This window comes from Pseudomonas sp. KCJK9058 (assembly GCF_046230975.1).
GTDB classification, from domain to species: domain Bacteria; phylum Pseudomonadota; class Gammaproteobacteria; order Pseudomonadales; family Pseudomonadaceae; genus Aquipseudomonas; species Aquipseudomonas alloputida.
In genome coordinates this window covers 55,923-111,677 of sequence record NZ_JBJJLR010000006.1, presented here as the reverse complement: position 1 = coordinate 111,677, position 55,755 = coordinate 55,923, and the positions used below count along the sequence as shown (strand labels likewise).

The 55,755-nt window shown below is 62.9% G+C and carries 53 protein-coding genes (2 of these 53 running past the window's edge); 26 read left to right on the top strand and 27 right to left on the bottom strand.

The window, feature by feature from the left end:
* A protein-coding gene (locus tag ACK59Z_RS06150) for a sigma-54-dependent transcriptional regulator (protein WP_012051576.1) crosses the window boundary here: on the bottom strand, positions 1–441 show its 5' portion. Its footprint begins 1,119 nt before the window's first position; 441 of the gene's 1,560 nt are visible here — the first part of the coding sequence; it begins with the start codon at positions 439–441; its stop codon lies off the left edge, out of view.
* A 257-nt stretch (positions 442–698) separates the two neighbouring features.
* Between ACK59Z_RS06150 and phhA the strand changes: the two genes are divergently transcribed.
* From phhA to ACK59Z_RS06125, 5 genes are all read left to right on the top strand, one after another.
* The gene (phhA, locus tag ACK59Z_RS06145) at positions 699–1,487 is read left to right on the top strand and encodes a phenylalanine 4-monooxygenase (RefSeq protein ID WP_003254528.1); all 789 of its coding nucleotides are present in this window, start codon (positions 699–701) and stop codon (positions 1,485–1,487) included.
* Between the two features lie 39 nt (positions 1,488–1,526).
* Positions 1,527–1,883, top strand: a complete 357-nt coding sequence (locus ACK59Z_RS06140) for a 4a-hydroxytetrahydrobiopterin dehydratase (protein ID WP_003254532.1) — start codon at positions 1,527–1,529, stop codon at positions 1,881–1,883.
* A gap of 189 nt (positions 1,884–2,072) precedes the next feature.
* Complete coding sequence (locus ACK59Z_RS06135) at positions 2,073–2,201, top strand: hypothetical protein (RefSeq protein ID WP_003254533.1); 129 nt, start codon at positions 2,073–2,075, stop codon at positions 2,199–2,201.
* 157 nt (positions 2,202–2,358) lie between these two features.
* The gene (locus tag ACK59Z_RS06130; RefSeq protein ID WP_409292628.1) at positions 2,359–6,558 is read left to right on the top strand and encodes a deaminase domain-containing protein; all 4,200 of its coding nucleotides are present in this window, start codon (positions 2,359–2,361) and stop codon (positions 6,556–6,558) included.
* A gap of 90 nt (positions 6,559–6,648) precedes the next feature.
* The gene (locus tag ACK59Z_RS06125) at positions 6,649–7,851 is read left to right on the top strand and encodes an MFS transporter (RefSeq protein ID WP_108192213.1); all 1,203 of its coding nucleotides are present in this window, start codon (positions 6,649–6,651) and stop codon (positions 7,849–7,851) included.
* 132 nt (positions 7,852–7,983) lie between these two features.
* Here the strand turns inward: ACK59Z_RS06125 and ACK59Z_RS06120 are convergent, their stop codons facing one another.
* Positions 7,984–11,004 (bottom strand): FAD-binding and (Fe-S)-binding domain-containing protein, encoded by a 3,021-nt coding sequence (locus tag ACK59Z_RS06120; protein ID WP_108192212.1) that lies wholly within the window; start codon positions 11,002–11,004, stop codon positions 7,984–7,986.
* A 152-nt stretch (positions 11,005–11,156) separates the two neighbouring features.
* Here ACK59Z_RS06120 and ACK59Z_RS06115 point away from each other — a divergent pair, with 152 nt between their 5' ends.
* Complete coding sequence (locus ACK59Z_RS06115; RefSeq protein ID WP_003254537.1) at positions 11,157–12,041, top strand: LysR substrate-binding domain-containing protein; 885 nt, start codon at positions 11,157–11,159, stop codon at positions 12,039–12,041.
* A gap of 554 nt (positions 12,042–12,595) precedes the next feature.
* Here ACK59Z_RS06115 and ACK59Z_RS06110 read toward each other — a convergent pair.
* From ACK59Z_RS06110 to ACK59Z_RS06085, 6 genes are all read right to left on the bottom strand, one after another.
* Positions 12,596–14,014: an amino acid permease gene (locus ACK59Z_RS06110; RefSeq protein ID WP_178085909.1), complete on the bottom strand. Its 1,419-nt coding sequence runs from the start codon at positions 14,012–14,014 to the stop codon at positions 12,596–12,598.
* 638 nt (positions 14,015–14,652) lie between these two features.
* Positions 14,653–15,720 (bottom strand): 23S rRNA pseudouridine(2605) synthase RluB, encoded by a 1,068-nt coding sequence (gene rluB, locus ACK59Z_RS06105; protein WP_003254539.1) that lies wholly within the window; start codon positions 15,718–15,720, stop codon positions 14,653–14,655.
* A 187-nt stretch (positions 15,721–15,907) separates the two neighbouring features.
* On the bottom strand, positions 15,908–16,675 hold the full coding sequence (gene scpB / locus ACK59Z_RS06100; RefSeq protein WP_003254540.1) for an SMC-Scp complex subunit ScpB: 768 nt from the start codon (positions 16,673–16,675) through the stop codon (positions 15,908–15,910).
* Positions 16,662–17,402 carry a segregation and condensation protein A gene (locus ACK59Z_RS06095; protein WP_409292638.1) on the bottom strand — a complete coding sequence of 247 codons (741 nt, stop codon included), beginning with the start codon at positions 17,400–17,402 and terminating at the stop codon, positions 16,662–16,664. The genes scpB and ACK59Z_RS06095 overlap by 14 nt, the downstream gene beginning before the upstream one ends.
* Before the next feature lie 110 nt (positions 17,403–17,512).
* Positions 17,513–18,142, bottom strand: a complete 630-nt coding sequence (locus tag ACK59Z_RS06090; protein WP_003254544.1) for an L-threonylcarbamoyladenylate synthase — start codon at positions 18,140–18,142, stop codon at positions 17,513–17,515.
* A 13-nt stretch (positions 18,143–18,155) separates the two neighbouring features.
* Positions 18,156–19,016 carry a PHP domain-containing protein gene (locus ACK59Z_RS06085; RefSeq protein WP_003254545.1) on the bottom strand — a complete coding sequence of 287 codons (861 nt, stop codon included), beginning with the start codon at positions 19,014–19,016 and terminating at the stop codon, positions 18,156–18,158.
* Between the two features lie 67 nt (positions 19,017–19,083).
* On the opposite strand from ACK59Z_RS06085, the gene ACK59Z_RS06080 reads away from it, so the two are divergent.
* From ACK59Z_RS06080 to ACK59Z_RS06060, 5 genes are all read left to right on the top strand, one after another.
* Positions 19,084–19,677 carry a septation protein A gene (locus tag ACK59Z_RS06080; protein WP_003254547.1) on the top strand — a complete coding sequence of 198 codons (594 nt, stop codon included), beginning with the start codon at positions 19,084–19,086 and terminating at the stop codon, positions 19,675–19,677.
* Position 19,678: 1 nt separating this feature from the next.
* Positions 19,679–19,978 (top strand): YciI family protein, encoded by a 300-nt coding sequence (locus ACK59Z_RS06075; protein ID WP_003254549.1) that lies wholly within the window; start codon positions 19,679–19,681, stop codon positions 19,976–19,978.
* Between the two features lie 629 nt (positions 19,979–20,607).
* Positions 20,608–21,285: a response regulator transcription factor gene (locus tag ACK59Z_RS06070; protein ID WP_003254551.1), complete on the top strand. Its 678-nt coding sequence runs from the start codon at positions 20,608–20,610 to the stop codon at positions 21,283–21,285.
* A gap of 160 nt (positions 21,286–21,445) precedes the next feature.
* Positions 21,446–21,862 (top strand): Spy/CpxP family protein refolding chaperone, encoded by a 417-nt coding sequence (locus tag ACK59Z_RS06065; protein ID WP_409292625.1) that lies wholly within the window; start codon positions 21,446–21,448, stop codon positions 21,860–21,862.
* A 58-nt stretch (positions 21,863–21,920) separates the two neighbouring features.
* Positions 21,921–23,261 (top strand): HAMP domain-containing sensor histidine kinase, encoded by a 1,341-nt coding sequence (locus ACK59Z_RS06060; RefSeq protein WP_108192211.1) that lies wholly within the window; start codon positions 21,921–21,923, stop codon positions 23,259–23,261.
* Positions 23,262–23,392: 131 nt separating this feature from the next.
* Here ACK59Z_RS06060 and ACK59Z_RS06055 read toward each other — a convergent pair whose 3' ends face one another.
* Positions 23,393–23,950 carry an NAD(P)H nitroreductase gene (locus tag ACK59Z_RS06055; RefSeq protein WP_003254557.1) on the bottom strand — a complete coding sequence of 186 codons (558 nt, stop codon included), beginning with the start codon at positions 23,948–23,950 and terminating at the stop codon, positions 23,393–23,395.
* A gap of 102 nt (positions 23,951–24,052) precedes the next feature.
* On the opposite strand from ACK59Z_RS06055, the gene ACK59Z_RS06050 reads away from it, so the two are divergent.
* Entirely contained in the window at positions 24,053–25,507 is a 1,455-nt protein-coding gene (locus ACK59Z_RS06050) for a TrkH family potassium uptake protein (RefSeq protein ID WP_004576878.1), read from the top strand.
* Here the strand turns inward: ACK59Z_RS06050 and ACK59Z_RS06045 are convergent.
* Positions 25,464–26,525: an AraC family transcriptional regulator gene (locus ACK59Z_RS06045; RefSeq protein WP_003254561.1), complete on the bottom strand. Its 1,062-nt coding sequence runs from the start codon at positions 26,523–26,525 to the stop codon at positions 25,464–25,466. The two genes, ACK59Z_RS06050 and ACK59Z_RS06045, sit on opposite strands and share 44 nt — an antisense overlap.
* Positions 26,526–26,678: 153 nt before the next feature.
* On the opposite strand from ACK59Z_RS06045, the gene ACK59Z_RS06040 reads away from it, so the two are divergent.
* Complete coding sequence (locus ACK59Z_RS06040; protein WP_003254563.1) at positions 26,679–26,990, top strand: DUF962 domain-containing protein; 312 nt, start codon at positions 26,679–26,681, stop codon at positions 26,988–26,990.
* A gap of 38 nt (positions 26,991–27,028) precedes the next feature.
* On the opposite strand, the gene ACK59Z_RS06035 is transcribed toward ACK59Z_RS06040, so the two are convergent.
* Complete coding sequence (locus ACK59Z_RS06035; protein ID WP_003254566.1) at positions 27,029–27,826, bottom strand: UDP-2,3-diacylglucosamine diphosphatase; 798 nt, start codon at positions 27,824–27,826, stop codon at positions 27,029–27,031.
* Positions 27,827–27,953: 127 nt separating this feature from the next.
* Between ACK59Z_RS06035 and ACK59Z_RS06030 the strand changes: the two genes are divergently transcribed.
* Together ACK59Z_RS06030 and ACK59Z_RS06025 are read left to right on the top strand one after the other, a co-directional pair.
* Positions 27,954–28,721: an AraC family transcriptional regulator gene (locus tag ACK59Z_RS06030; RefSeq protein WP_409292622.1), complete on the top strand. Its 768-nt coding sequence runs from the start codon at positions 27,954–27,956 to the stop codon at positions 28,719–28,721.
* Between the two features lie 219 nt (positions 28,722–28,940).
* Positions 28,941–29,831: a DMT family transporter gene (locus ACK59Z_RS06025; RefSeq protein WP_003254570.1), complete on the top strand. Its 891-nt coding sequence runs from the start codon at positions 28,941–28,943 to the stop codon at positions 29,829–29,831.
* Here ACK59Z_RS06025 and ACK59Z_RS06020 read toward each other — a convergent pair whose 3' ends face one another.
* A complete protein-coding gene (locus ACK59Z_RS06020; protein ID WP_012051562.1) occupies positions 29,832–30,113 on the bottom strand; it encodes a SelT/SelW/SelH family protein in 282 nt (93 codons plus the stop codon). It lies immediately after the preceding gene.
* Positions 30,114–30,180: 67 nt separating this feature from the next.
* Here ACK59Z_RS06020 and ACK59Z_RS06015 point away from each other — a divergent pair, with 67 nt between their 5' ends.
* Positions 30,181–32,367: a patatin-like phospholipase family protein gene (locus ACK59Z_RS06015; protein WP_108192210.1), complete on the top strand. Its 2,187-nt coding sequence runs from the start codon at positions 30,181–30,183 to the stop codon at positions 32,365–32,367.
* Between the two features lie 33 nt (positions 32,368–32,400).
* On the opposite strand, the gene ACK59Z_RS06010 is transcribed toward ACK59Z_RS06015, so the two are convergent.
* Together ACK59Z_RS06010 and recQ are read right to left on the bottom strand one after the other, a co-directional pair.
* On the bottom strand, positions 32,401–32,838 hold the full coding sequence (locus ACK59Z_RS06010; RefSeq protein ID WP_003254575.1) for a MarR family transcriptional regulator: 438 nt from the start codon (positions 32,836–32,838) through the stop codon (positions 32,401–32,403).
* 151 nt (positions 32,839–32,989) lie between these two features.
* On the bottom strand, positions 32,990–35,137 hold the full coding sequence (gene recQ, locus ACK59Z_RS06005) for a DNA helicase RecQ (RefSeq protein WP_064492110.1): 2,148 nt from the start codon (positions 35,135–35,137) through the stop codon (positions 32,990–32,992).
* A gap of 243 nt (positions 35,138–35,380) precedes the next feature.
* Between recQ and ACK59Z_RS06000 the strand changes: the two genes are divergently transcribed.
* The 3 genes from ACK59Z_RS06000 to ACK59Z_RS05990 all read left to right on the top strand — a co-directional run bounded on the left by ACK59Z_RS06000 (position 35,381) and on the right by ACK59Z_RS05990 (position 38,011).
* On the top strand, positions 35,381–35,968 hold the full coding sequence (locus tag ACK59Z_RS06000) for a YecA family protein (protein ID WP_003254577.1): 588 nt from the start codon (positions 35,381–35,383) through the stop codon (positions 35,966–35,968).
* A 7-nt stretch (positions 35,969–35,975) separates the two neighbouring features.
* Positions 35,976–36,341 (top strand): YbaN family protein, encoded by a 366-nt coding sequence (locus ACK59Z_RS05995; protein WP_003254578.1) that lies wholly within the window; start codon positions 35,976–35,978, stop codon positions 36,339–36,341.
* Between the two features lie 311 nt (positions 36,342–36,652).
* The gene (locus ACK59Z_RS05990) at positions 36,653–38,011 is read left to right on the top strand and encodes a TolC family outer membrane protein (protein WP_019750698.1); all 1,359 of its coding nucleotides are present in this window, start codon (positions 36,653–36,655) and stop codon (positions 38,009–38,011) included.
* 62 nt (positions 38,012–38,073) lie between these two features.
* Here the strand turns inward: ACK59Z_RS05990 and ACK59Z_RS05985 are convergent, their stop codons facing one another.
* The 3 genes from ACK59Z_RS05985 to ACK59Z_RS05975 all read right to left on the bottom strand — a co-directional run bounded on the left by ACK59Z_RS05985 (position 38,074) and on the right by ACK59Z_RS05975 (position 41,334).
* On the bottom strand, positions 38,074–38,673 hold the full coding sequence (locus ACK59Z_RS05985) for a tRNA-uridine aminocarboxypropyltransferase (protein ID WP_108192209.1): 600 nt from the start codon (positions 38,671–38,673) through the stop codon (positions 38,074–38,076).
* Positions 38,674–38,737: 64 nt separating this feature from the next.
* Positions 38,738–40,303: a PAS domain-containing methyl-accepting chemotaxis protein gene (locus tag ACK59Z_RS05980; protein ID WP_070096451.1), complete on the bottom strand. Its 1,566-nt coding sequence runs from the start codon at positions 40,301–40,303 to the stop codon at positions 38,738–38,740.
* A 137-nt stretch (positions 40,304–40,440) separates the two neighbouring features.
* Positions 40,441–41,334: a LysR family transcriptional regulator gene (locus ACK59Z_RS05975; protein ID WP_003254585.1), complete on the bottom strand. Its 894-nt coding sequence runs from the start codon at positions 41,332–41,334 to the stop codon at positions 40,441–40,443.
* Positions 41,335–41,558: 224 nt separating this feature from the next.
* Between ACK59Z_RS05975 and speB the strand changes: the two genes are divergently transcribed.
* Together speB and ACK59Z_RS05965 are read left to right on the top strand one after the other, a co-directional pair.
* Positions 41,559–42,509 carry an agmatinase gene (speB, locus tag ACK59Z_RS05970; protein WP_003254586.1) on the top strand — a complete coding sequence of 317 codons (951 nt, stop codon included), beginning with the start codon at positions 41,559–41,561 and terminating at the stop codon, positions 42,507–42,509.
* A 132-nt stretch (positions 42,510–42,641) separates the two neighbouring features.
* Positions 42,642–44,021, top strand: a complete 1,380-nt coding sequence (locus ACK59Z_RS05965; protein WP_020191244.1) for a sodium:solute symporter — start codon at positions 42,642–42,644, stop codon at positions 44,019–44,021.
* 127 nt (positions 44,022–44,148) lie between these two features.
* On the opposite strand, the gene ACK59Z_RS05960 is transcribed toward ACK59Z_RS05965, so the two are convergent.
* Both ACK59Z_RS05960 and ptrR read right to left on the bottom strand, forming a co-directional pair.
* Positions 44,149–44,277 carry a PA1414 family protein gene (locus tag ACK59Z_RS05960; protein WP_009683677.1) on the bottom strand — a complete coding sequence of 43 codons (129 nt, stop codon included), beginning with the start codon at positions 44,275–44,277 and terminating at the stop codon, positions 44,149–44,151.
* Between the two features lie 124 nt (positions 44,278–44,401).
* Complete coding sequence (gene ptrR, locus ACK59Z_RS05955) at positions 44,402–45,295, bottom strand: putrescine utilization regulator PtrR (RefSeq protein WP_409292618.1); 894 nt, start codon at positions 45,293–45,295, stop codon at positions 44,402–44,404.
* Positions 45,296–45,401: 106 nt separating this feature from the next.
* Here ptrR and ACK59Z_RS05950 point away from each other — a divergent pair, with 106 nt between their 5' ends.
* The gene (locus ACK59Z_RS05950) at positions 45,402–46,574 is read left to right on the top strand and encodes an MFS transporter (protein ID WP_409292617.1); all 1,173 of its coding nucleotides are present in this window, start codon (positions 45,402–45,404) and stop codon (positions 46,572–46,574) included.
* Positions 46,575–46,673: 99 nt separating this feature from the next.
* On the opposite strand, the gene ACK59Z_RS05945 is transcribed toward ACK59Z_RS05950, so the two are convergent.
* The 4 genes from ACK59Z_RS05945 to ACK59Z_RS05930 form a co-directional block, all read right to left on the bottom strand.
* A complete protein-coding gene (locus ACK59Z_RS05945; RefSeq protein ID WP_003254593.1) occupies positions 46,674–47,600 on the bottom strand; it encodes a DMT family transporter in 927 nt (308 codons plus the stop codon).
* Positions 47,601–47,705: 105 nt separating this feature from the next.
* The gene (locus ACK59Z_RS05940) at positions 47,706–48,101 is read right to left on the bottom strand and encodes a hypothetical protein (protein ID WP_003254595.1); all 396 of its coding nucleotides are present in this window, start codon (positions 48,099–48,101) and stop codon (positions 47,706–47,708) included.
* A gap of 76 nt (positions 48,102–48,177) precedes the next feature.
* Positions 48,178–48,432: a BrnA antitoxin family protein gene (locus ACK59Z_RS05935; RefSeq protein WP_004576871.1), complete on the bottom strand. Its 255-nt coding sequence runs from the start codon at positions 48,430–48,432 to the stop codon at positions 48,178–48,180.
* Complete coding sequence (locus ACK59Z_RS05930) at positions 48,410–48,688, bottom strand: BrnT family toxin (protein ID WP_010955211.1); 279 nt, start codon at positions 48,686–48,688, stop codon at positions 48,410–48,412. The genes ACK59Z_RS05935 and ACK59Z_RS05930 overlap by 23 nt, the downstream gene beginning before the upstream one ends.
* A 215-nt stretch (positions 48,689–48,903) precedes the next feature.
* Here ACK59Z_RS05930 and ACK59Z_RS05925 point away from each other — a divergent pair, with 215 nt between their 5' ends.
* Positions 48,904–49,176 (top strand): hypothetical protein, encoded by a 273-nt coding sequence (locus ACK59Z_RS05925; protein ID WP_003254599.1) that lies wholly within the window; start codon positions 48,904–48,906, stop codon positions 49,174–49,176.
* 71 nt (positions 49,177–49,247) lie between these two features.
* On the opposite strand, the gene ACK59Z_RS05920 is transcribed toward ACK59Z_RS05925, so the two are convergent.
* Positions 49,248–50,609 (bottom strand): DEAD/DEAH box helicase, encoded by a 1,362-nt coding sequence (locus tag ACK59Z_RS05920; protein WP_012051553.1) that lies wholly within the window; start codon positions 50,607–50,609, stop codon positions 49,248–49,250.
* 103 nt (positions 50,610–50,712) lie between these two features.
* Between ACK59Z_RS05920 and ACK59Z_RS05915 the strand changes: the two genes are divergently transcribed.
* Positions 50,713–52,014 carry a mechanosensitive ion channel family protein gene (locus ACK59Z_RS05915; RefSeq protein ID WP_017148155.1) on the top strand — a complete coding sequence of 434 codons (1,302 nt, stop codon included), beginning with the start codon at positions 50,713–50,715 and terminating at the stop codon, positions 52,012–52,014.
* A 42-nt stretch (positions 52,015–52,056) separates the two neighbouring features.
* Here the strand turns inward: ACK59Z_RS05915 and ACK59Z_RS05910 are convergent, their stop codons facing one another.
* The 3 genes from ACK59Z_RS05910 to ACK59Z_RS05900 form a co-directional block, all read right to left on the bottom strand.
* Positions 52,057–52,932, bottom strand: a complete 876-nt coding sequence (locus ACK59Z_RS05910) for a carboxylate/amino acid/amine transporter (protein WP_064614958.1) — start codon at positions 52,930–52,932, stop codon at positions 52,057–52,059.
* Positions 52,933–53,199: 267 nt separating this feature from the next.
* Positions 53,200–53,799 (bottom strand): FMN-dependent NADH-azoreductase, encoded by a 600-nt coding sequence (locus ACK59Z_RS05905; protein ID WP_003254608.1) that lies wholly within the window; start codon positions 53,797–53,799, stop codon positions 53,200–53,202.
* Between the two features lie 109 nt (positions 53,800–53,908).
* On the bottom strand, positions 53,909–54,223 hold the full coding sequence (locus ACK59Z_RS05900) for a hypothetical protein (protein ID WP_012051530.1): 315 nt from the start codon (positions 54,221–54,223) through the stop codon (positions 53,909–53,911).
* A gap of 48 nt (positions 54,224–54,271) precedes the next feature.
* Here ACK59Z_RS05900 and ACK59Z_RS05895 point away from each other — a divergent pair, with 48 nt between their 5' ends.
* Positions 54,272–55,195 (top strand): LysR family transcriptional regulator, encoded by a 924-nt coding sequence (locus tag ACK59Z_RS05895; protein ID WP_003254610.1) that lies wholly within the window; start codon positions 54,272–54,274, stop codon positions 55,193–55,195.
* Between the two features lie 13 nt (positions 55,196–55,208).
* A protein-coding gene (locus tag ACK59Z_RS05890) for an alpha/beta fold hydrolase (RefSeq protein ID WP_108192205.1) crosses the window boundary here: on the top strand, positions 55,209–55,755 show its 5' portion. 266 nt of this gene lie beyond the right edge of the window; the window shows 547 of its 813 coding nt (coding positions 1–547); its start codon is at positions 55,209–55,211; its stop codon lies beyond the right edge, outside the window.

Below are 55,755 nucleotides of genomic sequence, written 5' to 3'. Positions count from 1 at the left end.
GATGCGCGACTTGTTGGCCCGCACCAGCTCCGGTAGATCGAAGTCTTCTACGTAGCGCGCCAGCGGCATGCCCGGCACCTCATCAACCCGCACGCCAAGCAACTGCGCGGCGGCACGGTTGGCCGCAACGATGCTGCCGCCCATGTCGATCGACAGCACCGGGAAGTCCAGCGCCCCCAGCAACGCATTCAGCTCCATGTGCCGGCGTTCGCTGGGCATCAGGCCCACACGCTTTACGCCGAACACCCCGGCAATCGCCTCGAACTTCGGCCGCAGGGCCTGAAATTGCAGGTTGATCAGGTTCGGGCAGTGCAGGTAGATGGCGTTGCCATGATCACCGCCAACCTCACCGCGCAGCACGTTGATGCCGTACTCCACCAGCAGGTTGAGGATGTCGCGCAGGATGCCAATGCGGTTCTGGCAATGGACTTTGATACGCATGAGGGCTCTCGAAGCGCTGATGTTTTTCAACACCGCGCGGAAAAGTCGTAAAGATAAGCTGACAAAAACCGGGTTTCTATCAACCAGATGCCTCGAATTTTCCGACACTTGCCGCGTTTTGTAAAATTATCGTTACGAAAACCCACGTCAGCACCCTTCGCGGCCGAGGCCCACCCCCGTGCAAAACCGCTGGCGAAGGGATATTCCTTTAGGCATGTCCTGCACATAACAAGAAAAGCCCTCACCAGGAGAGCCTCATGAAACAGACGCAATACGTGGCACGCGAGCCCGATGCGCATGGTTTTATCGATTACCCGCAGCAAGAGCATGCGGTGTGGAACACCCTGATCACCCGCCAGCTGAAAGTGATCGAAGGCCGTGCGTGCCAGGAATACCTGGACGGCATCGACCAGCTGAAATTGCCGCATGACCGCATTCCGCAATTGGGCGAGATCAACAAGGTGCTGGGTGCCACCACCGGCTGGCAGGTTGCCCGGGTACCGGCGCTGATCCCCTTCCAGACCTTCTTCGAATTGCTGGCCAGCAAGCGCTTTCCGGTCGCCACCTTCATCCGCACCCCGGAAGAGCTGGACTACCTGCAAGAGCCGGATATTTTCCACGAGATCTTCGGCCACTGCCCGCTGCTGACCAATCCCTGGTTCGCCGAGTTCACCCACACCTACGGCAAGCTCGGCCTCGCCGCGACCAAGGAACAACGTGTGTACCTGGCGCGCTTGTACTGGATGACCATCGAGTTTGGCCTGATGGAAACCGCGCAAGGCCGCAAAATCTATGGTGGCGGCATCCTCTCGTCGCCGAAAGAGACCGTCTACAGTCTGTCTGACGAGCCTGAGCACCAAGCCTTCGACCCGATCGAGGCCATGCGTACGCCCTACCGCATCGACATTCTGCAACCGGTGTATTTCGTGCTGCCGAACATGAAGCGCCTGTTCGACCTGGCCCACGAGGACATCATGGGCATGGTCCATAAAGCCATGCAGCTGGGTCTGCACGCACCGAAGTTTCCACCCAAGGTCGCTGCCTGAGCGACCTTGCCGATAACAACTCGAACCGGAAAACACCTCATGAATGCCTTGAACCAAGCCCATTGCGAAGCCTGCCGCGCCGACGCACCGAAAGTCACCGACGAAGAGCTGGCCGAGCTGATCCGCGAAATCCCGGACTGGAACATCGAAGTACGTGACGGCCACATGGAGCTGGAGCGCGTGTTCCTGTTCAAGAACTTCAAGCACGCCCTGGCGTTCACCAATGCCGTGGGCGAAATTGCCGAAGCCGAAGGCCACCACCCAGGGCTGCTGACTGAATGGGGCAAGGTCACCGTGACCTGGTGGAGCCACTCGATCAAAGGCCTGCACCGCAACGACTTCATCATGTGCGCACGCACTGACAAGGTGGCGGAAACGGCTGAAGGCCGGAAGTAATCACCAGAAAGAAGGGGCCAGAGGCCCCTTTTTTCATGGGGCATATGTGCGCTGTTCGCCCGCAAAACCGACAAACGACCGGGAAAAAAACCAAACTGTCATCCAGACTTGTGTATCCTGCCCGAGCTTTTTGAAGCTACGAACGCGCCTGGCGCAGACTTTTCACTCACACTTGCGAGGAACGACGAGATGCATGAAATCCCGAATCTTCCCTTCCCAAGCCTGAACCCAGAAGAGCCATCCGTGACCGTTCACGCCGAACCGGCAGCTGCCGCCGAGCAGGATGGTGACGATCAATCCAGCGCTGACCAGGAATAACTGCGCATCCCCGACTGTGTGAAAACGGCTGACCTGCGGGCTACCCCCGTCATCACGTTTTCACACCGTCTAAAATCAACGTTGTAACAACCCACTACCACCTGCCCCGCCCCTGCCCTACACAGACTCGTGCCTCCAACCGCAAAGAGGCAGAGCCATGTCATCTATCACTGACGCCGCCGACCTACTCGCCCGGATAGACACCCTGGACGCCGAAAGCGTGCGCCTGCACAGCGACCTGTCCGGTCCAATGGACCTGGCCACATCGCTGCGCGAACATTTCAACCAGGCACTGGGCTTCACAGACCTGTTCCCCGTCGACCTGAGCGATCATGACCTGCACCAGCAGCTGACCGAAGCTTTCGCCCGTGAACCGGCGCATGAGCACTTCAACCGCACCCTGCGACGCCCCGCCGGCAGCCAAGTAGAGGCGAACCTGGTGGCGACCTTGCAGGCAAAACTGGCCCATATCGTGATCACGGCAACCGATGCCTCACTGATCGCCGGGTTGAACGAAGGCCTGCCCAATCCATGGCCCTATGCCAGTTGCAGCCTTGCCCAGGCACTCTGGGCTCGGCGGGTGTGCCTGACCCAGCGTGACTGCTTCGTAGCGGCCGCCCTGCTGCTGTACCCCAGTTTGCCAACTACCCCCCGGCCCCCACGATCGGCCTCCCGTCCACTGGTGCTGGACAACTACCTGGACCTCCACACACTGGCCAGACACCTGCTGAAGCCTCCAGCCGGTGTTCACCTTGCCGTCCACCTGTTCAACACCCTCGGTGCGACAGTCTATGCACAAGGCAGGCGTTACCGCCCGCCCACTGCCCGCGAACGAGCGTCGGGTGTAACACCTGATCAGCATGGAAAGGCGTTTCTCCCAGGCCCGGCATTGAATGTGCCAGCCGCTCAAGCGCTCGACGCCGTGCTGCATTCGTCCATGTTCACCCGATGGGCCGGCGAACTGGCCGCCTCGGCAGAATGGGATGCCAGCTCCGATCACTTGGCCTTGGCCGAACAAACCTTGATCGACGTGTTGTACCCACCCGATGACCGCCAGCCGGGGCTGATCATGGCTTTCGAGCTGTTCAGCCCGGACAATGCCACGCTCCCCGTCGAGGAAATCCGCCTTGACCTGATCAACAGTGTGCAAATCCGTCTCGCCTGCACCCCGGCGATTGCGCAACTGGCCGGTGAACTGCTGATGCGCCGCTTCGCGCCCGAACTACTGCTCAGTGGCTACCCGGCCGATTTCAGCTTCGAGCCCGACCTGCGCTGGGCCAGCATCCGCCAGGGAGCCCTGATACTCAGCGCCCGCCAGCAACCGATGACCTTCGACAACGCAGAACAGGTCATGCGCCAGGCCCTGCACGAGGATGACCCCGCTCCCGAAGAAGCACTGCGCCAGACGCTGGCGGTGTGGGCCCCCTTGCGCGGATCATTCGAACTCCCCCCGCCCTGGTCGCACCAGCAATGGCAATTGGCGTTGCATCGCTACCTGGCGGTCAGGGACGTTGAAAGCCTCAATGATCTCCCGGACCGCTTCGAGGAGGCGCGTCGGCAGTTGCTCCAGAGCCGGATAGCGCCCGAGTCGCGCAACGCGGATGGCCAAGTGCACCTGCTGATGTACCTTGACCATGGCGCAGGCTACCGAAGCAATCCCCGCCTGCCGGACGTGACCGCCTGGTATGAAGTGGCCTTCGGCGCTTGGGAACAGCGTGCCACCAACGTCTATCAAGCTATCCTGCACCGCTGCTTGAGCCACCTGCCGGAAGATATCAAGGACCGCCTGCGTGATGGCCCCTGGACCGCCTATGCCGTGACCTGGCCGATCTACGTGGGCCCCGATAACCGACCTGAGTACGGCTCCAGCCCCAGAGCGGACTGGCACATGCAGACGGCCACCCAGGGTTTCGTCGTACATGCCCCGGGCACAGAGGGCGATTGGCTTTACGAGCTGTTCCCCGAACGGCTGCACTGGCAAGCGCACTTCATTGCCCACACAGCGCCGACGCGCCTGGCCGAGCAATTGACGCTGCTCTACAGCGAATACAACCAATCACAACTGCCGTGGATCGCTGCCGACTTTCCCGCCTTGCGACCCGTGCTCATCGCCCCCACGCAAGATCGCCTCGATTCACTGGCCAGGCATTACGCCAGCGATATCGCCCTGGGCAATCGGGATGCTTTGCATGCACTGGGCAAAGGCGCTACCCCGCATGAGCAATTTCTGACCAGGCGCCAGTCCGTGAGCACTGGGCGCTACTTGCAACGGTTGTTTTCCAACCTGATACCGGGCTTGAGTTGCCTGAACCCAGAGGATGGCAGCGATGCACTGGCTTGTGTCCTGGACATCGCCGCGCTGAAAGGCGCGGCAGTCACGCTTGGTGGACGGGCCTTCAAACCATTGGCCAAGCTTCCCGGCGTGCTGGGCCAAAGCGCCAACACCGCACGCCTGAACGCCGCGCGCGCCGCCCGACGCTGGAGCAGCATCCCCGTCACGCCCGACTTCAGCGAGCGCCTTACTCCGCCCAAGCGCTGGCGCAGCGCGCCCGAACTGACGACGGTCGCCCCCGAATCCCGGGAACTCATGACGCAGCGAAGGGTACTGCCGGGCCAGACGCCCGATGCCCTGCTACTTGACCAGATACCTGGCAGCCATGGTCCGGTGCCACGCGAGCTACCCGAAACAGCCACACTGATCCCCCGCGACAATGCCACGGTCGATGCAATCATTCATGGCGCCGCCTATCGCCTTCAAACACCGAACACCTCGGGGCTGGTACGTCGGGTTGCCCATGAGCCGCTACTCGGCCAGCCACCCACCGAGGTGCGGCCGCCTTACACCGGCGGCGAAGCGCGAATGGCCCTGAGCTTCTCGCCCTTGCCCAATGACGCCGGCACACCCGTATTCGGACAACACGTCAGTCACGCCTTCCAAACCGTGCGGATCGAGCCGGTTCCGATTCGTTATCGCCCCCAGCACACACGCTTCGACATCTGGGCGCAGGTCATGGTGCGCGAGGGCAAGGTCGTCGTGCACGCCCCTAATCACCCCAAGCGATTGAAGCCCTTGCCCGTCGAAGAAACCCAGTTACGCCTTGGCGTCATCTCGCCTCCCGTGTACCACAGGCGCATCGTGGTCGATCCATCGCCTGAACTACGCTTTGGCTTGCCTGCGGACATGCCGATCGAGCAAGTCAGGCAAATTACCGACTACTGCCCTCCCGTGCGCCTGGGCGGGCTGGCGCGGACCATTCCCGACCGTCGCACCCTGCGCGGCGCATTGATCGACTGGCGCGGTGAGCAGTGGTTGATCGTCGAGGCCGATCTGGGAGTTTTTTATGGCGCCCCTCATCAGCCCTGGGCGTGGCAGACAAGGCTGCTGGATGCCCCGGCACTGCCAGCTTCGCTGCCACATCCGCCCAGAGGGCTGCGTCGCAGGTTCGAGAGAATCACCGACCACGAGGCCATCGAGCGGTACCTGGAAATCAGCGAAACCTACCGCATCGTCGCCGAGCGCCCCAACCTGCAGCGCGATGTCGATAACGTGGTCAGATTGCTGCGCGACTGGATAGAACAAGGGCGAACATGGCAACTCCGCCACCCCTCGCGATTCCTGCAGTTCATCGAAGCCATGGAGTCGCGCCTGCTCCCGGAATACGCGCGAAACATCCTCACGCAGAGCGCGGCCCAGGACGCTTTGGCGGGCCCTGCCAGTCGCGGCATCGCAGCATTGAACCGGGAGATAGTCCCGATCTGGAGGCAGTTCCACAGCACCAGCGCCGCAGACCGCCAACACATCCTTGGCGTACTGGACGATCTGCTACCTGCGCGCGGCGCCACTACCCCTTACACACCGGCAGCAGGTGCTCAGTCGCTCGACGACAACGCGATGGCCGCCTTGCGTCAGCACCTCTACCCAGTCAACCTGGCCTTTGCCAGCGTCACGCTGAAGGACCATAGCCGCGTGGTGTTCTTCGCCCTGTCAGGCAGCCCTGGCCGGCGCGCATTGCATATCATCCCGACGCCCCGCCTCACACCGGCAGTGGACTACGTCGATGCACGCCAGGTTAACCAGTTTTTCCCACCAGACCCGCGGTTTACCGAGCTGCCAATCCTGCGGCGCGCAGATTTCCTGTGGACGCGCGTCCATAAGCGACATCTCGATGCCGAACGACACATCGCCAGCGCGCTGAACCGCAGACTGCTTCACCGCCACACCGAGGTCGAGCGTATCGATGTCTTCACACTGCTCGACTCCTGTCGCTCCTGTGGCGGCTTCGTCCTGCCGCGCTTGCGGCTGGATTACCCGAAAGCCGAGTTCAGTGTGACCTGGATGCTCGATTACACCAACTGACTACAGCCTGACAGCTTCGCCCGCAAACACCCTTGCTGTGGTTAAGATGGCGGCACACACTGCCATCCTTACCGCAGCAACGGATCCCCAATGCCAGCACGCAGTCCCACATCCCTTGCCGTCACTGGGCAAGTCGTCTCCATCGTCCTGTTCACCTTCATCGGCTACCTGAACATCGGCATCCCCTTGGCCGTGTTGCCCGGCTATGTGCACAACGACCTGGGTTTCAGTGCCGTGGTCGCCGGCCTGGTGATCAGCGTGCAGTACCTCGCTACGCTGCTCAGCCGCCCTGGCGCCAGCCGCATCATCGACAACCACGGCAGCAAGAAGGCCGTCATGTACGGACTGGCCGGCTGCGGGCTCAGCGGGGTATTCATGCTGGCCTGCGCCTTCCTCACTCACCTACCTTGGCTGAGCCTGGCTTGCCTGCTGGTCGGTCGCCTGGTGCTGGGCAGCGCCGAAAGCCTGGTAGGCTCGGGTGCGATCGGCTGGGGCATTGGCCGGGTGGGTGCCGCAAACACGGCCAAGGTCATCTCCTGGAACGGCATCGCCAGCTACGGTGCGCTGGCTATCGGCGCCCCACTGGGTGTGCTGATGGTCAAAGGCCTCGGGCTGTGGAGCATGGGTGTGAGCATCATCCTGCTGTGCGTACTCGGTTTGCTGCTGGCCTGGCCCAAGCAAGCCGCACCCATCGTCAGCGGTGTACGCCTGCCGTTCCTGCGGGTGCTGGGCAAGGTATTTCCGCATGGCTCGGGGCTTGCCCTGGGCTCGATCGGCTTTGGCACCATCGCCACCTTCATCACCCTTTACTACGCAAGCCGTGGCTGGGCCAATGCGGCGCTGACCCTGAGCCTGTTCGGCGCCAGTTTCATCAGCGCACGGCTGCTCTTTGGCAACCTGATCAATCGCATCGGTGGCTTCAGGGTGGCGATCGCCTGCCTGTCGGTGGAAACGCTTGGGCTGTTGATGCTGTGGCTGGCACCCAACGCCGAACTGGCCTTGGCGGGGGCTGCACTGAGTGGGTTTGGTTTCTCGCTGGTGTTTCCGGCATTGGGCGTGGAGGCGGTGAACCAGGTGTCGGCAGCTAACCGCGGGGCAGCGGTGGGAGCGTATTCACTGTTCATCGACTTGTCACTGGGGGTGACCGGGCCATTGGTCGGTGCGGTGGCGGCGGGGTTCGGCTTCGCTTCGATGTTTCTGTTCGCGGCGGCTGCGGCAGCGTGTGGGTTGGTATTGAGCCTCTATTTGTACCGCCAGGGGCGTCGGGACAGGGTCCGTACAACAGCAGCCTGAAAGCCGGTGCCGGCCTCTTCGCGGCCCACCCCGCCCCTGCAGGGTTGACGCGCCAGCCTGGCGTGCACGATCCCCCCGTAGGAGCGGGTTCACCCGCGAAGGGCTGCAAAGCAGCCCCAAAAGGCCTCAAACTTAGCGCTGAGCGTACTGCAACACCACCTCAAGCGGGTGACGCATCTTCCGCTCGGTCATGCGCTTGACCTGGCTACGGCACGAATAACCGGTCGCCAGCGGCTCCCCGTCCTTGTCCAGCTTGGTCGCCCAGCTCTGCTCGAATATGGCTCGCGAGGTTTCCTGGTTGCGAGCTTCGTGCCCATAGGTACCGGACATACCGCAGCAACCCGTGGCCTCGGTCACCAGCTTCAGCCCCAGACGGGCGAACACCTGCTCCCACTGCCGGGTGCTGGCCGGCACGTTGGTCTTCTCGGTGCAGTGCGCCATCAGGCGGAAGCTGCCCGGTGCGGTAGGCGCCTGCTCGGGCAGCACATCCATCAACCATTCCTGCGGCAGCAGCACCTGCGGGCAACCCTCCAGGCCTGGCACCTTCTGGTACTCCTGGCGATACACCAGCGTCATCGCCGGGTCCAGCCCCACCAGCGGCACACCGCAATCGGCCAGGGCCTTGAGCTGCGTGGCGTTGCGGATCGCTGCCTTGGCAAACGCGCCAAGGAAACCCTGTACGTGCAACGGCTTGCCGTTGGCGCTGTACGGCGCCAGGAATACCCGGTGGCCCAGGCGGTGGGCAAGGTCGATGAAGGCCGACAGCAGCGGTGTTTCGAAGTAGCGGGTGAAGGCGTCCTGCACCAGCACGATGCTGCGCTCGCGCTGGGCCGGGGTCAGTTCGCGCAGGGCCGGCACCGTGGCCATGCCAACGCGGCAACGGGTCAGGGTAGCCTGGAAGTTGAAGCGGCTGATCAGCGGGCTGTCGACCATGCCCACCTTGTCGGCCAGCAGCTGGCTCACCCACTTCGAACCCATCACCGCGTTGTATAGCCCCGGTGCGTGCGCCAGGTAGGGGATGGTGAACTCGAGCGAGCCGATCAGGTAGTCACGCAGCGGGCGCTGGTAGCGACCGTGGTACAGCTCGAGGAAGCGCGAGCGGAAGTCCGGCACATTGACCTTGATCGGGCACTGCCCGGCGCACGACTTGCACGCCAGGCAGCCAGCCATGGCGTCGTACACTTCATGGGAGAAGTCTTCCTGGCCCTGGTTGCGCGCGCGGTTGTTGCGCAGACGCGCCGGCAGGCCCTTGAGCCACGACACCTTGTTGCGCGCCGCAGCCAGCACATCGATGTTCGCCTCGCCCTGCAGGCGCAGCCACTCGCGCATCAGCGAGGCGCGGCCCTTGGGCGAATGCTGGCGTTCGCGGGTAGCTTTCCACGACGGGCACATGGCGTCGTTGGGGTCATAGTTGTAACAGGCGCCATTGCCGTTGCAGTGCACGGCGCTGGGGAAGTCCTGCCATACGCGCTCGTCAATGGTACGGTCAAGGTCGCCGCGCAGGGTCACGCCATCGACCGGGGTCAGGCCCTCGGCGCTGCCCAGTGGCGTGCAGATCTTGCCCGGGTTGAGCTGGTTGTGCGGGTCAAAGGCGCCCTTCAGGCGCTGCAACGCCGGGTACAGCTCACCGAAGTACTCGGGCACGTATTCCGAGCGCAGGCCCTTGCCGTGCTCACCCCACAGCAGGCCGCCATAACGCTTGGTCAGCGCGGCAACGGCGTCGGAAATCGGCTTGACCAGCGCGGCCTGCGCCGGGTCCTTCATGTCCAGTGCCGGGCGCACATGCAGCACGCCGGCATCGACGTGGCCAAACATGCCGTAGGCCAGGCCGTAGCCATCGAGCAGTGCGCGGAAATCGGCGATGTAGTCGGCCAACTGCTCTGGCGGTACCGCGGTGTCCTCCACGAACGGCTGCGGGCGCACTTCGCCTTCGACGTTGCCCAGCAGGCCCACCGAACGCTTGCGCATGGTATAGACGCGGGTGACTGCCTCGGCGCCTTCGGCCAAAGTGTGGCCCAGGCGCTCGACGCTGGTGTCGCTTTGCAGGTGCTGGATGAACGCCTGCACCTTGGCGTTGACCTCGGCCGGCTCGTCGCCGCAGAACTCCACCAGGTTGATGCCCAGCGTGGGGCGCTCGGGGTCCGCCGGGAAATACTCGGCAACGCTGTGCCAAACGATGTCTTTCATCGCCAGCATCAGCACCTTGGAGTCGACCGTCTCGATCGACAGCGGCTTGTGCGCCATCAGCGCGTTGGCATCACGCAGCGCATCCATGAAGCTGGTGTAGCGTACGTTGACCAGCACCGCATATTTGGGAATCGGCAGCACGTTGAGCTTGGCTTCGACCACGTAGCCCAGCGAGCCCTCGGCGCCGCACAGCACGCTGTTGAGGTTGAAGCGGCCCTGCTCGTCGCGCAGGTGCGCCAGGTCGTAGCCGGTCAGGCAACGGTTGAGCTTGGGAAAGGTGGTTTCAATCAGTTCGGCCTGGGTTTCCTGAATTTCCCGGGCCATGCGGTACACCTCGCCGACCCGGCCCGGCGCGGCGCAGGCCTGCTCCAGCGCAGCATCGTCGATCGGCAGGCTGTGCAGGCGTTCGCCACCGAGCAGCACGCTGTGCAGCTCCAGCACGTGGTCGCGGGTTTTGCCGTAGGTGCAACTGCCCTGGCCACTGGCATCCGTGTTGATCATGCCGCCGACCGTGGCGCGGTTGGAGGTGGACAGCTCAGGGGCGAAGAACAGCCCGTGCGGCTTGAGCGCAGCATTGAGCTGGTCCTTGACCGTGCCGGCCTGTACCCGCACCCAGCGCTCTTGCACGTTGATTTCGAGAATGTTGTTCATGTGCCGCGACAGGTCGACGACGATACCGTCGGTCAGCGACTGGCCGTTGGTGCCGGTGCCACCACCGCGGGGGGTCAGCTTGACCTGCTGGAAGCGCGGTTCACCCATTAGCGTGGCGACCCGCGCCACATCGTCGGCATCCAGAGGGAACACCGCCGCCTGCGGCAAGCGCTGGTAGATCGAGTTGTCGGTGGCCAGTACCGTGCGGGTTGCGTAGTCGGCACTGATCTGGCCACGGAAGCCGCTGTTGCGCAGGGCTTCGAGGAATTCGGGGTAATTGGCGCTCGGTGCAACGGTGGACAGCTGGGCGATCATCGAAGGATGGCCTCTTGATATTGGCTAAATCACGGGATCCCTGTCGCCCCGGCATGGGTTGAGGCATGCAGGGATGACGTATAGGCCAATGTTCCTGTAGTTTCGCGTCAGGGGCAAACGGATAATCCTGCCGCTATCAATGACTTTTATGAATGAATTACCGCCACCTGACCCCATCCATGTCACTGCTGCTGGCTTTCGAGGCCGCCGCCCGGCATGAAAGCTACACCCGTGCCGCCGCCGAACTGTCGCTGACCCAAAGCGCGGTCAGCCGCCAGGTGCAAGCCTTGGAGCAGCAGTTGGGCCTGACCCTGTTCCGCCGCGAGGGGCGCCAGGTGCAGCTGACCGATGTCGGCCGCCTGTACCAGCGCGAGCTGAGCGAGGCACTGGGGCGCATCCGCAGCGCCACCTTGCAGGCACTGGCCTATCAGTCGGGGGTAGGCACCTTGCGCCTGGCTACCCTGCCAACCTTCGGCTCGAAATGGCTGTTGCCGAGGCTGCATGCGTTCTACAGCGCTCACCCAGGCATGCTGGTGCACATTCATTCACGCATTGAAACCATCAACTTCGACACCAGCGAAATCGATGCCGCCATCGGCGTGGCCAGCCACGACTTGCCGGGGCTTGTCTGCCATCGCCTGCATGCCGAGGAGCTGGTGGTGATCTTGCCGCCGGAGGCCGGCGTCGGCAGCCAAGGCTGGAGCCCGGCTCGGATCAGTGAAGAGGTGCTGCTGAATGTGGCCAACAACCCGCATGCGTGGGGCGAGTGGTTTTCCCATCATGGCTTGCCGCATCGGGCGATGCGGCTGGGGCCGAGTTTCGAGCTGACCTCGCACCTGATCCAGGCGGTACGTGCCGGGATCGGGATCGGGCTGGTGCCGCGCATATTGGTGGAGGAGGAACTGGCCAAGGGCGAGCTGTACAGCCCGGGTGTGGCGTTTGCCAGCCAGCGTAGTTATTACCTGATCTACCCGCCGAGGAATGAGGCACTGCCGTCGCTGCGGGCATTCAGGGGGTGGTTGCTGGAGCAGATCTGATTGTTGGCGGGATCACCTGACCTGAGGGCAACGCTGTACCTGTAGGAGCGGGTTCACCCGCGCAAGGGCCGGGCCTGCTGGCCAATCTTCACCTGCCGCTCACCGTTGCCGCCGCTACCGTATTCGCGGGTAAACCCGCTCCTACAAGGGTTGCGCAAGCCTCAGGCATACCAGGTCGTTGTAGGAGCGGGTTCACCCGCGAAAGGGCCGGGCCTGCTGGCCAATCTCACCTGCCGCTCACCGTTGCCGCCGCTACCGTATTCGCGGGTAAACCCGCTCCTACAAGGGTTACGCGAACCTCAGGCATACCAGGTCGTTGTAGGAGCGGGTTTACCCGCGAAAGGGCCGGGCCTGCTGGCCAATCTCCACCATCCTTTCACCGTGGCCGCCGCTACCGTATTCGCGGGTAAACCCGCGCCTACAAGGGTTACGCGAACCTCAGGCATACCAGGTCGTTGTAGGAGCGGGTTCACCCGCGAACAGGCCCGTACAGGCAACAAAAAACCCGAAGCCAGTCACCTGACTCCGGGTTTTCGCATACCGCTTATGGCGCCTTACTTGGCCACAGTCTCAACAGCACCGCCCGCATTCACCTGGCGACGCGACTTGACCATGTACACCGCCAACATCGCAAGCAGCCACACCGGGATCGCATACACCGACACCTGGATGCCCGGGATCATCAGCATGATGCCCAGAATCAGCACCACGAAAGCCAGCACCACATAGTTGCCGTACGGGTACCACAGCGCCTTGAACAGCGGCTTCTGGCCGGTACGGTCGAGGTGCTGACGGAACTTCAGGTGCGAGTAGCTGATCATCGCCCAGTTGATCACCAGGGTGGCCACGACCAGCGACATCAGCAGCTCCAGCGCGTTTTGCGGCATCAGGTAGTTCAGCAGCACGGCGACGAAGGTCACGGCAGCCGACACCAGGATCGAACGCACTGGCACGCCCCGCTTGTCGACCTTGGCCAGCGACGCCGGGGCATCGCCCTGCTCGGCCATACCCAACAGCATGCGGGCGTTGCAGTAGGTGCCACTGTTGTACACCGACAGCGCCGCAGTCAGCACCACGAAGTTCAGCAGGTTGGCAGCCACGTCACTGCCCAACAGCGAGAACACTTGCACGAACGGGCTGCTGCCGTAGCTGCCTCCCGAGGCGTCGATGCTGGCGACCAGGTTGTCCCACGGGGTCAGCGACAGCAGCACCACCAGGGCACCGACATAGAAGATCAGGATGCGGTAGATGACCTGGTTGATCGCTTTGGGGATCACGGTCTTTGGCTTGTCAGCCTCGGCGGCGGTGAAGCCGAGCATTTCCAGGCCACCAAAGGAAAACATGATGAAAGCCAAGGCCATTACCAGCCCGCTGACGCCGTTGGGGAAGAAACCGCCATGTGTCCACAGGTTGGCCACGGTGGCTTCAGGGCCGCCGCTGCCGCTGGTCAGCAGGTAGGCACCCAGGCCGATCATGCTGACGATGGCGACCACTTTGATGATGGCGAACCAGAATTCGGCTTCACCGAAGAACTTCACGTTCATCAGGTTGATGGCGTTGATCAGCACGAAGAAGGCTGCCGCCGTGACCCAGGTGGGGATCTCCGGCCACCAGTAGTGAACATACTTGCCGACCGCCGAAAGCTCCGACATACCCACCAGGATATACAGCACCCAGCAGTTCCAGCCCGACAGGAAGCCGGCGAAACCACCCCAGTAGGTGTGGGCGAAATGGCTGAACGAGCCGGCCACCGGCTCTTCGACGATCATTTCACCCAGCTGGCGCATGATCATGAAGGCGATGAAGCCGCAGATGGCGTAGCCAAGAATCATCGACGGGCCGGCGGATTTCATCACGCCAGCCGAGCCGAGGAACAGGCCGGTACCAATCGCACCGCCGAGGGCGATCAACTGGATATGGCGGTTCTTCAGGCCCCGCTTTAGCTCGCCTGAATGCATGTTTTGTCCACTCATGAACGAAGTCACCTGCATTGTTTTTATCTGTGACGGAATCGGACCCACCGCGCTCGTGGCGCAGCGGAATGGGCAAGGTGGTTACCTTGGGTTTCTTGACCTCAGGTGCCGCCGGAGCGGGTCAACCAGGCGTGATCAAGAGTGCGCGGTACGCAAGAGGGTCACAGGTAAAACGCGGCGCACTGTATACCCCTGCAAACGCGCAGGCGTCAACGCGTTGCATCGTTTCCTCGGGAAAAAACGCAGCGTTCCTGTGGTACAGGCCTTCAAAGGCGAAGTGATCGGCGTACATGGCGCCTCCATTTGTTGTTTTGTCAGCCCGGCTCTTTGGACGGGCTCCTGCACAAGGCAATGGCGGCTATAACACCGTGGGGACGGGGGTTTGGGCAAGCGTGGCTGGCGCCATGGCGACGGCTTTGGCACAGCGGCGCCGGCAAGGTTTATTTACACGATCGGGCTTGATCTGAAATGCGGACTGAAAACGGCCACATTCGTATAGATTTCTTTACAAGGCGGTTCAAGAACTTGCCAGTCGTCCGAAAAATTCTTTTTGTTCAATATCTTGGGCTTAGTCCACATTCGCGCAGGCATAAAAAAACCAGCCCGAAGGCTGGTTCCTTGATGACCACACTGGCTTATCAGCCACGCGGCTTGCCGCGACCACGGCCTGCCGGCTTGTCGCCATCAGGCTTGCCCGGACGCTTGCGCATCTCGCTCGGGCGCTCAGCCACCGTGCTGCCACGGGTGGGTTTACGCGGCGCTTCTTCACGCGGCTGACGCGCCGGGCGTTCGCCAGTAGCGGCACCTTCGTGGGCCGGGCGCAGGTTGCGCACGCGCTCGCCACGGCCCAGCGGGCGGGTCGACTTGCGCTGCAGGCGCTCCATCTTGTCCTTGGCCTTGAGCTTCATGGCTGGCAGCGCGACCGGCTGCAGGCCCACTTCGGCGGCGAGGATGTCGATTTCGCCCTGGGTCATTTCGCGCCAGCGGCCCATCGGCAGGTCCGAATTGAGGAACACCGGGCCGAAACGCACACGCTTCAGGCGGCTGACCACCATGCCCTGGGATTCCCACAGGCGACGCACCTCACGGTTACGACCTTCCATCACCACGCAGTGGTACCAGTGGTTGAAGCCTTCGCCACCCGGTGCCTTCTGGATATCGGTGAACTTGGCCGGGCCGTCTTCCAGCATTACGCCGGCTTTCAGGCGCTCGATCATCTCGTCGTCGACTTCACCGCGCACACGTACCGCGTACTCGCGGTCCATCTCGTAGGACGGGTGCATCAGGCGGTTGGCCAGCTCACCGTCGGTGGTGAACAGCAGCAAGCCAGTGGTGTTGATGTCGAGGCGGCCGATGTTGATCCAGCGGCCTTCTTTTGGCCGTGGCAAACGGTCGAACACGGTCGGGCGCCCTTCCGGGTCGTCACGGGTGCAGATTTCGCCGTCGGGCTTGTTGTACATGATCACCCGGCGGGTGGCCTCGGCGGCCTCCTCGCGCTTGATCAGCTTGCCGTCCACGGCGATGGCGTCGTGCAGGTCTACGCGCTGGCCAAGGGTGGCCTCGACGCCGTTGACCTTGATGCGACCCTGGCTGATCCAGGCCTCGACATCACGCCGCGAGCCCACGCCAATGCGCGCCAGCACTTTCTGCAGCTTTTCGCCGGATGGCGGGGTGATTTCGGTCTCTTTCAGGTCTTGCTCACTCATCTGGGCACCTCCCGGTGTAGGAATGAAAACAGGTTTCTGGCGACGAACGCGCCAAAAGGCCGCGCATCATACGCGGTTCATCAGGGGAACGCACTGGAGGGTAGAGGGTTTTGTGGGGCTGGGCATGATTTTCTGCCCAATGGGCTTTGTGCTGGCCGCTCCGCGGGCAGCACAGGCAGCAGATCAATCAGGGCTGCGCCTTGTTCTCTTCCTCCACCGAAGGCTCAGGCTCTTCTCCCCGCAAATCATCAAAATCGGTTTTCAAACCGTCTTCCATGGCATCCAGCTCCACCAACAGGCTACGGAAGCTGGTCTCCTCTCTCGGCTCACCAACCTCCTCTTCCCCAAGGCTGGCATCCGCCAACGCCTGCAGGTGCGCAGGCACCGGCGCATCATCCGGGTCAAGTTGCGGCGCTGGTTCCATTTCGCGCAGCTCGGCCAAGGCCGGCAGGTCCTCAAGGCTCTTGAGGTTGAAATGATCGAGAAACGCCTTGGTGGTGGCGAACATCGCCGGCCGGCCGGGCACTTCGCGGTAGCCGACCACGCGAATCCACTCGCGCTCCATCATGGTCTTGATGATATTGCTGTTCACCGCAACGCCCCGCACGTCCTCGATTTCACCACGGGTGATCGGCTGGCGGTAGGCAATCAGGGCCAGTGTCTCAAGCAGCGCTCGCGAGTAGCGCTGCGGGCGCTCTTCCCACAGGCGCCCGACCCAAGGGGCATAAACCTCGCGAATCTGCAGGCGATAGCCGCTGGCCACCTCCTTGAGCTCGAACGCACGCCCATTGCACGACTTGCCCAGCACCTCCAGGGCCTGCCTGAACACCTTGGGCTCGGGGCGCTCGGCTTCCTCGAACAGCTCGTACAGGCGCTCCAGGGATTGCGGCTTGCCCGAAGCGAGCAAGAAGGCTTCGATCAGCGACGCCAGGTCGCGGGGTTCATTCAGGTTCATTGGGTTCTTCAGCTGGCGCCGGGCGAAGCCGCACGTGAATGGCGGCGAAAGGTTCATTCTGCACCAGTTCGATCAGCGATTCCTTCACCAGTTCGAGAACGGCCATGAAGGTCACCACCACGCCCAGCTTGCCCTCCTCGGCAGCAAACAACGCGATGAACGGCACAAAGGCACCGCCCTTGAGACGCTCCAGCACCTGGCTCATGCGCTCGCGGGTGGACAAGGTCTCACGGGTGATCTGATGGCTTTCGAACAGGTCGTTGCGGCGCATCACCTCGGCCATGGACATCAGCAGCTCTTCCAGGCTGACCTGAGGCAACAGCTTGCGTACCTTGGCCTGCGGCGCTTCCAGGCGCGGCACCACCACCTCGCGCCCGACCCGTGGCAATTCGTCGATGCCCTCGGCGGCGGCCTTGAAGCGCTCGTACTCCTGCAGGCGGCGGATCAGCTCGGCGCGAGGGTCACCCTCCTCCTCCTCGACGTCGGCGGAACGCGGCAGCAGCATGCGTGACTTGATCTCGGCCAGCATGGCAGCCATCACCAGGTATTCGGCAGCCAGTTCAAGGCGCACGCTTTTCATCAGCTCCACATAGCCCATGTACTGCCGGGTGATCTCGGCCACAGGGATGTCGAGGATGTCGATATTCTGCTTGCGGATCAGGTACAGCAACAGGTCCAGCGGGCCTTCGAACGCTTCGAGGATGACTTCAAGGGCGTCCGGCGGGATGTACAGGTCCAGCGGCAGCTCGGTCAGGGCTTCGCCATAGACCAGCGCCAACTGCAGTTGCCGAGGCGCTTCGACCCGTTCGGCCGGCGCCTCAGGCGCTTCCAGCTGGCTCACGCGTTGACCAGGAACGGCGTGGGGTCGCCACAACCTTCGCGGATCAGTTCCGGCTCGTCGCCGGACAGGTCGATGATGGTCGACGCCTTGAGGTCGCCGAACCCGCCATCGATCACCAGGTCAACATGGTGTTCCAGCCGTTCACGGATCTCGTAAGGGTCGGTCATCGGCTCGCTGTCGCCCGGCAGGATCAGGCTGACGCTCATCAGTGGCTCGCCCAACTCGGCCAGCAAGGCCAGGGTGATGGCGTGGTCCGGTACACGCAGCCCGATGGTGCGACGCTTATCGTGCAACAGCAGACGCGGCACTTCACGCGTGCCGTTGAGGATGAAGGTGTAAGGCCCCGGTACATGCGCCTTCAGCATGCGGAAGGTGCCGGTGTCGACCTTGGCATACAACCCCAGTTGCGACATGTCGCAGCACATCAGGGTGAAGTTGTGCGTCTTGTCCAGCCCGCGCAGGCGCCGCACCCGCTCGATTGCCGACTTGTCGCCTATCTGGCAACCCAGCGCATAGGCCGAGTCCGTCGGATACACCACCACGCCCCCCTTGCGGATGATCTCGACGGCCTGTTTTATCAGGCGCGCCTGTGGGTTCTCCGGATGAATCTGGAAAAATTGGCTCACGTAATCGTCCTGTTCATAGCGCCAAAGGCTGTTCATGGCTGAATCGACGCCACAAAGGTGGCAGATCCTCGGGCAAAGGCCGATAGGCACCGATCTCGCCCCAGGTGCCGGGGCCGTGGAAGTCACTGCCAGCGCTTGCCAGCAGGCCGAACTCACGGGCAAGAATGGACATAGTGCCCACTTGCTCGGCAGGCATCATCCCGTTGACCACTTCAAGCGCCTGCCCTCCTGCCTGAATATAGTCGGCAATCAGCCGCCTGCGCTTGCTGCGGGTCAGGTCGTAGTGCATGGGATGCGCCAGGCTCACCCAGGCGTTGGACTGCCTCAGCGTGGCAACGGTTTCGTCGAGCGTCGGCCAGTGCTGCTTGACATCGCCCAGCTTGCCGGCGCCCAGCCACTTGCGAAACGCTTCACCACGGTCCTTGACGTGCCCGGCACGCACCAGATATTCGGCAAAATGCGGGCGCGCCGGGGCGTTGCCGCTGTCACCCAGCTCGTGCTGCACGGCGCGCGCGCCTTCAAGCGTGCCGGGCATGCCCTTGGCCGCCAGCCGTTTGTCGATTTCTTCGGCACGCAGCCAGCGGCCGCGGTGCAACGCTTGAATCGCCGCCAGCAATGGCGGTGCATCGAGCGGGAAATCATAGCCCAGCACGTGAATGGTCGCGCCGCCCCACGTGCAAGACAGCTCCACACCGCTGACCCAGCGCATACCCAGGTCAACGCAGGCCTGGCGCGCTTCGGGCAGGCCTTCGAGGGTGTCATGGTCGGTCAGCGCCAGCGCTTGCACCCCGTGTTCATGGGCCCGGGCAACCAGTACCGAAGGCGACAGGGCGCCGTCGGAGGCCGTGCTGTGACAGTGCAGATCAACATTCATGGAGGAGCGCTTTCGCTGGAATCGATGTTTGTTATTATGCCGTCACATCCCGATTCTGGCTGCCATTGTGAAACAATTCATCGATTTCATCCCGCTGCTGCTGTTCTTCATCGTCTACAAGCTCGACCCGCGCCCCATGGAAGTCGCCGGCCATCACTTCGAATTTGGCGGCATCTACAGCGCCACAGCCATGCTGATCATCAGCTCGCTGGTCGTGTACGGCGTATTGTTCCTGCGCCAGCGCAAGCTGGAAAAGGGCCAGTGGCTGACGCTGATCGCCTGCCTGGTGTTCGGTGGCCTGACCCTGACCTTTCACAGCGAGACCTTTCTCAAGTGGAAGGCTCCTGTCGTGAACTGGCTGTTCGCCCTGGGTTTTGCCGGCAGCCACTTCATCGGCGATCGGGTGCTGATCAAGCGCATCATGGGCCACGCCCTGACCCTGCCTGATGCCATCTGGACGCGCCTGAACCTGGCCTGGATCGCTTTCTTCCTGTTCTGCGGCGCGGCCAACCTGTTCGTCGCCTTCACCTTCCAGGACTTCTGGGTGGACTTCAAGGTGTTCGGCAGCCTGGGCATGACCGTTATCTTCCTGGTGGCGCAAGGCGTGTACCTGTCGCGCCACCTGCACGATGACCCTTCTACCTCCAAACCCAAGGATTGACATGCTCTACGCCATTATCGCCAGCGACGTCGCAAACTCCCTGGAAAAGCGCCTGGCTGCCCGCCCGGCGCACATCGAACGCCTGCAGCAGCTCAAGGCCGAAGGCCGCGTGGTGTTGGCCGGCCCGCACCCGGCCATCGACAGCAACGACCCGGGCGAAGCGGGTTTCAGCGGTAGCCTGATCGTTGCCGAATTCGAATCGCTGGCGGCGGCGCAGACCTGGGCCGATGCCGACCCGTACATCGCTGCCGGCGTGTACGACAAGGTTGTGGTCAAGCCGTTCAAGCAAGTGCTGCCTTGACCTGAGACGGCACGGCCTTCTTCGCTACACAAACCTTCGGATCTGTGCCATCGCCCGTAGGAGCGGGTTCACCCGCGAAGAGGCTGGGCCTGCGGGCCAATCTCCATCCGCCGTTCACCGTTGCCGCCGCTACCGTATTCGCGGGTAAACCCGCTCCTACACAGATTGGTGGTGGACACACGTCGGTGGTTGGACTCAGCCCTTTGTAGGAGCGGGTTCACCCGCGAAAGGGCAAGGCCTGCAGGCCAATCTCCATCCGCCGTTCACCATTGCCGCCGCTACCGTATTCGCGGGTAAACCCGCTCCTACACAGATTGGTGGTGGACACACGTCGGTGGTTGGACTCAGCCCTTTGTAGGAGCGGGTTCACCCGCGAAAGGGCCGGGCCTGCTGACCAATCTCCACACGCTGTTCACCGTTGCCGCCGCTACCGTATTCGCGGGTAAACCCGCTCCTACACAGATTGGTGGTGGACACATCTCGGTGGTTGGACACAGCCCGCTGTAGGAGCGGGTTCACCCGCGAAGAGGGCCACGCGGTACCAGCAGTTATACTCAGGCCATCAGTCTGCGGTATCTTTGCCACTGGCGGGCCGAATAACCGCCGTCAATGGTTGAATTGAGTGAGTCATGAGCGAGCTGTTACTGATTGATGATGACCAGGAACTGTGCGAGCTGCTCGGCAGCTGGCTGACCCAGGAAGGGTTTTCCGTGCGTGCCTGCCACGATGGGCAGAGCGCACGCCTGGCCCTGGCCGAGCATGCCCCTGCTGCTGTGGTACTGGATGTGATGTTGCCCGACGGCAGTGGCCTGGAGCTTCTCAAGCAGCTGCGCAGCGAGCATGCCGAGCTACCGGTGCTGATGCTGTCAGCCCGCGGCGAGCCGCTGGACCGCATTCTCGGCCTGGAACTGGGTGCCGACGATTACCTGGCCAAACCCTGCGACCCGCGCGAGCTCACTGCCCGCCTGCGCGCGGTGCTGCGCCGCAGCCACCCCACCGCCACAACCAGCCAGATGGAGCTGGGTGACCTGGTCTACAGCCCTGCGCGGGGCGTGGCCAGCATCGATGGCCGCGAAATGACCCTGACCCTGTCCGAAAGCCGTATTCTTGAAGCGCTGCTGCGCCAGCCCGGCGAGCCGCTGGACAAACAGGAGCTGGCGCAGATCGGCCTGGGCCGCAAGCTGACCCTGTACGACCGCAGCCTGGACATGCATGTCAGCAACCTGCGCAAGAAGATCGGCCCCCACGCCGATGGCCGGCCACGCATTGTGGCGTTGCGTAGCCGTGGCTATTACTACTGCCTGTAAAAACGCCGGGGCCGCTGCGCGCCCCATTGGCGGCACAAGGCGGGGCCTGCACGGGCCAATCATCTTTACTTTGCCTTTACCATCCCCTGACTGCGCTTGACGGTGATCTCCCTAGACTGTGCTCATCCGGTAATCACCGGCCTATGAAAGGAGAGACACCATGCGCAAGACCCTTATCGCCCTGATGTTCGCTGCCGCTTTGCCGACCGTAGCCATGGCCATGCCAGATGGCGGCCCGCGCCACGACGGCCCGCATCATCGCGGTGATGCGCCTTTCCACCAACTGGACCTGAGCCGCGATCAGCGCCAGCAGATCGGCAAGCTGATGGGCGAGCAAATGCAGCAGCGCCGCGACATTACCGAGCGCTACCTGTCCAAGCTGCCGGCCGCCGACCAGAAAGCCATGAAGGATGAACTGCAAGCCAACCGCGACAAGACCGACAGCGCAGTGCGCAAGTTGCTCACGGCTGACCAGCAGAAGAAGTTCGATGAACTGCAAAAAGAACGCGCCGCCAAGAAAGCCGAGTGGCAGGAGTTCCAGGCCTGGAAAGCTGAAAAAGGCGCCAAGGCCCATTAAGCTGTCCGCCCCGTGCCCGGCCCGCATCACTGCGGGCCGGGCTTTTCCCGTTTAGGAGGTGCACTTGCGTTCACTGTTCTGGCGCATCCTGGCCAGTTTCTGGCTGGCCATCACCCTGGTCGCAGGCCTGTCGATCCTGCTGGGGCACATGCTCAACCAGGACGCCTGGATCCTCAGCCGCCACCCGGGCCTGAATACCCTGGCCAGCAAGTGGGCCAAGCACTACGAGCAGGAAGGCCTGGAGGCGGCCCAGCACTTTCTGGAACGACGCAAGGACCGCTACAAGATCGACGTGCAGGTGCTCGACGATAGCGGTGAGGCCGTGGTGCCCGGTACCTTTCCACGCCGTGCGGCAGCCTTCGAAGCGCGCCAGCACAATGACCAGCGGCGCTTGCCATGGCGCCGGCTGACCGAGGAATACACCAGCCCCGACACCGGCGAAACCTACTTGCTGATCTACCGCATTCCTCACCCGGCGCTGGATGCCTGGCACCGCGAGAGCCTGCTGTGGCCGCTCAGCGCACTGGGCATTGCCTTGGTCGTGCTGACCCTGTTCAGCCTGCTGGTGACGCTGTCCATCACTCGCCCGCTAAGCCGCCTGCGCAGCGCCGTACACGACCTGGGCCAGACCACCTATCAGCAGAACAGCCTGGCACGGCTGGCAGCGCGGCGTGACGAGTTTGGCGTGCTGGCCAAGGACTTCAACAAGATGGGCGCGCGCCTGCAAAGCACCATTGGCAGCCAGCGCCAGCTGCTACGCGATGTGTCCCACGAACTGCGCTCGCCGCTGGCCAGGCTGCGTATCGCCCTGGCCCTGGCCGAACGCGCCGAGCCTGAGCAGCGGCAAGCGCTGTGGCCACGCCTGACCCGCGAGTGCGACCGCCTGGAAGACCTGATCAGCGAAATCCTCGCCCTGGCCCGAGTGGATGCCGAACAGGCTCATGCCGAACCCGTCGACATCAATGCCTTGCTCGGCAGCGTACGCAAGGACGCCCTGCTGAGCGCACCGGAGCAGGACGTGCGCCTGAAGGCGCAGCCGGGGTTGAACTTGCAGGGTTGGCCAACGCTGATCGAGCGTGCCGTGGACAACCTGCTGCGCAATGCCCTGCGCTTCAACCCGGCGGGCCAGCCGGTCGAGGTCAGCGCCGCACGCGAGCAGGACCGCATCGTGATCAGCGTGCGTGACCATGGGCCTGGGGCGGCAGCGGAGCACCTGGCGCAACTGGGTGAGCCGTTCTTCCGCGCGCCAGGGCAGGAAGCACCGGGGCATGGCCTGGGGCTGGCGATTGCGCGCAAGGCCGCGGAGCGCCATGGCGGTAGCCTGGTGCTGGAGAATCATCCACAGGGTGGGTTTGTGGCCAGGCTGGAGTTGCCCCTGGCTGAAGCGACAGGCAGTTGATGGGGTGTAAAGGTACCTGGCCTCTTCGCGGGTAAACCCGCTCCTACAGGGGATTGTGGATGCTGTTGTAGGAGCGGGTTCACCCGCGAAAAGGCCGGAAGCCTTGATACCTGAATCAGCCCAAGGCCAGGTTACTCACCCCAGCCACTGACGAAATCAGCCGTTTCCAGCACCGGCGCTGTCCGCGGCTCGGTCAGCGGCGTGCCGACGTACAGGTAGCCGATCAGCTCCTCGTTCTCGGCCAACCCCAACCCCTTGTGCACATGGGCATCGAAGGCCATGTCACCGGTACGCCACACCGCGCCGATCCCCTGCGCGTGCGCAGCAATCAGAATACCGTGCGCCGCACAGCCCGCCGCCAGGCGCTGCTCGGACTTGGGCACCTTGAAGTGGTCCTGCAACCTGGCCACCACCACGATCAGCAACGGCGCCCGCAGCGGCATCGCACGGGCCTTGTCCAGTGCAGCCTGGCTGGCATCGCCCTTGTGCTGCACGGCTTCGGCGAACAGCTCACCCAGCTTCTCGCGGCCCTGGCCTTCGATGGTAAGAAAACGCCACGGCCGCAGCTGGCCGTGATCCGGGGCGCGCAGGGCAGCCTGGAACAGCGCCTCGCGCTGGGCGGCATTGGGCGCCGGGTCGGTCAGGCGTGGCACGGAAACACGGTTGAGCAATGCGTCGAGAGCCTCCATCGGCTACCCTCCTGGCAGTTGAATGTGCGGCCATTCTAGCGTTTACATCACCAGACCCATAGGTAGAATGGCGCCCTTCCGTTTCGAGTCTGAGCAGATCACATGGCGTTGCCGACCTTAAGGATCATTGGTTTCATCATCGGCATCTTCCTGATTACCCTGGCCGTCGGCATGGCCGTGCCCATGGCGACCCTGGTGATCTTCGAGCGCACCGGTGACATGCCGTCGTTTCTCTGGTCGAGCCTGATCACCTTCATCGCCGGCCTGGCCCTGGTGGTGCAGGGGCGCCCGGAGCATGTACACCTACGCCCACGCGACATGTACCTGCTGACCGTCAGCAGCTGGCTGGTGGTGTGCGTATTCGCCGCGCTACCGTTCCTGCTGACCCAGCACATCAGCTACACCGACGCCTTCTTCGAAAGCATGTCAGGCATCACCGCCACTGGCGCTACCGTACTCAGCGGGCTCGATAACATGTCACCGGGCATCCTCATGTGGCGCTCGATGCTGCACTGGCTCGGCGGTATCGGCTTCATCGCCATGGCGGTGGCGATCCTGCCGCTGCTGCGCATCGGCGGCATGCGCCTGTTCCAGACCGAATCGTCCGACCGCTCGGAAAAAGTCATGCCGCGCTCGCACATGGTCGCCAAGTCGATCGTGGCGGTTTACGTCGGTTTCTCCATTCTTGGTGCGTTGGCCTTCTGGTGGGCAGGCATGAGCCCGTTCGATGCGATCAACCACGCCATGTCGGCTATCTCTACGGGTGGGTTCTCCACCTCCGACCAGTCGTTGGCAAAATGGGATATCCCGGCCGTGCACTGGGTGGCGGTGGTGGTGATGATCATGGGCAGCCTGCCGTTCACCCTTTACGTAGCCACCCTGCGCGGCAACCGCAAGGCGCTGATTCGTGACCAGCAGGTACAAGGCTTGCTGGGCATGCTGGTGGTCACCTGGCTGGTACTGGGCACCTGGTACTGGTACAGCACCAACCTGCACTGGCTCGACGCCCTGCGCCACGTGGCGCTGAATGTGACCTCTGTGGTCACCACCACCGGTTTCGCCCTGGGGGACTACAGCCTGTGGGGCAACTTCTCGCTGATGCTGTTCTTCTACCTGGGCTTCGTTGGCGGCTGCTCTGGCTCGACCGCCGGCGGTATCAAGATTTTCCGCTTCCAGGTGGCCTACATCCTGCTGAAGGCCAGCCTCAACCAGCTGATTCACCCGCGCGCGGTGATCAAGCAAAAATACAACGGTCATCGCCTCGATGAAGACATCGTGCGTTCGATCCTGACGTTCTCGTTCTTCTTCGCTATCACCATTTGTGTCTTGGCGCTGCTGCTGTCGCTGCTGGGCGTGGACTGGATGACTGCGCTGACCGGTGCCGCCGGCACGGTTTCGGGTGTAGGCCCAGGCCTGGGTGAAGTGATCGGCCCGTCGGGCAACTACGCCACGCTGCCTGACGCGGCCAAATGGATTCTGGCGGCCGGCATGCTGCTGGGTCGACTGGAAATCATCACGGTGTTGGTGTTGTGCATGCCGGCGTTCTGGCGTCACTGAGCACTTCGCCTTCCGCGCCCAGGCGGGCGCGGTACTCGCTGGGCGTGGCATCGAACCAGCGGCGGAACGCCCGATAGAAGTTGCTGGGGTCGGCAAAGCCCAGCAGGTAGGCGGTTTCCAGCAAGGTCATGCCCGGCTGGGCCAGGTATTGTTCGGCCAGTTCGCGGCGGGTGTCGTCAAGCAAGGTCTGGAAGCTGGTGCCTTCCTCCTGCAGCCGCCGTTGCAAGGTGCGCTGCGACAGGTGCAGGGCCTGGGCCAGGGTTTCGCGCTTGGGCTCACCCTGCGGCAGGATGCGGCACAACACCTGGCGTACGCGGTGGCTAACCCGACTTTCGGAGAAGCGTGCCAGGTACTCGCCGGCAAACCGGTCGTGCAGCACCGCCATGGCCTCGTTCGCGGTCGGCAGCGGCGCCTCCATGTCGGCCCGCTCGAACACCAGTGCATCATGTGGGGCGCCGAACACCAGCGGCGAATGGAACGCCACCTTGTAAGGCTCGACATTCTTCGGCTGCGGCCCCTGCACCAGTACCCGCCGCGGCTGGACCGGCCGGCCACTGAGCCATTTGCACAGCGCCAACGCACAGGCCAGCGACGCTTCGGCGCTGTGCCGGGTTGGCGGCAGGTGGTCACCGTGCACGGTCAGAATCAGCGAATAACCCTCGGGACCGAGGACGAAACTGAGGTCGGAGCTTTCGGCGATGATGCGCTGGTAGCGCACCAGGCGCTCGAAGCCCTCGGCCAGGGTGCGGCTGGACATCAACGCATAGCCCACCACATGGAACGACGCCGGGCGGACCACCCGTGCCATGTTCAGGCCGATGGCCTCATTGCCCGACAGCTCCACCGCCAGCAGCCAGAGGCGGGTCATGGAGTCTTGCGGAAAACGTGCATCGGGGTCGTCGAGGGCGGCAAAGTCCAACCCCAATTGCTTGAACATGGCTCTGCAATCCAGCCCTTCCAGTTCAAGTGCCTTCACGATCCCTGATGCCCAACTGGCTGACGTTGTTCTTTCGCTCATGACAGGCTTCTTTTACCAACCGCTCCTGCGGTGAACCCCAAGGATACTCATTTGGCGCCTATTGTCACTGGTAGGCCCCGTCAGTCACTCTAGACTCGAATCAGGCTCCACGCCGTGTATCTTGTCCAGAAGTATTAATCCCGGAGCACTGCCATGAACAGCACAGCGCAGTTTCGCAGTTTTGCCGAGTTCTATCCGTACTATCTGGGGGAGCACAGCAACCCCACCTGCCGCCGCCTGCACTTCGTCGGCACCAGCCTGGTGATAGCGCTGCTGGCCTACACCATTGGCAGTGGCAAATGGTTGCTGCTGCTGGCCGTGCCGGTGTTCGGCTATGGCTTTGCCTGGGTCGGGCACTTCTTTTTCGAGAAGAATCGGCCAGCGACCTTTACCTATCCGCTGTACAGCCTGGCCGGGGATTTCGTGATGTTCCGGGATATCCTGCTGGGCAAGCTCAGGCTGTAAGCGTCCGAGGCCGCTTGGCGGCACTCTGCCCTCGGCCCCTAAGCCGGCTCGCGCAACGCCGCCACGGCCTGGGCTTCGGCCAGCCGATACAGTTCGACGCTGCCATCCCAATGCTCGATCAGGGCCGTGCACGACTCCACCCAGTCCCCGCAATTGAGGTAGTCCACCTCACCCACCTTGCGGATCTCGGCATGATGGATATGCCCGCACACCACTCCATGAAACCCACGACGGGTGCATTCATGGGCAATGGCATTCTCGAAGTCGCTGATGAAGTTCACCGCGCCTTTCACCTTGTGCTTGAGGTACGCCGACAGCGACCAGTAACCATAGCCATACCGCGCTCGCCAGTGGTTGAGCCAGCGGTTGAGCACCAAGGTGAATTCGTAGGCGCGATCACCCAGAAACGCCAGCCAGCGGTGGTAACGGGTAATCACATCGAACTGATCGCCATGGACCACCAGCAGTCGGCGGCCATCGGCTGTCAGGTGCTCGGCCTCGTCTACCAGCTGAATGTTGCCCAGAATCAACTTTGAGTAGCGACGTAGGAATTCGTCATGGTTGCCGGTGACGTAGATCACCTCGGTACCGCGCTTGCTCATGGTCAGCAGCCGGCGGATCACGTTGGTGTGGGCTTGCGGCCAATAGATCCCGCCGCGCAGTTTCCAGCCATCGATGATATCGCCCACCAGGTAGACGCGGTCAGCCTGGTAGCCCTTGAGGAATTGCGACAGGTGTTCGGCCTGGCAGTCGCGGGTACCCAGGTGCACGTCGGAGATCCACAGGGTACGCACGCGTTGCTTGCGCGAGGGGCGGGACAGTTCGGCATGGCTCATAGGCAGGCTCCGGCGCAGTTTGCTGGAGACTGGCAGGCGTACATGACAGCGCCATGGCAAAACAGTGACGAGTGATGGCGTGCAGGGATTGAGGCACAATGGGCGCCTGCCCTGCGAGGAAGCCCCCATGACCGCCGGCCCGATCCTCTCGCTGCGCCATTACCGCGACAGCCTGATCGCCCATAGCCACGAACACCCGCAACTGGTGTTCGGCCTGCGCGGCCGCCTGGAGTTCGAGGTCCAGGGGCATGGCGCCGGCATCGATCGCCAGGGGCTGATCGTGGTCCCGGCGGGTGCTCATCACACGTGCGCCAGCGATGCCGGCAGTGATTGCCTGGTGCTTGATGTGCCAGGGGAGCCTTGGCTGCGCGAGCACCTGGGCGAGCATGCCGATGCCAGCCGCCGCCTGCTCGACCGCCCCGCCGCCGTGAGCCTGGATGAGCGCCAGCAGCAACTGGTGGACTGGCTGGCGACCAGCCCCGTGCACGACCCACTGATTGCCAGGCAAGGCGCGGCACTGCTGCTGGCCAGCCTCAACGCCACGGCGGCAGCCAGCGTGCACGCCAGCCAGCGCCTGCCCTACAGCGCCTTCGATGCGCATATCGAGCAACATGCGGCTTACCCGCTGCAGGTAGCTGACCTGGCGCGCATCGCCGGGCTGTCCAGTGCCCGGCTGCATGCGCGCTTTACCACTGAGTGCGGGATGACTCCGATGGACTACATTCGCCAGCGGCGTTTGCTCAAGGCGCGGCGGCTAATCGTGCAGACCGTGCTGCCGATGGGCGAAATTGCGGCGCAGGTGGGGTATAGCTCGCAAAGTGCCTTTTCAGCGGCGATGCTACGGGCGTTCGGGTGTACACCTTTGGCTTTGCGGCGAGAGTTTGGCGATAACTGACAGCAGTCTTGCGACAGAACGTGTTCGCCTGAGGCTTTAGACTTTGCCTTTACCGACCCTTTCGCGGGTAAACCCGCTCCTACAGGATGCCCCCGCCTGAAGGTTGTGCAAAACCTGTAGGAGCGGGTTTACCCGCAAAAGGCCCGGCACACCTGTAGGAGCGGGTTCACCCGCGAAAGGGCCGGCACTGCCTGTAGAGATCTTCATCAAGGACCCATCATGAACCACCGCACCGCCCTCGGCGCACTGCACATTGGCGCGCTGTTCTTCGGCCTTACCGGCGTCTTCGGCAAACTGGCCGCCAGCGCCAGCCCGGCGATCATTGTCTTCGGTCGCGCCGCCTTCGCCGTACTCGCCCTGGCCCTGTTCGCCAGCCTGGCCGGCCCGGGCTGGCAACGCGTGAGCCGCCAGGATACGCGCCGCCTGCTGCTCGGTGGTGTGCTGCTGGCCGGCCACTGGGTCAGCTTCTTCATCGCCGTCAAAGTGGGCGGCGTAGCCATCGCCACCCTCGGGTTCGCCAGCTTCCCGGCCTTTACGGTGATCCTCGAAAGCCTGCTGTTCCGCGAGCGTATCCACCGTAACGAAGCCGTCTTGGTCGTGCTGGTCAGCATTGGCCTGATACTGGTCACACCGGCATTCGACCTGGCCAGCGAAGCCACCGGCGGCCTGCTCTGGGCACTGCTCTCGGGCCTGCTGTTCTCGCTGCTGTCACTGACCAACCGGGCCGGCTCCGGACGTTTGCCTGCAGTGCAGGCCGCACTGTGGCAAAACCTGGTGGTGGGCCTGTGCCTGCTACCGTTCGCGGCGCCCGGCCTGGCCGACGTTGCGACCCTGGACTGGCTGTGGATCGCCCTGCTCGGCATTTTCTGCACGGGGGTGGCGCACAGCCTGTTCGTCGCCAGCCTGGCAGTGATCAAGGCGCGCACCGCTGCGGTCGTGTTCGGCATGGAGCCGGTCTACGGCATTGCCGTGGCCTGGGCAGTGTTCGCCGAAACACCTACCGTGCGCATGCTGCTGGGCGGCGCGCTGATCATCTTCGCCATCGTGCTGTCCAGCCGCCTGGCTGCCGAGCAGCCGCCCAGGCAGCGGCCACTGACCGAGGGCGCCTGATCAGCGGTCGTTGTGACCAAGGTCACGCTGCGGGTCGACCAGGTCGCGCACCCGCTGCTTCAGTGCCTTCGCCTCGGGGAAACCGCCGTCGGCCTTGCGCTCCCAGATCTGCACGTCATTGCAGGTGATGCGGAAGACCCCCCCGGTGCCCGGCTCCAGCGCAACCCGGCCAAGGTCGTCGGCAAAGGTGCTGAGCAGTTCCTGAGCCAGCCAGGCCGCACGCAGCAGCCACTGGCACTGAGTGCAATAGGTGATGACGATTTCCGGCTTGTTGTCAGCCATGGTGAAACATCTCCAGGTAAGGGGCCGCTTATACTAGCGGTCTTTAGCCCACGGTTTGAGAGTCACGATGCGCCGTCTGCTGTTCTGTTTTCTGCTCGCACTCACCTCGCTTACGGCAATCGCTGCGGAACCCGCCAGGCCCAAGGTCGGCCTGGTGTTGTCTGGCGGTGCTGCCCGTGGCCTGGCCCACATCGGCGTGCTCAAAGCACTGGAGGAACAGGGTGTGCGCATCGACGCCATCGCCGGCACCAGCATGGGCGCGGTGGTCGGCGGCCTGTACGCCTCGGGCTACAGTGTCGAAGAGCTGGAAAAACTCGCGACCACCCTTGACTGGCAACAGGCGCTCTCCGATGCCCCGCCGCGCAAGGATGTGCCGTTCCGGCGCAAGCAGGATGACCGTGACTTCCTGGTCAAGCAGAAGCTCAGCTTTCGCGACGACGGCAGCATGGGCCTGCCGCTGGGTGTGATTCAGGGCCAGAACTTGTCACTGCTACTGGAAAGCAAACTGGCGCATACCGCCGACACCCGCGACTTCGATAAGCTGCCCATTCCTTTCCGCGCCGTGGCTACCGACATCGCCAGTGGCGAAAAAGTCGTGTTCCGCCGGGGTCACCTGCCCCAGGTAATCCGCGCCAGCATGTCGATCCCCGCCGTGTTCGCCCCGGTCGAACTGGACGGCCGCCTGCTGGTGGACGGCGGGATGGTCGACAACATTCCGGTGGATGTGGCCCGCGAAATGGGCGTGGACCTGGCCATCGTGGTCGACATCGGCACCCCGCTGCGCGATCGCAAGCAATTACTGACGGTGGTCGACGTGCTGAATCAGTCGATCACTTTGATGACCCGGCGCAACTCCGAAGAACAACTGGCCAGTCTGCACCGCGACGACATCCTCATCCAGCCATCGCTGACCGCCTTCGGCGTGACTGACTTCGGCCGTGCCCGCGACATGATCGACGCCGGTTACCGCGCCACTCGCCTGCTTGACCCACGCCTGGCCACCCTGCGCCAGCCCGAGGGCGACGCCAGCCTGGCCGTGGCCCGCTCGCCGCGCCAGCGCACGCCGGTAATCACCGCAATCCGGATCGAAAACGACTCCAAGGTCAGCGATGATGTAATCCGCTCGTACATCCGCCAGCCAATCGACGCGCCGCTGGAACTGGGCCGCCTGCAGACCGACATGGGTACGCTGTATGGCCTGGACTACTTCGACAGGGTGCAGTACCGCGTGGTGCACAAGGGCAACGACAATACCCTGGTGATCAACGCCCGGGGCCGACGCGGCGGCACGGACTACCTGCGCCTGGGCCTGAACCTGTCCGATGACCTGCGCGGCGACAGCGCTTTCAACCTGGGCGCCAGCTACCGGGTCAACGGCATCAACAGCCTTGGCGCCGAATGGCTGACCCGCGGCCAGATCGGTGACCAGCAAGCGCTGTACAGCGAGTTCTACCAACCCCTGGATGTGGGCTCACGCTACTTCATCGCGCCGTACCTGGACCTGGGCTCGCAGAACATCGAAGCCACCCTGGACAACGACCCGGTCGCCGAGTATCGCCTGGAACGCTATGGCTTTGGCCTGAACGTAGGCCGGCAGATCGGCAACAGCGGTGAAGTGCGCCTGGGCGTGGGCAAGGCCTGGGGCGAAGCCGAGGTGCGCATCGGCGACCAGGACCTGCCCAAAGTCAGTTTCAACGAAGGTTTCTACGAGCTGAAGTACTCGTTCGACACCCTCGATAACGTGTACTTCCCGCACCATGGCGAGGATATCGGCCTGACCTTGCGCAAATACGACAAGTCGCTGGACTCCGACCAGGATTACCGGCAGTGGCTGTTCACCCTGGACAAGGCCATCAGCAGCGGGCCGAACACGTTCGTACTGGGTGGGCGCTACGGGCGCACGCTGGACGACACTGAAGTGGTGACGTCGAGCTTTGTGATGGGCGGGGCGCGAGAGCTGTCAGGCTTCCGCCAGGACTCGGTATCGGGGCAGAACGTGAGCCTGCTGCGCATGGTCTATTACCGCCGGCTGACGCCACGGGCCTATGTGCCGCTGGACTTCCCGCTGTACATCGGCGGCTCGCTGGAGCGAGGGCGGGCGTGGAACAACGACAACGAATTTGACAGTGGGTACATCAATGCGGCGAGCATCTTCCTGGGGCTGGAGACGCCTCTAGGGCCGCTGAACTTCAGCTACGGCGCCAACAGTGCGCATGAACAAGCGGTGTACCTGAACCTTGGGCACACCTTCTGAGGCTTGCACTGCACCTGCAACGATGGGGGGAGCTCAGGACTTTTCGAGGTTGGCCAGGATCTTGGCATGCACGCGCATACAGACCTGCAAGTCCGCCTCGTCCACGCCGGTAAACAGCTCTACCCGCAGTTGGTTGGCGATGGTCTCGATCTGATCGATCAACGGCTTGGCCGGCGGGCACAGCACGATCTTCTTCGCCCGCCGATCCTCCAGCACCGCCTGCCGGCGCACCAGCCCTTGCGCTTCCAGGCTGTCGAGCAGACGCGCCAGGGTCGGGCCCTCGACACCTACGCTCTGGGCCAGCTCACGCTGGGTCGGGGCGTCTTCGAAGCGCGCCAGGTGCAGCAACACCAGCCAGCGCGCCTGGGACAGGTTGAGCCCGGCCAGGCGGCGGTCCAGCTCGGCACGCCAACCTCGGGACATCTGGGCCAGTTGCATGCCAAAGCGGTGTTGGTTGTCGTTCAGGGGCATAAGGAACTCATTGGAGTAGATCTAATTATTAGGCAGCTAACCATGCCCTGCCCCACGAGGCAAGGCTCGGCCATGGTTACGCGTTCGATAATCGTCAAAAAGCATGACAAAGGTCAGCAGATGGCGCTTCTGCCTTCGATCCTGCATGCGTTTACAATTCGAATTCCGCCGCCAGCGCTGCGCGCACGCAATAAAGTACGCCCTCCGGCACCCGCGCCCCGAACTGCGGGGCAATGGCCGACACCGGTGGCAGCTCACCCTCGCCATCAAGAAAGGCGTCCTGCACCTCCATCATCAGGTCTTCCGGCAAGTCGATGGCCTGGTCCAGACTCAGCTCCTGGCGGCCCAGCGCCTCGGCCAGCAGGCTATACACATTCTTCTCGCTGCAGTTGAGCTGCCCGGCGATCTGCGCCGGGGTCATGCCGGCACGGGCCAGGCTGACCAGTTCGTGGCGCAGGTCGAGCACCACTTTCGGTGCCTCGTCGGTGCCACCGCTGCTGTTCAGCACTTCGAGGAACGCCTGGCCGTAGCGCTCCAGCTTGCGCGCCCCCACACCGCTGACCTGGGCCATGTCGCTGAGGCTGACCGGCTGGCTGCGCAGCATCTCCAGCAGTGTCGAGTCGGGGAAGATGACGTAGGGCGGCACACTGTGTTCTTCGGCCAGCTTGCGGCGCAGGGTACGCAGCGCTTCCCACAGATCGCGCTCTTCGGCACGCACCAGCTGGCTGGCCGGGCTGCCGCCGCTGGACGACGAGGTTTTGGCCGTGGTCTGCGGTTTGAGATCACGGCGCAGTTGCAAGGTCACCTCGCCGCGCAGCAGCGGCCGGCAGCTGTCGGACAGGCGCAAACCGCCGTAGCCTTCCAGGTCGATATCGACCAGGCCGCGCGCCACCAACTGACGGAACAGTGAACGCCACTCGACCTCGGCCAAGCCTTTGCCAACGCCGAATACCGACAGCTTCTCGTGGCCGAAATTGCGCACCTTCTCGGTGTCCTTGCCCAACAGCACATCGACCAGGTGACCAACACCATAGCGCTGGCCGGTGCGGAACACCGCCGACAGCGCCTGGCGGGCCGGCTCGGTAGCGTCCCAGGTCTGGATGTTGTCGACACAGTTGTCGCAGTGCCCGCACGGTTGTTCGAGGATCTCGTCGAAGTACGCCAGCAGCGACTGGCGGCGGCAGCGCGTTTCTTCGCACAGCGCCAGCATGGCGTCCAGCTTGTGCTGCTCGATGCGCTTGTGGCGCTCGTCGCCTTCGGAGTTCTGCAGCATCTGCTTGAGCATCACCATGTCCTGCAGCCCGTAGGCCATCCAGGCATCGGAGGGCAGGCCGTCACGGCCGGCCCGGCCAGTTTCCTGGTAGTAGGCTTCAAGCGATTTGGGCAGGTCGAGGTGAGCAACGAAGCGCACGTTGGGCTTGTCGATACCCATGCCGAAAGCAATGGTAGCGACCATGATCAGCCCTTCCTCGTTGAGAAAGCGGTGCTGGTTGGCCGCACGTGTCTCGGCGGCCAGGCCGGCGTGATACGGCAGCGCAGGGAACCCCTGACTGCAGAGGAAGGCGGCGGTTTCGTCGACCTTCTTGCGCGACAGGCAGTAGACGATGCCTGCGTTGCCACGACGTTCGCCGAGGAAGGCCATCAACTGCTTGCGCGGTGCCTCCTTGGGCACGATGCGGTAAAAGATGTTGGGCCGGTCGAAACTCGACAGGAAGCGCTCGGCGCCTTGCAGGTGCAGGCGCTGAACGATCTCCTCGCGGGTTCGCATGTCGGCCGTGGCGGTAAGCGCAATGCGCGGCACATGCGGAAACAGTTCGGCCAGCTGACCCAGTTGCAGGTACTCGGGGCGGAAATCGTGCCCCCATTGCGAAACGCAGTGGGCCTCGTCAATGGCGAACAGCGAGATGTCCAGATCGCGCAGGAAGTCGAGCATGCGCGGCTGCACCAGGCGTTCCGGCGCCAGGTACAGCATCTTGACCTCACCACGGCGCAGGCGCCCGGCCAGTTCACGCTGCTGCTCCGCCGTCAGGGTAGAGTTCAGGGCGGCCGCAGACACACCCAGCTCGTCAAGGGTGGCGACCTGGTCGTCCATCAGCGCGATCAGTGGCGATACCACCACCGTCAAGCCCGGGCGCAGCAGCCCCGGCACCTGGAAACACAGCGATTTGCCGCCACCGGTGGGCATCAGTACCAAGGCATCGCCGCCATTGGCCACGCATTCGATGATCGCTGCCTGGCGCCCACGGAAACTGTCGTAGCCGAAGATGTCCTTGAGAACGCGCTGAGCCTGTTCGAGCATGTGCAACTCCAAATCGCCGTACCATCCTGGATAAAGGCTGGACGAAAAACCCGCCCCGCACACGCCAAATGCGTAAGCGGTTTTTGCCAGGCAGCCGTTAAAACCTGCCCCTGGATGAAAAATCGCGGAGTATACCGCAGCACCGCGCTGCACATGCACCGCGGCGATAGACGTTCCCTTTGCCCCGCTGCCGCTGCAAGGTGCTAGAATTCGTTATCGTTTATTCCCCAAGGTAGCCCTGTAATGTCCTTCGCCGAGCAACTGACCCGCCTGCAAGCCTTCCTCGACGCCGACGAGCTGCACGAAGAAGCGCTGGACTATGTCGCCGCACACGGCTACCTCACCGCTCTTTCGATCAACGCCGAGGACGTGCCCGAGCGCGAGTGGATCGACGCCCTGTTCGCCGAGGAGCCGCACTACGCCAGCGAAGCCCAGCGCACCGAGATCGAGGCCACCCTGGTGGCGCTCAAGGCGCACATTGCCCGCCAGCTGGCCAGCGACGAAGAATTCGACCTGCCCTGCGAGCTCGACCTGACCGATGAGCCGGACGATTCCGACCTGCGCGGCTGGTGCATCGGCTTCATGGAAGGCGTGTTCCTGCGGGAAGAGGCGTGGTTCGAAAACGCCGAGGAAGAAGTCAGCGAAATGCTGCTGCCGATCATGGTGGGTTCGGGGTTGTTTGACGAACAGCCAGAGTTCGCCGATATCGCCAGCAACGCCAACCTGCAGGATGACATGATCGTGCAGATCCCTGAGGCACTGAGCGCACTGTTCCTGCTGCTGCACGCCCCTGACGAAAAACCGGCGCTGCTCAAGCCACGCCACCACTGAGCAACCTGTGCGCTACCTGCTGCTGGCCACTGGCTGGCTCAGCGTCGCGCTGGGGGTGCTGGGGATATTCCTGCCGGTCTTGCCCACCACCCCATTCCTGCTTTTGGCGGCGGCCTGCTTTGCCCGCAGCTCGCCGCGCTTTCACCACTGGCTGGTCCATCATCCCAAGCTGGGACCATGGATCCGTGACTACCTCAGTGGTGAAGGCATCCCCCTCAAGGGCAAGGTCTACGCCATCGGCCTGATGTGGGCCAGCATTGGCCTGTCGTGCTACCTGGTCCCGCTGTTCTGGGCACGTACCTTCATGCTGACCAGTGCCGTACTGGTTACCCTGTACCTGCTCAGGCTGAAAACCCTGCACAAGCCAAAGTGACAATATTTTGTCGCCAAATATCGCTTTCGCCTAATCAACACCTTCTTTATCCGAATTAGTTCTGGAACCGCGTGTAGACCTTGTATCCATGGGTTTTCAAGGCATTTCCCGCCTTCGTTCCGTGCCCTTGAATACACACTTATTAGACAACAACGATCTTATATGGCAATTTGATATGAATAAATCTTCTTATCTATCGCGTTGAATGTACTTAGCTGTGTTGTTAAAAACCTGCAACACTATACGCGATACGTTTATCGTCATTTTTTTGGCGAACAGCAGGATCAATTCCAGGATCAGGGAGATGTACCATGCGCGTTTTGAACCCCATCACCAGTGCTTTACTGTTGGCCCTGGCGAGTGCCAACGTACAGGCGATGTCGATTACCGAGGCTGTCCAAAGCGCCGTGGACTACCACCCACAAGTCAGCTCCAACCGTAACAGCAAGCTGTCGGCCGATGAAGACGTGAAGTTCGCGCGTGGTGGCTACTACCCTTCCGTGGACCTGGTTGCCGGTTATGGCCGCCAGCGCTCGGACAACGCCACGACCCGTGCAGCGGGTAATCACAACAAGGAAACCCTCAACTACACCCAGTCCGAACTGCGCCTGCGGCAGATGATCTTCGACGGCTTCAACACCGCGAATGAAGTGGGCCGCACCGAGGCGGTCTCTACCTCCCGCGCCTATTACACCCAGGCCGTTGCCCAGGATGTCGCCCTGCGTGCAGTCGAGGTCTACCTGGAAGTGCTCAAACGCCGTGAACTGGTGACGCTGGCCAAGAACAACCTGCAAGCTCACCTGCGCGTCAACGACCAGATTGGCCTGCGCAACGAGCGCGGCGTCGGCAGCACTGCCGACCTCGACCAGTCCCGCGCCCGTCGCGCCCTGGCGGAAAACAACCTGGACACCGCCGAAGTCGACCTGGCCGATGCCGAGGCCAACTTCTTCAGCGTGATCGGTCGCGCCCCGGACGAGCTGGAAAGCCCGCAGAGCATCAGGGGCGAGGTGCCAGGCACCCTCGACGAAGCCCGCGACGGCATGCGCCAGAACAACCCGTACATCAAGTCTGCCCAGGCTGACGTCAACGCCGCCGAGCGGCAGTACGAAGTGGGCAAGTCGACCTTCTACCCGCGCTTCGACGCCATTCTGGCAACCGGTGCCAACAACAACACCGGCGGCGAGAAAGGCCACAATAACAACGACTGGCAAGCTGGCGTGGAGATGAACTACAACCTGTTCCGCGGTGGCAGCGACAAGGCTCGCCTGCAGTCCGACGCGCACAAGATCAACCAGGCACTGGACATTCGCAACAACGCCCTGCGTGAGTTGACCGAAAACCTGAGCCTGGCGTGGAACGCCATGAACAACGCCAGCAAGCAGCTGCCAACCGCGCGCGAATACGCCGAGACCACCAAACGTGTGCGCGCGGCCTACCAGGACCAGTTCGGCCTGGGCCAGCGCACCCTGCTGGACGTCCTCGACAGTGAGAACGAGCTGTACAACGCAGACCGTCGCTACACCGAGGTGCGTTATACCGAAGAGTTCTCGCGCTACCGCGTACTGGCGACCATGGGTGAATTGCTGAGCAAACAGCATATTTCGTTGCCACCAGAGGCGCTGGCGACCACCGAAGTCCGCACCGAGGCGCGTCTGCCTGAGATGCGTTGAGCGGGTTTTAGGTAGCGGGGCTGCTTTGTGCTGCGAATGGGCTGCAAAGCAGCCCCCAACCCTCATTCGCGGCCATGATTACGCTGAAAAGTCTCTACGCCCATGGCCCTGATCTGCCCCTCGATCAACGCCTCGAACGGCGCCAGCAGTGCATCGAAACAGGCCGGTTGCTCCAGCGTGTTCAATGCCCCGACCACCGCCTCGATCGTCGACAATGCACCCGCCTCCGGCGCTTTGCGCAACCGATAGCGTGAAGCGACCACCTGCCCCAGCGTCACCCGTGGCAGCCCCCCCAGCAACGGGTTCAGGTACAGCAGCTTGCGCGCCTTGCGCCAGGTACCGTCGGGTACGATGAGCAGCAAAGGTTTGTCGCCCGCCTCGCCATAAGCTGTGAGCACCTGGGCGTCATCACCCGGGAACAGCAGCACCGGGTGGTATCCGGGGGTGGCGAGCAAGTCATGCAGGTCATCGAACACCTCTCCAATCCGCAACTCGGCATTGTTCAGGCCAAGGGCAGCCAGGCGCGCCGTGTTCAGGGCATGGGCAGTTTCACTGGGGTGCTGCAGCAGGATCACACGGGTGCGGCTGTCGAGCGCGGGGATCAGTGGGCATAGGCAATGGTCGAGCGGGCGCTGGCAGCGCTCGCAGCGGGGTCTGGGCATGGCGGTCTCCTTGGCGGGGACAGTTTGCCACATAACCGGGGCCCGCTTTGCGGGCCCCGCGATATCAACGGTTGAACCTTTCCGCCAGGCTATGCAGGTACTCCGCCATGCGCTCGAGGTCCTGGCTGATTTCCGCGCCTTGCCTGGCTTGCCCGGCACTCTGGTCGCACAGCTGGGCAATTCTCACGATCTGCTGGTTGATGTCTTCAGCCACATGGCTCTGTTGCTCCGATGCCGTGGCCATCTGCTGGCTCATGCCAGTGATGCGGCTGACCGCCAGGGCAATCCCGCTCAGTGCCGCCTGCACCGCCTCGACACTGTGCACACTGTCCCGGGAAATCTGCTCGCCCCGGCTGGCAGTGCTCACCGCTCGCTCCGCCCCGGCCCTCAACGAGGCAATGATATGGTGGATCTCTTCGGTCGACGCGCGGGTACGCTGCGCCAATGACCGCACCTCATCAGCCACCACGGCGAACCCCCGCCCTTGCTCACCGGCGCGCGCCGCTTCAATGGCGGCGTTAAGCGCCAGCAGGTTGGTCTGCTCGGCAATCGAAGTGATCACGTCGACCACGCTGCCAATCGACTGGGTCTGCTCGGCCAAGGCGTTGACCGCCTGACCAATGTCATTGACCGCGTCGCTCATGCTGCCCATGGCTTGCAGGCTCTTCAGGGCCAGCTCGCTGCCCTGCTGCGCCAGTTGGTCGGCATCACCTGCCGCGTGTGCCGTGCTCTGCACGTTGTGGGTGACCTGCTGGATGGTTGCCGCCATCTGCGCGATCGCCGTGGCGGACTGGTCGGTCTCGCTGCGCTGCCGGTCGAGCATCTGCGCCTGGGCATCGGACAGGTCGGAAGACTGCGCCGCCCGCGACTTTACCCCGACACCGGCATCCACCAGCCGGGTCAGGGCCGTTTGCAGGCGGGCTTCTTCGCTGATGATGGCCAGGTCGAGCTGGCCCTGCAGGCCTGGGTTGTCGCTGTAGGTCAGCGCCACCAACGGACTGGTAAAGGCCTTGGGATGCTCAGCCAACGTGCGGCGAATGGCCTGGTTCTGCCGGTGCTCGACCCAGTACCAAGCCAGCAGCAGACTTGCCATCAGCACCGCGAGCGCCGCATAGGGGGGCAACCAAAGGTAACCCGCCGCCGACAGCAGGCCTGCGCCGATCAGTGGCCAGCCATGTCCCAGGCCGTGCCCCAGGCGAGCAGCCCACGGCACTGGGCCGCGACCATCACGCAAACGCGCATACAGTGCCTCGGCACGGCGGATCTGCTCGCGCGTGGGCACCGAGCGCACCGACTCGTAGCCACTGATCCGGCCTTGTTCGTATATCGCCGTGACATAGGCGCTTACCCAATAGTAATCGCCGTTCTTCGCCCGGTTCTTGACGATGCCCATCCAGGGTTTGCCCTGCTTGATGGTCTCCCACATGTGGCCAAACACCGCAGGCGGCATGTCCGGGTGGCGCACCAGGTTGTGCGGTTGGCCGACCAGCTCGTCATAGGTAAAGCCGCTGATTGCCACAAAGGCGTCGTTGCAGTAGGTGATTCGGCTGCCGAGGTCAGTCGTGGAAATAAGGCGTTGATCGCCGGGGAAGGTTCTTTCGTGCTCAGTGACGGGCAAATTCATGCGCATCTTGGGCGATCCTTGCAGGATGAAATAAGGGGAAATCATCAGCGCAAGTTGATATGTAGCAGAGCGCTATCAGGTTAGCGGCCAGCGTTTACCGGAATTTAACCCGCTCCCGACGGAATGCATGAATGCGTCGCATCTCAGCCCACGTTGAGCTGGCTTTTCAGCAGGTCACGGAAGGTCTGGATCAGCGGTTCGCGGCTGCGCCCGCGGCGAATGATCAGCGAGAACGGGGCCTGGTAACCAAAGGTCGACGGCGACAGTACACGCAAGTCACCTTTGTCGACCCAGGCCTGGGCGTAGTGTTCAGGCAAGTAGCCGATATAGGCCCCGGAAAGGATCAGGATCAGCTGCGCCTCCATGCTTTCAACCGTCGCCGCACTGTGCTTGAAGCCATGCCGGGCCAGTTCGGCCTGGCTCCAATAACCACGGCCGACCATGCGTTGTTGGGTCACCACCTGTTCGGGAATGCGCCGCTCGGCATACAACGGGTGGCGGCTGCTGCAGTACAGCCAGTGCTGTTCGCGGTACAACGGCTGGTAGAGCAGGCCGCTCATCCGCGAAGAAAACGCGCCGATGGCCAGGTCCAGCCGGTTGTCCTGCACACCCAGTTGCAGCTCGTAGGGGCTGGACACCGACAGGTGCAGGTGCACCGCCGGGTGCTCCTGGCTGTAGGCACCGATGGCTTCGGCCAGCGGCAAGGCGCGGTCACCGACCGTGGAGTCGATCACGCCAAGGTTGAGGGTGCCACGCAGTTCGCCCTTGAGGGCGGCGGCATACTGCTCGAAACCGTCCAGCTCGGCCAGCAGGCGCAGGGTTTCCTGATGGAACAGCTCGCCCTTGCTGGTCAGGCTGAAGCCACCCCGACCCCGGTGGCACAACACGATACCCAACGCGCCCTCCAGCTGGCTCATGTAGGTACTGATGGCCGAGGTCGACAGGTTCAGCTCGCGCTGGGCGTTGGCAAAGCCCTGGTGGCGCACCACGCTGATGAAGATGCGCAGCAGTTTCAGGTCGGGCAAGGTCGAGGCCATGGTGCAACGGTTCCACAAGGGTATGTGCGCGCAGTCTAACTGCTCTACCCGCCTTTAGTTCAGAAAATCCTGAACTAAGTATTTGTCGGTAGCGATTCTTCCCCGGTACTCCCTTGAGCAGACTTGGCCGAAATGTCCCTGCCCGCCGGCAAACCACACGTGAATGGCGCGCGGCGGCACAGGTTCGAACAAACACAACAATCGACCGACTGATGAGGCCCACCGTGGACAAGACTCTCCACCAACCACTGGGCGGCAACGAAATGCCGCGTTTCGGCGGCATCGCCACCATGCTCCGCCTCCCCCACCTGCAAAGCGCCGAAGGCCTGGATGCTGCCTTCATTGGCGTACCGCTGGATATCGGTACCTCGCTACGCTCCGGCACCCGCTTCGGCCCGCGGCAGATCCGCGCCGAATCGGTGATGATCCGCCCGTACAACATGGCGACCGGTGCCGCCCCGTTCGACTCGCTGTCGGTCGCCGATATCGGCGATGTGGCAATCAACACCTTCAATCTGCTGGACGCCGTGCGCATCATCGAAGAAGCGTATGACGAGATCGTCGAGCACAACGTCATTCCCATGACCCTGGGGGGCGATCACACCATCACCCTGCCGATCCTGCGTGCGCTGCACAAGAAACACGGCAAGATCGGCCTGGTACACATCGATGCCCACGCCGACGTCAACGACCACATGTTCGGCGAGAAGATCGCCCACGGCACCACCTTCCGCCGCGCCGTGGAAGAAGGCCTGCTCGACTGTGACCGCGTGGTGCAGATCGGCCTGCGCGCCCAGGGCTACACCGCCGATGACTTCAACTGGAGCCGTCGCCAGGGCTTCCGCGTGGTCCAGGCCGAAGAGTGCTGGCACAAGTCACTGGAGCCACTGATGGCCGAAGTGCGGGAAAAAGTCGGCGGTGGCCCGGTTTACCTGTCTTTCGACATCGATGGCATCGACCCGGCCTGGGCACCCGGCACCGGAACCCCGGAGATCGGCGGCTTGACCACCATCCAGGCGATGGAGATCATTCGCGGCTGCCACGGCCTGGACCTGATCGGCTGTGACCTTGTCGAAGTCTCCCCGCCTTACGACACCACCGGCAACACCTCGCTGCTCGGTGCCAACCTGCTGTTCGAGATGCTCTGCGTGCTACCGGGCGTGGTGCGTCGCTAATACCGCTCTACCCCGGCAGGAGCCATGAGGGAGGGCCACTGAGGCCCGCCAACACAAGAAAAGACCGCCCGGCGCCGTGCAAACGCCCGCGCGGTCGATCTCGCCATAATAAAGATAATCGGGAGACCCCCAATGGCCTTGGACATCATTGTTGTAATGATCTACACCGCCGGCATGCTCGGGCTTGGCTGGTATGGCATGCGCCGCGCGAAAACCCATGAAGACTACCTGGTAGCCGGGCGCAACCTCGGCCCGGTGCTGTACATGGGCACCATGGCCACCACCGTACTCGGTGGCGCTTCCACCGTCGGCACCGTGCGCCTGGGCTACGTCCACGGCATTTCCGGCTTCTGGCTGTGCGCAGCCCTGGGCCTGGGCATCATCGCCATCAACCTGTTCCTCGCCAAACCGCTGCTGCGCCTGCGCATCTTCACCGTGACCCAGGTACTGGAACAGCGCTACAACCCCACCGCACGCCAGGCCAGCGCCGTCATCATGCTGGCTTACGCGCTGATGATCGGGGTCACCTCGACCCTGGCCATGGCCACCGTCCTGCAGGTGCTGCTGGACCTGCCGTTCTGGGCTTCTCTGATGCTCGGCGGCGGCGTGGTAGTGCTGTACTCGACCATCGGCGGCATGTGGTCGCTGACCCTGACCGATATCGTCCAGTTCGTGATCAAGACCGTCGGCCTGATGTTCATCCTGCTGCCAGTGTGCCTGTACAAGGCCGGTGGCTGGGACACCCTGGTGGCCAAATTGCCAGCGGCCAGCTTCCAGCTGACTACCATTGGCTGGGACACCATCATCACTTACTTCCTGATCTACTTCTTCGGCATCCTCATCGGCCAGGACATCTGGCAGCGGGTGTTCACCGCCCGTGACGAAAAGGTCTGTCAGCGTGCCGGTACCGCCGCTGGTGTGTATTGCGTGCTGTATGGCCTGGCCTGCGCTGCGATCGGCATGGCTGCGCATGTGCTGATGCCCGACCTGGCCAACCCGAACAACGCTTTTGCCGAGATGATCAAGACCACCCTGCCCGATGGCATCCGTGGCCTGCTGATGGCTGCAGCCCTGGCGGCCATGATGTCCACCGCCAGCGCCGGTCTGCTGGCTGCCTCGACCACCGTGACCGAAGACCTGCTGCCCAAGCTGCGTGGCGGCAAGCAGTCGAGCCTGGGAACCAGCCGCCTGTTCACCCTGCTCACCGGCCTGGTGGTGCTGGGTATCGCGCTGGTGGTGAATGATGTAATCAACGCCCTGACCCTGGCTTATAACCTGCTGGTCGGCGGCATGCTGATCCCGCTGATCGGGGCGATCTTCTGGAAGCGTGCGACCACTGCAGGCGCGATTGCCAGCATGTCGCTGGGCTTTGCCACCGCCCTGCTGTTCATGTTCCTGGACGGGCTGGAGGCCAATACGCCGATCTACTACAGCCTGGCAGTAGGGCTGGTGAGCTTTGTGGGCGTGAGCCTGGTGTCGCGCAAGTCGGTGGCGGCGGTGAAGCTGGCCTGACTGCTGTACCGGCCCTTTCGCTTGTAGGAGCGGGCTTGCCCGCGAAAGGGCCGGTACAGGCAATAGACAATCAGCAGACACAAAAAGGCCGCTGCACCCACTCGGGTGAAGCGGCCTTTGTCGTTAATCAGCGCCGACGCGGTTGACGTTTGCGCTGCTCTTCATCAGTCGGGATCGGCACCGGCTGCAAGGGTGGTGGAATCAGCCCCAAGGCGACGGCCAGGTCGTGGAGCCAGTTTGACAGTGGTTTATTCATAATGCCCCCTTGACGGGTCAGCCTCACGGCAAATCAATCCTGCGATGTTTCATACAGATCATAGCCCTATGTCCTGTATTACGCATGCCTCTGTTCCTACAGATAAGGGCGATTTTGACTCGGATCAAGCCGTGGCGGCGCATTCCGACGACTGGTTAATCGTTTCGCTTTGTTGCAGGTCAATCCATGCCTGCAGATTAGCCCCGCGCATACCCTGGCGCCACATCAGCCAGGTGACCGCCTGATCGAAAGGTGTCTGCAGCGGGTGCACCCTCACCCGATCACGTCCAGGCAGGCTGTCGAGCATCGACTGGGCCATCATCGCCACACCCGCACCCGCGATCACACAGGCCAGCATGCTCTGGTACGACTCGATCTCCATCACCCGCCCCATCGGCGTATGGGCATGGGCATACCAGGCCTCCAGGCGCATGCGGTACGAGCAGCCCTGGCGGAAGGTGAACACCGCCTTGCCCGCCACGTCCTTGGCGGTGAGGACCGCCGGGTGCTCGGGGCTGGTGATCAGTACCAGTTGCTCATCGCACAGCGGCACGCCATCCAACCCGGCAAGGCTCGGTGGCCCGTCCACAAGAGCAGCATCCAGGGAGTGGTTCAACAGCCCTTCAAGCAACTCGCCGCTGGGTGCTGCACGCACTTGCAGGTTCACCTGTGGGTAAGCCTGGTGATAGCGCGCCAGCAACGCCGGCAAGTGGGTCGCCGCCGTGCTGTACATGGTCCCCAGCACGAAGTCCCCAGCCGGCTGACCGCCACGCACGGCGCCCAGCGCTTCGTCGCGCAAGGCGGACATACGGTTGGCATAGTCCAGCAGCACCTTGCCTGCTGGCGACAGTTGCAGGCGCTGACGTTCGCGCAGGAACAGTTCGACGCCCAGTTGCTCCTCGAGTTGGCGCAGGCGCGTGGAAAGGTTTGATGGCACCCGGTGCAGACGCTCTGCGGCGCGGGTAACCGAGCCCTCCTCGGCCACGGCCTGGAAGATACGCAGTTGGCTGAATTCCACGGCATTCTCCAAAACAGAACAACTTGATCATCATTATTCAATTTTATTGAAAATAAAAGCACCCTAACCTGCCAGCCATCACTTATATCCGCGCAGGAGACCTGTCATGTCGCCATTCATTCAACTGCTCGCCAGCGCCGTGGCGCTGATGATGGCCATGGGCATCGGTCGTTTCGCCCTCACCCCGCAACTGCCGCAACTGATTGCCGAAGGCCAGTTCGACCTGACAGTCGCCGGGCTGGTCGCGGCGGCCAATTACCTGGGCTATTTCGTGGGTGCGGTGGACGCCATGTTCGCCCGCTCGCCAGGCCAGGTACGGCTGCGCCTGCACGGGGGGCTGTGGCTGTGTGTGCTGCTGACCCTGGCCTCCTGGGCTGCCAACGGCTTTTGGGGCCACCTGCTGCTGCGCTTCGGCACAGGCGTAGCCAGCGCCTGGGTGCTGGTGATGATCACCAGCCTCAGCCAGCAAGTAGCCACTGCCCACAACCGCCAGCGCCTGGGAGCGCTGGTTTTCGCCGGACCCGGCCTGGGTATTGCCGTGACCGGGCTACTGGCACTGGCCGCGCATGTGCAGGGGTTGGGCTCGGCTGCACTGTGGCTGATCTATGCCGTGGCTGCCTTGGTGATGCTGCTGGCCGTGCGGCCGTGGTTGCCACGGGCACTGCAAGCGGCACCGGCTCAGCCGCCAGTGCGACAAGGCCCGACGCGCAGTGTCGGCATTGGCCGCCTGGGGTTGGTGTATGGCTTGTATGGCATGGGCTACATCCTGCCAGCCACCTTTCTGTCACAGATGGCCAATCAGCAGTTTCGCGGGCAGTGGCTGGCTGACCTGTTCTGGCCGGCGTTTGGCCTGGCGGCGGCGCTGGGCGTTTTGCTGGTGAGCGTGCGCCGTGGTGGCCGCACCTCGACCTGGTTGACCACCACCCTGTGGTTGCAAGGGCTGGGTGTGCTGGCCTGCCTGATGGGTGGGGGTATCGGGCTGGTGCTGGGTGTTGCGCTGTGTGGCGGGCCGTTCCTGGCCTGCATGCAACTGGTCATGCAGCGCTCGCGCGAGTTGGCGCCACATGCCACACAGCGCAATGCCGGGCTGCTGACCGCGTGCTTTGCCTTGGGGCAGTTGAGTGGGCCGCTGCTGGCGGCGCTCAGCAGCCATTACAGTGGCGGGCTGCAACCGGCATTGATGCTGGCGGCGGGCGGGTTGGCGGTGGCGGGCGTACTGGTCCAGTTGCCGGGTAACGCACAGCAGGGAAGCGCCTGTCAGGCCAAGGCTGCATCCTGAGGCGATGCAGTCTGTACCGGCCCCTTCGCGGGCAAGCCCGCGCCTACAACGGCTGTGCAGGCGCGGCTTGCCCGCGAAGGGGCCGGTAGAGGCAACACATCACCCTACCAACCGCCGCAATTGTTGTTTCACCCAAGGCTCGGCACTTACCAGGATCACACCCAGCAACACCATCAACGCGCCCACCACGAAATTCGCACTGAGCGGCTCATCCAGCAGCAAAACGCCAAAGGTCACCCCAAACAACGGGGTAATGAAGGAAAACACCGCGAGGTTCGACGCCAGGTATTTGCGCAGCAACCAGAACCAGGTGAGGTAGCTGATGAACGACACCACAATCCCCTGGAACAATACACTGCCCATCGCCAGCGGCGTCAGCGACACCGCGCTGATCTGCCCGCTGAGCAGGGCGATCAGCAGCAGCCCGGCAAAACCGACCGCCAGCTGATAGAACAGGGTCAAGGTCGCCGGCGCCTCCGATAGCCGTGAACAACGCACCACCACCGTGGTCGCGCCCCAGGCCAGCCCGGCGATCACGCCAAAGGCATCTCCCAGCAAGGTGCGGCTGTCCATGTGCTCGAACGAAGTGCCACCGGCAAAGGCCATGGCAATGCCGCCGAAGGCCAGCAGAATGCCCAGCCACTGCAGCAGCCGCAAGCGTTCACTGGGTAGACGAAAATGCAGGCCCAAGGCGGTAAATACCGGCGCGGTATAGAGGAACACCGACATGTGCGCCGCCGAGGTCAGTTTCAGCCCTTCGGCAATGAACAGAAACTCCACCCCGAACAGCCCGCCCGCCACCAACCCTGCGCGCCAGGTGGTGCCGACCTGCTCCCAGCCACCCCGCCAGCACAGCATCAGGCCTACCAGCACAGCGGCAATGCCATTGCGCAGTGCTGCCTGCATCACCGGAGCAATGTCTGCGGCGGCGGTCTTGATCAGTACCTGCTGGCAGCCCCAGATCAGGCAAAGGCCCAGCATTACCTGGAAGGCAAAGGCGTCAGGGTTCTTGCGGACCGCGCTCATAAGCGGGCCTCTGGGGTGGTCGTAGGCATGGGCAAGGCTCGGCAGCGTTCAGAAGCTACCGATTATCGGGTTTTGAACGCTGCACTTGCCAGCCTTAAAACGACCTCAAGCAATCTGTGCCTTCGCAGATACCTGTTCGAACGTCGTTTCGTCCAGCGCATCTTCCTGCTCATCCAGCACCTGGCGCGGGTGCTCGAAGCCGGGGATGCTGCTGTCGATCAGGCTCATCAAGCGCGAGCCGCGTTCGGTCAGGACGAAGTTTTCGCCATTGCCGCCGTCCTCTTCAGGCCGGCATTCAATGAATCCGCGCTCAAATAGCAGCTTTTCATACTCGCATGCACGGGTTTTCAGGTGATCCACGTCACCCACTGGCTCACCCTTAGCGGCCAGTGCAGCAGCATGCTGCTCGGCATAAGGGCGGGGCGTGAAGCTGTGACCGGCGCCGTTCTGCACTTCGTGCAGCAAGCGTTCGATCAGGTCCCAGTCGTAGGCGATGCTCATGGCTACGGGCTCCTGCTGTGGACGAAAGGGGTACACAGGTTGGGACCCGCCAAGGTTGCCAAGCGTTCCAAAGCGCTTAGCGCTGGCGTTGTTGCGCTTGCATGTATTGGCGCAGCAACTGATTGATGCGGGTCTGGTAGCCGCTGCCCTGCTCCTTGAACCAGGCGAGGACATCTGAGTCCAGTCGAATGGTCACCGTCTGCTTGGCGGGAACGCGCAGCTCGGCCTGGCGGAAAAAGTCCTGGTCCAGTTCAGGGATATCTGATGTGTCGATATCCTTGTCGTCCTGTCGGGCCAGGCGGCTCCAGTCAGTTCTCGATGATTTGGTCATAGTACCTGGCCTCCCGTTTGGTGGCTTTTCTTGCAGAAATGATGCGTATCACCTCACCCCGCCTCTCCGTGTACACGACGACACCTATCAGCGCCTTTAGCCATCCTAGGCTGACCCAACGTTCTTCAGCACATTCCACATCCTCATCACGCCGGATCAGCATGGGATGGTTGAACATGTCAGGAACGTCGGCAAAGTCGATGCCGTGCTTGCGGATATTGCTCTGGTTTTTCCCTTCGTCCCATTCAAAGAACATGGGACGACCTGTATTTACAGCTGTACATACAATACCCCCTCTTTTCCTTCGAGACTAGAGCGATGTAGCGTGCTGCTCAACGGCGCTGGAGGGATACGGGAGCGTTTCAGAAACGGACTACCGCCACCAAAGAAATCTTCCATCGGTCGCAAGCCCTGAACTTCCCTGCCCCCACAGCCCTCCACCGGGCATCACCACCGCCGGAGGTTGGAAGGATGAAACCGCTACTGCCCATAGCCTGTGCCGCTGCCCTGCTTTGCGCCCTGCCCGCTTGGGCCTGCACACCTGAAGAAGCAACGCAAAAACGTGAGGAGCTGGCCGGGCTGGTTACTCAGTTGACCGAGCAGAACCCGCAAAAGGCCAAGGAGATCAATGATGAGCTTCAGGGGATGGATCTGGGGACGGCGAGCAAGGACTTGCCCGATAAGTGTCAGCTGATCGACCAGCGGATCAAGGAGTTGAAGCAGGCAGAGAAAAAGGCGGAGTGATTGCTCGTCGCCTGCGCACGCCCTTCGCAGATGCGAACTTGCGTCGCTTCTGCAAAGGGCCTGCGTGAGTCTTATTCAGCAGCAGGCTTGCGCTTCTTCAGCGGTGCCAGGCCGTCAGCACTGGCCAGAGGCGCGTTGGCCTTCGGCTTGGCAGTAGGCTTGCGCTTGGCGGCAGCTTTCTTGTCGCCAGTCTTCTTCTCGACCTTTTTCTTCTTGCTGCCGGCCGCCTTGCCCGAGGCCTTGACCTTCTTTGGCCCGTTGTAGGTGCCCTTCACTTCCTTGATGACCCGGCGCTCGAACTGCTGCTTGAGGTAGCGCTCGATGCTCGACATCAGGTTCCAGTCGTTGTGGGTGATCAGCGAGATCGCCAGGCCTTCGCCACCAGCACGGCCGGTACGGCCCACACGGTGGACGTACTCGTCACCGCTGCGTGGCATGTCGAAGTTGATCACCAGGTCCAGGCCGTCGATATCCAGGCCACGGGCTGCCACGTCGGTCGCCACCAGCACTTTGGAGCTGCCCTGCTTGAAGCGCTCGATGGCCAGCTTGCGGTCCTTCTGGTCCTTTTCGCCATGCAGCACGAAAGCCTTCACGTCCTTGGCCACCAGGTGACCGTAGATGCGGTCGGCCATGGCGCGGGTGTTGGTGAAGATGATCGCCTTGTCGAAGGTTTCGTTGGCCAGCAACCACTGCGCGATCTGCTCTTTATGCTGGTCGTGGTCGGCGGTGATGATCTGCTGGCGGGTGCCTTCAGCCAGTTGCGAGACACTGTTGAGCATCAGGTGCTCAGGGTCTTTCAGCACCTTGCCGATGATGTCGCGCAGGGCCGCGCCACCGGTGGTAGCCGAGAACAGCAAGGTCTGCTCGCGGTTCTCGCACTCTTTGCACAGGCGCTCCATGTCTTCGGCAAAGCCCATGTCGAGCATGCGGTCGGCTTCGTCCAGGATCAGGACCTGCACGTGGGACAGGTCGAGGTTGCCGGCATTGAGCTGCTCGAGCAGGCGACCCGGGGTGCCGATCAGCACGTCGGGCACCTTGCGCAGCATGGCAGCCTGTTCCTTGAAGTCTTCGCCACCAGTCACCAGGCCCGACTTGATGTAGGTGAACTGCGAGAACAGCTGCACCTGCTTGAGGGTTTGCTGGGCCAGCTCACGGGTCGGCAGCAGGATCAACGCGCGAATCTCGACACGCGGACCGCTGAGGTCGACCAGACGGTTGAGCAGTGGCAGTACGAAGGCCGCCGTCTTGCCGCTGCCGGTCTGCGCAGTCACACGCAGATCCCGCCCTTGCAGGGCCAGGGGGATGGCCGCGGCCTGCACCGGGGTTGGCTCGACAAATTTAAGCTCGGCCACGGCTTTAAGCAGGCGTTCATGCAGGGCGAATTGGGAGAACACGGAGGTAACCTCAGACAAGTGCGGGAAATTCAGTTGCATAGGGTAACGTTTTCTGCAGCCTTAGCCGAATTTCTTTTGGCAACTTTGTCGCTATCCGCGCTCTAATACGGCTTCGTTTCGCAACAAGACTGTATGCAAGCCCATGGATATCCAACGAATCTGGCGTGACTCCCTCGACCTGTGGGGCACCCTCGACCAACATCCCATGCTGCACGCTGCCATCGGTCTGGCAGTACTGCTGCTCATCTCCCTGGCAGTCGGCCGCCTGGCGCGCTTCCTGATACTGCACGGCGCGCGCCTGCTGGCCCGCCAGCCTGCACTGAAGTGGCTGGACGACCTGCGCCACAACAAGGTGTTCCACCGCCTGGCACAAACGACCCCGTCCCTGGTGCTGCAGTTCGGCCTGAAGCTGGTGCCTGAGCTGTCCGACACCGCTCAGCACTTCCTTGGCAATGTCGCCCTGGCCTTTACCCTGTTGTTCATGACCATGGCGCTGTCATGCCTGCTGGATGCCCTGCTCGACATCTATGCCCGCACCGAACACGCCCGCACCCGCTCGATCAAGGGCTACGTGCAACTGGCCAAGATGATGTTGTGGATCTTCGCCTCGATCATCATCGTCGCCACCCTGATCGACCGCTCGCCGCTGTTGCTGCTGTCCGGTCTGGGTGCGATGTCGGCGGTATTGCTGTTGGTGTACAAGGACACCCTGCTGTCATTCGTCGCCAGCGTGCAACTGACCAGCAACGACATGCTGCATGTCGGGGACTGGATCGAAATGCCGCAGGTGGGCGCCGATGGCGACGTGGTGGACATCACCTTGCACACGGTGAAAGTGCAGAACTTCGACAAGACCCTCGTTTCCATCCCCACCTGGCGCCTGATGAGCGAGTCATTCCGCAATTACCGCGGCATGCAGCAGTCCGGTGGCCGGCGCATCAAGCGCAGCCTGTTCATCGACGCCGCCGGCGTGCGCTTCCTCACCCGCGAAGAAGAACAGCGCCTGAGCCAGGTGCAGCTACTGAGTGACTACCTGGCGGGCAAGCGCCAGGAACTGCAAAACTGGAACGAGGCGCTGGGGCCGGTGGCGGACCTGTCGGCCAACCGCCGCAAGCTGACCAACATCGGCACCTTCCGCGCGTTTGCCCTGGCCTATCTGAAGAACCATCCCAACGTGCACCCGAACATGACCTGCATGGTGCGGCAGATGCAGACCACCGCCGAAGGCGTGCCACTGGAGATCTACTGCTTCACCACCACCACGGTATGGGCGGATTACGAACGGATCCAGGGGGATATCTTCGACTACCTGCTGGCGGTGTTGCCGGAGTTCGGCTTGAGCCTGTATCAGCAGCCGAGTGGCAATGACATGCGCGTGGGGTTGGCCGGGCGCACGGCGGCAGAGCCGATGCCGCGTCGCATTGAAGATATGAGTGAGGCTTGAGATTGCCGGGGCTGCCCTGCAGCCCCCGGATCAAAGGGCGAGTCAGGCCTTGCCGGCCAGCGGCGCCTGTGCGCGCCCACCCAGGCGGCTCAGCCACACCGACGCCAGGATGATCCCCCCGCCGATCAACAGCCGCCCCAGCGGCTCGTGCTGGTTCCAGATCAACAGGTTCAGCAGCAGCCCCACCGGCACATGCAGGTTGTTCATCACCGCCAGCGTACCGCCAGAAACCAGGCATGCACCTTTGTTCCACCAGTACAGCCCCAGCGCCGTCGGACACAGCCCCAGGAACAACAGCACCAGCCATTGCACGTCAGTGCTCGGCAGGTGCTGAGTGTTGCCGAACAGCAAGAAAGCCGGCAGCACCACCAGCAACGCGCCGAGGTAAAAGTACCCAAAGCGCGCGTAGTGTGGCAGGTCGCTGGGGTGGCGAGCGACCAGGTGACGGTACAGCACCTGGCCGGCAGCGTAGGTGAAGTTGGCCAGTTGCAGCAGCAGGAAGCCGATGAAAAACTCGCCGCTGATGCTGTCGAAGCGGATCACGGCAGCACCGGCCACGGCGACCAGCGCGGCCACTAGCGCCCAAGCATTGAAGCGCCGGTTCAGGGCATCTTCGATCAAGGTCACGTGTAGCGGCGTGAGGATCGTGAACAGCAGCACCTCCGGTACGGTAAGCACGCGGAAGCTCAGGTACAGGCAGACATAGGTGATGCCGTACTGCAGCGCGCCAATCAGCAGCATGGAACGCATGAAGCGTGGCTCGACCTGGCGCCAGCGGGTCAGCGGCAGGAACACCAGGCCGGCCAGCAGCACCCTGGCGAGCACTGCGAAATAGCTGTCGACGTGCCCGGCCAGGTACTCGCCGATCAAGCTGAAGGAAAACGCCTGGATCAGCGCGACGATTATCAGGTAGCCCATGGTTGCCTCTCGTGAATCAAGGCCGCGACCTTAGCGGGTTGCAGCGAATGAGTTCAACCATGAGGAATGTAGGGGCTGTACCGGCCTCTTCACGGCTCGCCTGCGCGCAGTTATCTGCAATGGCCTTTGTAGGAGCGGGTTTACCCGCGAAAAGGCCGGCACTGGCGACCTAAAAACCCCAGGCATAAAAAAAGCCCGGCCATACAAGCCGGGCAGGTACACCCAAAGGAGCAAAAACAGGTGTCAGGTTTGGGAATTCGTGAAGCCTCAGGCCACCGCCGCCAGCTTGGCCTTGGCCTGGTTGACGCCCTTCTCGTGGAACTCGCCGCTCATGTTCAGGCCTTCGGCATGGATGAAGTCGACATCGTGGATGCCGATGAAAGCCATGACCTGGCGCAGGTACGGTTCCTGATGGTCACTGCTGGCACCCGCATGGATGCCGCCGCGGGCAGTCAGGACGATGGCGCGCTTTCCGGTCAGCAGGCCTTGCGGGCCGGTCGGGGTGTATTTGAAGGTGATGCCGGCACGCAGCACATGGTCCAGCCAGGCTTTCAGGGTGCTGGGGATGGTGAAGTTGTACATGGGCGCAGCCATCACCAGCACGTCGGCAGCCAGCAATTCATCCGTCAGCTCGTTGGAACGGGCCAGGGCCTCCAGTTCGGCGGCGCTGCGCTGTTCTTCGGGTTTCATCCAGCCGCCCAGCAGGTTCGCGTCCAGGTGGGGTACCGGGCTTACTGCCAGGTCGCGCACAGTGATCTGATCGGCCGGGTGGGCAGCCTGCCATTGCTGGATGAAATCTTTGGTCAGCTGACGGGAAACGGAATCCTGCTGGCGGGCGCTGCTTTCGATGATCAGTACACGGGACATGGGATGCCTCCATCGGCAAAAAAGGGTGCGATTCGATGGAGGTGAGATTAAGGCTTGACCTATCGATAAAAAAGCGTAAAAAGTGGGTCCAATCTATCGATTAATCAGTTTATTCCGCACTGCAGTTCAAGGCGATCCGCAGTTTGATGATTTGCCGATTGAATTTGGCAGTGACATCGACGCTTTTACCTGCCGGTACGTTCACACGGCGCACCCGCGGTGCCTCCGGGCCATTGCGGAAGGTCACCTTGCATGCAGCCGGGACCTGCCCATAGTTGTTGAGGGTGATGGCGCCAATGTCATAGGCCGTGTCATAGGCGGTGTAGTCGAGCTTGACCCCGGTCAGCTCCTTCTCCACATCGATGGGATAGGCCATGGCCCCGAGGGGCAGGCACATCAGTATTGCCGCACAACATTTCTTCATGGGCCGCTCTCCTTGAAAGAGCGCAGCTTAGGACAACAGGAGCGAAAGATGAAAGCGCCGCGCGTAACCCTTGACCAGTGGCGAACCCTGCAAGCAGTGGTCGATCACGGCGGGTTTGCCCAGGCCGCCGAGGCCTTGCACCGCTCGCAGTCATCGGTCAGCTACACCGTGGCCCGCATGCAGGAGCAACTGGGCGTCCCGCTGTTGCGCATCGATGGCCGCAAGGCGGTGCTGACCGAGGCCGGCAATGTGCTGCTGCGCCGCTCGCGCCACCTGGTCAAGCAGGCCAGCCAGCTCGAAGACCTGGCCCACCACATGGAACAAGGCTGGGAAGCCGAGGTGCGCCTGGTGGTCGATGCCGCCTACCCCAGCGCCCGTCTGGTACGCGCGCTGGCTGCATTCATGCCACAAAGCCGCGGCTGCCGGGTACGCCTGCGTGAAGAAGTGCTGTCTGGCGTGGAGGAAGTGATGCACGAAGGCATCGCCGACCTGGCCATCAGCAGCTACAGCATCGGCGGCTACCTGGGCGCCGAATTGAGCGCAGTGGAGTTCATCGCCGTCGCCCACCCCGAGCACAGCCTGCACCGCCTGGGACGCGAACTGACCTTCCAGGACCTGGAAAGCCAGCTGCAGGTGGTGATCCGCGACTCCGGCCGCGCCCAACCGCGCGACGTCGGCTGGCTGGGCGCCGAGCAGCGCTGGACCGTCGGCAGCCTGGGCACCGCCGCCACCTTCGTCAGCAGCGGCCTGGGTTTTGCCTGGCTGCCCCGTCACATGATCGAGCGCGAACTGCGCGAAGGCGTGCTCAAGCCATTGCCGCTGGATCAGGGTGGCAGCCGCCACCCACTGTTCTACCTTTACTCGAGCAAAGAGAAGACCCTGGGCCCGGCCACGCAGATTCTCATCGACCTGCTGCGCAATTTCGACACCGCGCCACTGGACGTGCCCTTCGCAGCCCCCCCACAAGCCTGAGAGGACCGCGCCCATGGCCTATTTCGAACACGAAGGATGCACGCTGCATTACGAGGAATATGGCCAGGGCGAACCCCTGGTGTTGCTGCACGGCCTGGGCTCCAGCTGCCAGGACTGGGAGTTGCAGGTGCCGCTGCTCAGCCGCCACTACCGGGTGATACTCATGGACATCCGCGGCCACGGTCGCTCCGACAAACCCGCTGACGGTTACCAGATCGCCACCTTCAGTGCCGACCTGCTGGCCCTGCTCGAACACTTGCACACAGGCCCGGTGCACTTCGTCGGCTTGTCCATGGGCGGCATGGTCGGCTTCCAGTTTGCCGTCGACCACCCTCAATGGTTGCGCAGCCTGTGCATCGTCAACAGCGCCCCTGAGGTCAAGCGCCGCACCCGCAGTGACTGGGCGTGGTGGCTCAAGCGCTGGAGCCTGGCGCGCATCCTCAGTGTCGAAACCGTCGGCAAGGGGCTGGCCGAGCGGCTGTTCCCCAAACCACAACAAGCAGACCTGCGACAGAAGATGGCCCAGCGCTGGGCGCGCAACAACAAGCGCGCCTACCTGA

What these genes read in the sequence shown, in the direction of transcription:
- ACK59Z_RS06000 (WP_003254577.1), top strand. Translation starts at nt 35,381, where the DNA reads ATGTCCTTCGCCGAGCAACTGACCCGCCTGCAAGCCTTCCTCGACGCC.
- ACK59Z_RS06110 (WP_178085909.1), bottom strand. Translation starts at nt 14,014, where the DNA reads ATGAGTGGACAAAACATGCATTCAGGCGAGCTAAAGCGGGGCCTGAAG.
- ACK59Z_RS06035 (WP_003254566.1), bottom strand. Translation starts at nt 27,826, where the DNA reads ATGAGCCATGCCGAACTGTCCCGCCCCTCGCGCAAGCAACGCGTGCGT.
- ACK59Z_RS06075 (WP_003254549.1), top strand. Translation starts at nt 19,679, where the DNA reads ATGCTCTACGCCATTATCGCCAGCGACGTCGCAAACTCCCTGGAAAAG.
- scpB (WP_003254540.1), bottom strand. Translation starts at nt 16,675, where the DNA reads ATGAACCTGAATGAACCCCGCGACCTGGCGTCGCTGATCGAAGCCTTC.
- ACK59Z_RS05925 (WP_003254599.1), top strand. Translation starts at nt 48,904, where the DNA reads ATGAAACCGCTACTGCCCATAGCCTGTGCCGCTGCCCTGCTTTGCGCC.
- ACK59Z_RS05905 (WP_003254608.1), bottom strand. Translation starts at nt 53,799, where the DNA reads ATGTCCCGTGTACTGATCATCGAAAGCAGCGCCCGCCAGCAGGATTCC.
- ACK59Z_RS06050 (WP_004576878.1), top strand. Translation starts at nt 24,053, where the DNA reads ATGGCGTTGCCGACCTTAAGGATCATTGGTTTCATCATCGGCATCTTC.
- ACK59Z_RS06015 (WP_108192210.1), top strand. Translation starts at nt 30,181, where the DNA reads ATGCGCCGTCTGCTGTTCTGTTTTCTGCTCGCACTCACCTCGCTTACG.
- ACK59Z_RS06055 (WP_003254557.1), bottom strand. Translation starts at nt 23,950, where the DNA reads ATGGAGGCTCTCGACGCATTGCTCAACCGTGTTTCCGTGCCACGCCTG.
- ACK59Z_RS06020 (WP_012051562.1), bottom strand. Translation starts at nt 30,113, where the DNA reads ATGGCTGACAACAAGCCGGAAATCGTCATCACCTATTGCACTCAGTGC.
- ACK59Z_RS06065 (WP_409292625.1), top strand. Translation starts at nt 21,446, where the DNA reads ATGCGCAAGACCCTTATCGCCCTGATGTTCGCTGCCGCTTTGCCGACC.
- ACK59Z_RS05945 (WP_003254593.1), bottom strand. Translation starts at nt 47,600, where the DNA reads ATGAGCGCGGTCCGCAAGAACCCTGACGCCTTTGCCTTCCAGGTAATG.
- ACK59Z_RS05910 (WP_064614958.1), bottom strand. Translation starts at nt 52,932, where the DNA reads ATGGGCTACCTGATAATCGTCGCGCTGATCCAGGCGTTTTCCTTCAGC.
- phhA (WP_003254528.1), top strand. Translation starts at nt 699, where the DNA reads ATGAAACAGACGCAATACGTGGCACGCGAGCCCGATGCGCATGGTTTT.
- ACK59Z_RS05965 (WP_020191244.1), top strand. Translation starts at nt 42,642, where the DNA reads ATGGCCTTGGACATCATTGTTGTAATGATCTACACCGCCGGCATGCTC.
- ACK59Z_RS05975 (WP_003254585.1), bottom strand. Translation starts at nt 41,334, where the DNA reads ATGGCCTCGACCTTGCCCGACCTGAAACTGCTGCGCATCTTCATCAGC.
- ACK59Z_RS06135 (WP_003254533.1), top strand. Translation starts at nt 2,073, where the DNA reads ATGCATGAAATCCCGAATCTTCCCTTCCCAAGCCTGAACCCAGAAGAG.
- ACK59Z_RS05895 (WP_003254610.1), top strand. Translation starts at nt 54,272, where the DNA reads ATGAAAGCGCCGCGCGTAACCCTTGACCAGTGGCGAACCCTGCAAGCA.
- ACK59Z_RS05935 (WP_004576871.1), bottom strand. Translation starts at nt 48,432, where the DNA reads ATGACCAAATCATCGAGAACTGACTGGAGCCGCCTGGCCCGACAGGAC.
- rluB (WP_003254539.1), bottom strand. Translation starts at nt 15,720, where the DNA reads ATGAGTGAGCAAGACCTGAAAGAGACCGAAATCACCCCGCCATCCGGC.
- ACK59Z_RS06130 (WP_409292628.1), top strand. Translation starts at nt 2,359, where the DNA reads ATGTCATCTATCACTGACGCCGCCGACCTACTCGCCCGGATAGACACC.
- ACK59Z_RS05900 (WP_012051530.1), bottom strand. Translation starts at nt 54,223, where the DNA reads ATGAAGAAATGTTGTGCGGCAATACTGATGTGCCTGCCCCTCGGGGCC.
- ACK59Z_RS06115 (WP_003254537.1), top strand. Translation starts at nt 11,157, where the DNA reads ATGAATTACCGCCACCTGACCCCATCCATGTCACTGCTGCTGGCTTTC.
- ACK59Z_RS05980 (WP_070096451.1), bottom strand. Translation starts at nt 40,303, where the DNA reads ATGCGCATGAATTTGCCCGTCACTGAGCACGAAAGAACCTTCCCCGGC.
- ACK59Z_RS06025 (WP_003254570.1), top strand. Translation starts at nt 28,941, where the DNA reads ATGAACCACCGCACCGCCCTCGGCGCACTGCACATTGGCGCGCTGTTC.
- ACK59Z_RS06010 (WP_003254575.1), bottom strand. Translation starts at nt 32,838, where the DNA reads ATGCCCCTGAACGACAACCAACACCGCTTTGGCATGCAACTGGCCCAG.
- ACK59Z_RS06085 (WP_003254545.1), bottom strand. Translation starts at nt 19,016, where the DNA reads ATGAATGTTGATCTGCACTGTCACAGCACGGCCTCCGACGGCGCCCTG.
- ACK59Z_RS06030 (WP_409292622.1), top strand. Translation starts at nt 27,954, where the DNA reads ATGACCGCCGGCCCGATCCTCTCGCTGCGCCATTACCGCGACAGCCTG.
- ACK59Z_RS05930 (WP_010955211.1), bottom strand. Translation starts at nt 48,688, where the DNA reads ATGTTCTTTGAATGGGACGAAGGGAAAAACCAGAGCAATATCCGCAAG.
- ACK59Z_RS06125 (WP_108192213.1), top strand. Translation starts at nt 6,649, where the DNA reads ATGCCAGCACGCAGTCCCACATCCCTTGCCGTCACTGGGCAAGTCGTC.
- ACK59Z_RS05960 (WP_009683677.1), bottom strand. Translation starts at nt 44,277, where the DNA reads ATGAATAAACCACTGTCAAACTGGCTCCACGACCTGGCCGTCGCCTTG.
- ACK59Z_RS05920 (WP_012051553.1), bottom strand. Translation starts at nt 50,609, where the DNA reads ATGCAACTGAATTTCCCGCACTTGTCTGAGGTTACCTCCGTGTTCTCC.
- ACK59Z_RS06040 (WP_003254563.1), top strand. Translation starts at nt 26,679, where the DNA reads ATGAACAGCACAGCGCAGTTTCGCAGTTTTGCCGAGTTCTATCCGTAC.
- ACK59Z_RS06045 (WP_003254561.1), bottom strand. Translation starts at nt 26,525, where the DNA reads ATGAGCGAAAGAACAACGTCAGCCAGTTGGGCATCAGGGATCGTGAAG.
- ACK59Z_RS06140 (WP_003254532.1), top strand. Translation starts at nt 1,527, where the DNA reads ATGAATGCCTTGAACCAAGCCCATTGCGAAGCCTGCCGCGCCGACGCA.
- ACK59Z_RS05990 (WP_019750698.1), top strand. Translation starts at nt 36,653, where the DNA reads ATGCGCGTTTTGAACCCCATCACCAGTGCTTTACTGTTGGCCCTGGCG.
- ACK59Z_RS05950 (WP_409292617.1), top strand. Translation starts at nt 45,402, where the DNA reads ATGTCGCCATTCATTCAACTGCTCGCCAGCGCCGTGGCGCTGATGATG.
- ACK59Z_RS05915 (WP_017148155.1), top strand. Translation starts at nt 50,713, where the DNA reads ATGGATATCCAACGAATCTGGCGTGACTCCCTCGACCTGTGGGGCACC.
- recQ (WP_064492110.1), bottom strand. Translation starts at nt 35,137, where the DNA reads ATGCTCGAACAGGCTCAGCGCGTTCTCAAGGACATCTTCGGCTACGAC.
- ACK59Z_RS05940 (WP_003254595.1), bottom strand. Translation starts at nt 48,101, where the DNA reads ATGAGCATCGCCTACGACTGGGACCTGATCGAACGCTTGCTGCACGAA.
- ACK59Z_RS05985 (WP_108192209.1), bottom strand. Translation starts at nt 38,673, where the DNA reads ATGCCCAGACCCCGCTGCGAGCGCTGCCAGCGCCCGCTCGACCATTGC.
- ACK59Z_RS06070 (WP_003254551.1), top strand. Translation starts at nt 20,608, where the DNA reads ATGAGCGAGCTGTTACTGATTGATGATGACCAGGAACTGTGCGAGCTG.
- ACK59Z_RS06120 (WP_108192212.1), bottom strand. Translation starts at nt 11,004, where the DNA reads ATGATCGCCCAGCTGTCCACCGTTGCACCGAGCGCCAATTACCCCGAA.